We start from the raw sequence: 57035 nt of genomic DNA, 5'->3' as shown, positions 1-57035 counted from the left end.
CGTCGGCGTCCTTGCCGTCCCCGAAGAACACGCCGACCGGCGCCATGTGGAAGGTGTCGCCGACGCCCATGCGCTCCGCCGCCGCCTTCAGGTGCACGTCGGAGGGCGTCATCGTCGGGTTGAGCCGGACGCCGAGCATGCGCCGGGCCTGGTCGTAGTACGGCTTCAGCTCCTCCTCCCAGTCGGTGATGTCCCGCCACTGCGGATCCTCGAAGAAGGCCTTCGGCGGCACGTAGAGGGTGTTGGCGTAGTTGAGCGAGCCGCCGCCGACTCCGGCGCCGGCCAGCACCATCACGTTGCCCAGCAGGTGGATGCGCTGGATGCCGTACATGCCGAGCTTCGGTGCCCAGAGGTAGTTCTTCAGGTCCCAGGAGTTCTTCGGCAGGCTCTCGCGGGTGAAGCGGCGGCCGGCCTCCAGCACCCCGACCCGGTAGCCCTTCTCGGTCAGGCGGAGCGCGGACACGGACCCGCCGAACCCCGATCCCACGACGACGACGTCGTAGTCGTACCCGTCCTCGTCCCGGGTCTGGACGGACTTCTCCTGTGACACGTGCTCTCCTCGTCGAGAACGGGTGCTGTCGGGGGTGATGTGCTCTAGCGGAAGCGGAACGCCTTCATCAGCCTCAGGCTGCGGCTCATGAACTCCGCGTACCTCTCGTCGTCCATGCCGAGCGACGGCGCCATCGGCAGCAGCCGCTGGTGGGCGACGGTCTGGGCCTCGGTGTACTTGAGGATGCCCTCGGAGCCGTGCCGGCGGCCCAGGCCGGAGTCCTTCATGCCCCCCATCGGTGACTGCACGCTGCCGTAGGCGGGGGCGTACCCGTCGTTGATGTTCACCGTGCCGGTGCGCAGCCGGGCGGCCACCTCGCGGCCGCGCCGGGCGTTCCTGGTCCACACGGAGGCGTTCAGGCCGTACGGCGTGGAGTTGGCCCGCTCGACGGCCTCCTCCTCGCCGGTGAAGCGGTAGACGGAGACGACCGGGCCGAAGGTCTCCTCCGTGCACACGGCCATGGGGGCCTCGACGCCGTCGAGGATGGTGGGCTCGAAGAAGTAAGGGCCGATGTCCGGGCGGGCGACGCCCCCGGCCACGACCCTGGCGCCCTTGGCGACGGCCTCCTCCACGTGCCGCTTGACGGTCTCCAGCTGCCGCTCGCCGACCAGGGATCCCATGTCGGCGCCGTACGCCAGGGACGCCCCGAGCCGCATGGCCCTGGTGCGGGCGGCGAACCGCTCCAGGAAGGCGTCCGCGATCGACTCGTGGACGTACAGCCGCTCGATGGAGATGCACAGCTGGCCCGCGGAGGAGAAGCAGGCGCGGACCGCTCCCGCGGCCGCCTTCTCGACGTCGGCGTCCTCCAGGACGAGCATGGCGTTCTTGCCGCCGAGTTCGAGGGAGACGCCGACCAGGCGGGCGGCGGCGCCCTGCGCGACCTCGCGGCCGGTGCGGGTGGAGCCGGTGAAGGACACGTAGTCGGCGTGCCGGACGACCTCCGGCCCGACGACCGGTCCGTCGCCGAGCACGACCTGGAACACCTCGGCGGGCAGCCCGGCCTCGATCAGCAGGTCGCGCGCCCACAGAGCGGTCAGGCAGGTCTCCGTGTCGGGTTTCATGACGACCGCGTTGCCCGCGGCGAAGGCGGGGAGCGCGTCGCCCACCGACAGCTCCAGGGGGTAGTTCCAGGGGGCGATCTGGCCCACGACCCCGCGCGGGTGCCGCAGTTCGGTGACGCGCGTGAGGGCCGGCATGGCGCCGGCGTGCCGCCTGGGCCTCAGGTACGCGGCCGCCCGGCGGCCGTAGTGCCGGGCCGCCACCGCGACGGCCTGCACCTCCTCGTGGGCGTGCAGCCGTGCCTTGCCGGTCTCCAGCTGGATCAGGTCGAGGACTTCCGCCTGGCGTTCGAGCACCAGGTCGTGGAAGCGGAGCAGGACGGCCGCGCGCTGCCGTACCGGCGTGCGCGCCCAGACGGCCTGGGCGGCGCGGGCCCGCCCGAAGGCGGCGGCGACGTCCTCGGGGGTGGACTCGGGCAGGTCGGCCAGTTTCTCACCGGTGTACGGCGTGTGGTTGGCGGTCCGCCCGGACCCGGCGACGCCCTTGGTGAGCCGGGCGATGAGATCGGGGGTGACCACGTCGGCGGCCGTGCGGACCCCCGCGGGGGCGGGGGCCAGGGGGTTGGTGCCGGTCTGTGCCGGGGCCTGCGAGTCCGTCATGACGCGCAGGGTATGCCGCGGCGACGGCTTTGTGTACCCGTCGGTAACGGGGATTCACGGAGTGCTCACACGCCGCCAGTGATCACTGGCAACGAATACGCTGATCAGGGCGTTGCGCGGGGGCACGACCCGCACCGGGAACGGTTCGGGCGTCCCGGATCGTTTCTGGCCCCGGGGATCGGCGGCGTTGTCGGGCCCGGGCTGCGGAGATCCCCGGCGCTCCGGACCCACCCCGTACGTCGAAGCCCCGCTCCACGGCACGGGAGCCGTACGCCGGGGACTTCCCCGGCGTCCCGGGCGCGTGCTTCCGGCTCGCGTCTCAGAGCTCGTCGAGGTCCAGGTTCCTGATCGCCGTCCGGGCCACCTCGCGGCCGCGGTCGGTGAAGTCGCCCTTGCCGGGGTAGCTCACGGTGAGCTTGTACAGGTCTCCCGCCGTGCTCTTGTAGTAGAAGAGCCGCAGCTCGCGCGGGCGCGGGTCGACGCTGTCGTCGGTGGTGTAGACGACCGTGTTCTCGGCCGCCGGCCTGCCCTGGTGGGTGGTCTGCGGCTTCGGGTCGGTCCTCGGGCCGGAGGGCATGTCCAGGCCGTAGTCCCCGGACTGCTTGTAGGTGCCGTTGTCGTCGTACATCTGGGCGGCCGCGGAGTCCTTGATCGCGCGGCCGGTGTCCTCGGCCCTCCTCGTCAGCGCGAGGGTGATCCAGACGCTGCCGCTCCAGTCGTCGTACCGGACCCAGTGGCCCTTGTCCGACGCCGGGTCCGGCACCACGCGCCGGTAGTCGGCGGGCACGGCGAGCGTCGCCGCGACGTCCTTCTCGTGGCGGGTCCGCCAGCCGTCCGGCAGCGGCCCCGCGAACGGGTCCGCGATCAGCAGGTACGCCGCCACCGCCGCGGCGACGGCCGCCGCGCCGAGCCCGAGCCACGTCCCGCGGCCCGGCCGGAACCGGCGCCGCGCGGCCCCCGGGCCGTCGGCGGGCGGCACGATCCGCGCGGGCGGCGTCGGGGCGGGCGGCTGGGCGGCGGCTTCCAGCAGGGCGCGCACCCGCGCGGCGTCGGGGCGGTGCGCCGGGTCCTTCTGGAGCAGCCCGGTGATCGCCTCGGCCAGCGGGCCCCGGGCGGCGGCCGGCGGGGCGGGCGCCGCGTTGAGCACCGACTGCAACGTGGCCGGGGTGTTGCTGCGGCGGAACGGGGAGAGGCCCTCCGTGGCCGCGTACAGCACCACGCCGAGCGACCACAGGTCCGAGGCGGGACCGGGCCGCCGGCCCAGCACCCGCTCGGGCGCGATGTACTCGGGCGAGCCGACGAAGCCGCCCGTGTCGGTCAGGCTGGTCTCGCCCTCGATCTGGGCGATGCCGAAGTCGGTGAGCACCACCCGGTCGTGCCGGCCGAGCAGTACGTTGTCCGGCTTGACGTCGCGGTGCAGGATGCCCGCCGCGTGCGCGGCCTCCAGCGCGCCGAGGACCTGCAGGCCGATCCGGGCCGCCTCGCGGGCGTCGAGGGTGCCCTCCTGGAGCGCGTCGCCGAGCGAGCGGCCGCGCACCAGCTCCATCACGATCCACGGCTGCCCGTCGACGACGGCGACGTCGTGGACGTCGACGACGGCCGGATGGTCGAGCCGGGCCGCGGCGCGGGCCTCACGGCGCATCCGCTCGAAGACGGTGGCGCGTTCGCGCTCGGGGAGGTGGTCCGGGACGCGGGGCTCCTTGACGGCGACCTCGCGGTCCACCGTCTCGTCCTTGGCCCGCCACACGGTGCCCATGCCGCCGTGCCCCAGCTTGGCCAGCAGCCGGTAGCGCCCGGCGATCAGCCGGCCGGCGCCGGGATCCGCCACGGGTGCCGCCACGGGTACCGCGTAGGGGTTGTGGGGGTGGGGGGCCGGGGCCGGTGCGTGCGGTGGCCGCGGGGACTCCGCCGGGGCGGCCGGGACCTGCGGGACCGCAGCGCCCGGCGGGTTCGGCGGTGCCTGCGGGGCCTGTGCCTGGGCGTTCGGCGGTGCCTGCGGGGCCTGCGCGTGAGACAGGTCGGGCGAAGCACGCTGGGCCCCCGGTGCCCCCGTGGCCTGCGCGTTCGGCGGTCGCAGGACGAAGCTCGTCGGCTCGTCGGCCCCGTGACGGACTCCCCCGTTGCTGCTCATGGATCCATGCATATCGCGACAGCCGCCGCCCCCTCCACCGTGGGGGACCGCCGGTCACAGACCCGTGACCCACGGCGCGGCTTATCTCCGCTTCACACCGTTATGGGAACCCGGGTCGTCCGGGTGCCCCAGTTCATCCGGAGGCGGGGACGAAGGTGCCGACCGCGACGTCGAAGTGCTCCTGGGCCTCCCGCACCTTCCCGACCGGCGCCGACACCCACACGTCGTACAGCCGCCCGTCCTGCTCCCAGCACAGGTCGTACGTGTGCCGCGGGCCCTCGGCCGTGCTGAACCCGCTCCAGGTGAACTCCCACAGGGCGGCCGGGTGCCCGCGGTGCGTGGTGGCGGTGACCCGGCCGTCGTGGTAGCCGGGGTTGGTCTCCGCTCCCCCGGCGTCCGCGCGGCGCATCGCGGCGAGCGGGCCGCCGGTCGCGGGGCCGGCCACCTTGACGCCGAGACGGAAGGCCGCGCCCGGGGATTTGTAGAAGATCCGTTCGCCCTGCGGTGCGCGGGTGAAGCCGTCCGGCACGGCGACGGAGAAGCCCGCCGGGTCCCGCACCAGGTGGTAACCGGAGGGCGCCGTCGGGGCGTTGGCGGCCGGGGAGACGGACCGGGTCACGGTGACCGTGGGGGCCGGGGCGCGGGACGACGGGGACGCCGGCGGGGAGGAGAGGGTCGGGGAAGGCGGGACGGCACCGGTGCTCGCGGACGTCCGTGGGGCCGGAGATCTCGGCGGGTCGCCGCCGGTTCCGTCGCCCTTCATCAGCAGCGCGGCCGCCGACACGCCCGCCCCGGCCATCGCGGCCACCAGCAGCGCCGTCACGAGCACGCCCCGTGTGGAGAGCCGGCCGGATTCCTCGGGCGTGTGCCGCGGTGACGTGACCGGCACCGGCCGGGGCACGTCCCGCTGCGTCGGCGTGTGGACGGGGGGCCGCTGGGGGGTGCGGCCCGAGTCCAGGAAGGCCCGCAGCATCCGCTCCGCCTCGGCCGCCTCCAGCCGCCGGTCCGGGTCACGCTCCAGCAGCCCCCGGATCACCGGCAGGATCGGGGCGGCCTGCGCGGGCGGCCGGATCTCGTCGACGACGACGGCGTGGAGGATGCCGCCCAGCGAGTCGCGCCGGAACGGCGACGCGCCGCTCAGCACCGTGCACAGCAGCGCGCCCAGCGACCACAGGTCGGACGCCGGGCCGGTTCCGGCCCCGGACATCCGCTCGGGCGCGGTGTACTCGGGCGAACCCACGAAGGACCCGGTCTCGGTGAGCGTCGTCGCGCCCGCGACCTGCGCGATCCCGAAGTCGGTGAGGACGACGCGGTCGGTACCGGCCTCCAGCAGCACGTTCGCCGGCTTGATGTCGCGGTGCAGGACACCGGCGGCGTGCGCCGTCGCCAGCGCGCTGAGCAGGGCGACGCCGATCCGGGCGGCCTCACGGGCGTCGACCGGGCCGCGCGTGGCGATCCGGTCGGCGAGCGAGCCGCCGTCGATCAGCTCCATCACCATGTAGGGGCGTTCGTCCTGCTCGACGACGTCGTGGACGACGACGATGTGCGGGTGGTGCAGCTGGGCGACCGCGCGGGCCTCGCGCAGCGTGCGGTCGCGCTGGCGCCGGGCCTCCGCCGGGGAGAGCGTCTCGTCGAGCGGGAGTTCCTTGACCGCCACGTGCCGGCCGAGCAGCTGGTCGGTCGCCCGCCACACGACGCCCATGCCGCCGCGGCCGAGCCTGGTCTCCATCCGGTACCGGCCCGCGATCACACGGCAGCCGTCCCCCTCGGTCCCCATGCGCCCCATGATGCCCCATCGGACGCCTCCCTTCCGGGGCGCCGACCAGCCAATTCACCACGACGTGTACGGCCGTTGCGACACGCCCCGGTGCGGCCCCGTCCGGCCCCGCGGCGCAGCGCCCCACCGGCGGTCCGGCCGACGCCCCGGGGCGTCCTGCCGTGGGCGCCGGACCGTTCCGTTCCGGCCGTCACGCCGGTCAGGGCGCGCCCGGCCGCCAGCTCTGCAGGACCGCCGTGAACTGCCGGCGCGTCGTCGGCCAGTCCTGCGCGGGCGAGGACATGTAGATGACGTACTCGACGCCGTCCCGCGTGATGTACGTCTGCTCGGTGGCGCGGCGCGGCCCGGGGAAGGGCGTGTCCTTCGCCAGCGCGGTCCAGGTGTACTCCCACCGCGAACCGGGCTGGTCGCGGTAGGTGTTGGCCTCGAGGGTCACCCGCCGGTAGTCGGCCAGCCGCTGCAACTGCTGCTCCAGGTCGGCCTGGTGGTCGCGAGGGTCGGCGTAGTCCGGTGAGTCGTCGACGGCTATCCGGACGAAGTGCTCGCCGCCGTCGGCGGTGTAGTCGACCTGGTGCGTGGCCTCGTCGTACACCGTGCGCTTCCAGTCCGCGCCGGGCAGGGCGATGCTGAACCCGTAGGGGTCGCTGCGGCGGACCCAGCCGTCCGGGAGGCGGCTCGCCCCGCCGGTGGCCGAAGCGGTGGGCGTGGGGCCGGGCGAGGGGGACGTGGCCGTGTGGTCGCCGCCGCGCCGGCCCTCGTCCCACTTCAGGACGACCACGGCCGTGCCGCCGCCGAACAGCGCGGCGAGGACGACCACCAGGGCCAGCGTGCGCCGGCGGCGCCGTCCGTGCGGCGGCGCGCCGTACTGCGGGCCGGCCGCGGTGGGACCGGTTCCGGCCGGACCGGTGACCTGGTGGGTGGCACCGCTCGTCCCGGGGACGGTCGCCGCCGGGAACGCGGGGCCGCCCACCGCGGTCGGACCGGTCGGCGGATGCCCGGTGCCGGCCGGGGCCGGGCCGGCCGGCGGGTGGTGGGGACGGGGCGCCGTGACCGCCGTCCGCGTGTGCGCCGCGGTGTCCCCGCGCGGGCCCGTGGCCTGCGGGGGCAGGTGGGGCCGGCCGACGCCGGGCCGCCGTCCCTCCGCGGCCTCCGCGAGCATCAGCTCGGCCTCCGCCGCCCCGGGCCGTGCGGCCGGATCCTTGCGCAGCAGGGCGGCGATGACGGGCGTGAGCGGGCCGGCGCTCCGCGGCTCGGCCGGTTCCTCGTCGACGACCGCCTGCATGGTGGTGAGCGGCGAGGTGCGGCGGAACGGCGACAGGCCCTCCACCGCCGTGTACAGCGTGGCCCCGAGCGCCCACAGGTCGGAGGCCGGGCCCGGGTCGTGGCCGCGGACGCGCTCCGGGGCCAGGTAGTCGACCGAGCCGACGACCTCGCCGGTGCGCGTGATGGTCGTGTCGCCCTCGATCTGGGCGATGCCGAAGTCGGTGAGCAGGACGCGCCCGTCGTCGGAGAGCAGCACGTTGCCGGGTTTCACGTCGCGGTGCAGCACGCCGGCGGTGTGCGCGGCGCGCAGGGCGCGCAGCACCCACAGGCCGACGCGCGCCGCCTCCCGCGGCTCCAGGCGGCCCCGTTCCTTGACGGCGTCGGCCAGGGACCGGCCCTCGACCAGTTCCATCACGATCCACGGGCGGCCGTCGTGCTCCAGTACGTCGTGCACGGTGACGACGGCGGAGTGGTTGATCCGAGCGGCCGCGCGGGCCTCCGCCCGGGTGCGCGCGAGGAGGACGGCCTGGTCGCTGTCGGAGACGTAGAGCGCGGCGGTCAGCTCCTTGATGGCGACGGCCCGGTGCAGCACCTCGTCGTGTGCGCGCCACACCCGCCCCATGCCGCCGCTGCCGATGGAGTCGGCGAGGCGGTAGCGCCCCGCGAGGAGCAGGCCCTGCATCTGATTCACGTTCCCCCGCAATGCTCTTGACAGGGTCAGACTAAGGACCGGCCCTCGCCCAGGGAACCGGCGGGGTACCACGGAGACAGCACTGTGACGGTTGTCGCTCCGGCGGCCCGGCGGGAGCGGCTCAGCCCGTGAACCGGTAGGTGGCCGCGGCCTGTTCGAACAGCCGGGTCACCTCGTCGCGCTGCGACTCGGGGCCGCGGACCTGCACCACGTGGTAGCGCCCGCCGAGCAGGATGGCGACGTTGCGCACGAACAGGTCCCGCCCGCTCGCGTCGGTCCAGGTGAACTGCCCCTCGGCCATGGTCCGTCCGCCCACCTCGATGGTCCGCAGCCCCGACGAGGTGGCCCAGCTGGAGTCGCGGTAGCCCTGCAACTCCCCTTCCTTGTCCCGCTGGTAGGCCATCGGGTCGCTGCCGAACTCGGCCGCGCTGTCCCGGCCGGGCACGACGAGGAGTTCGAAGCCGCCGTGGGAGTACACCACCTGGGCGCGGCCGTTCCTGGGCGTGCGGCTCCACCCGTCGGCCACGGCGACCTGGAAGCCCTCGGGGTCACGGCGCAGGGTGAACCCGTCGGCGACGCGCGGGTCGGTGGTCTGCGTCTCGGCCGAACCGGCCGACTGCGAGGCCCCGTCGCCGCCGGGTGCCGACCGGTCGGGCCGCGGGGCGCTGCCGGCGTCGCGGCCCGGGTCCGGTGGCGCCTCACTCGCCTCGCCGACGGCCCCGGTGCGGCCGCCGCCCTCCGTGCCGCCGTCACCGGCCTTGGGCATGAACAGCGCCGCGTACGCGATCGCCGCCGCCAGCGCGAGCAGGATGAGCAGGAGCAGGGTGCGGCCGAGGCGCCGCGGCGAGCCGGCCGGCCGTCGGTCGCGCTTGTGCCGTCCGTGGTGCGCGGGCAGCCCGGCGCGCCGCCTGCGCACCAGCTCGCCCCGGCGGCGGACGATCGGCAGCCGACTGGGGTCGGCGGGCGGGGCGGCGACGACGTGCGCGCCGGCCTCCGGCTCGGGCGCGGACCGCACCAGCGACCGCAGCCAGCCGTTGAGCTCCTCGAAGTCGATGCGCTCGGTGGGGTCCTGACGCAGCAGTGACTCCACGACCGGCCGCAGCGGGCCGCACTCCTCGGCGAAGGCGGGCGGCTCGGCGCACACCAGCTGCACCAGCTCGGCGGTCGACTCCTCCGGGTAGGGGGCGTGGCCCTGGACGGCGCGGAAGAGCAGGGCGCCGAGCGCCCACAGGTCGGTGGCGGGCCCGATGGGTGCGGCCAGCTGCCAGTTCTCGTGCACGGGCCCGGCCTGTTCCGGCGCCCAGCGTTCGGTCACCGCACCGACGACCGCCATCCGCGCCTGCCGCGCCCGCTCGGCGGCCAGCGCGGTACCCGGCCCGCGCCGGACGGGCGTCCGGGCGGCCTGCTCGTCCCACCGGCCCTGCTGGGGCACTCCGGCGCCGGGCGCGCCGTCACGTTCCGCCGCGGCCGCGAAGGCCGCGCCCCCGGTCTCCCGCCCGCCGCCGGCGAATCCGCCGGGTGCGGGCAGGGCGCCCGCGGCGGACCCGGGGCCCCCCGCGCCGCTGCCCGGGCCGGGAAGTGCCGTGCGCGCGCCGGGCCCGCCCGGGGCCGGGATCCCTCCGGCGCCGGGTGCGGAGCCGCGCCATGCCGGGCCGTGGACGCCGTGGGGGTCGACCGGCCGGCCCGGGAGCGTCGTGCCGGCGCCGGACCCGGGTGCGTACGGGGTTTCCTCGGGGCCGCCTGCTCCGCGCGGGTCGTCGCCGGGCGGCCGGCTCCCGGGCAGCGCGGCGCGCGCGCCCTGCTGGGCCTCCTGCACCCGGGCCGCCGCCCGCGCCCCGGCGCGGTAGGCGGCTATCGCGCCGGCGCGCGCCGCGCGGACGTCCGCGCCGGTCTCGGGGGAACGCCGTTCCAGGGCTCCCGCTCCGCCGCCGTACCCCGGGTCCGTCCCGGCCGCCGGTCCGCGGGCCGCGCGTGCCTCGATGGCGGCCCGCCGCGCCGCCTCGGGATCCGCGGCGGGCCCGGCCGCGCCGCCCGGCCCCGGCCCGGGCGCACCGCCGTGGCCGCCGCGCGCCTCTCCCGTGGGCTCGGGTGCGGCCGCCCACCGGGGACCGCCGCCGGAGGCCCAGCCGTCCGGGCCGCCTCCCCGGCCGCCGCCCGCCGCACCGCCGTCCCCGGACCCGCGGCCCGGCCCGGCGGCGCCCCCGGCACCGCCGAACCCGCCGTGCACGCCGTGGACCGCCGCGTCGCCGGACTGCGCCGGGTCCGCCTCGTCGTCCTGCGCCGGGACGGGGTCGTACCCGCACAGCGCCTCCTCCGCCGCGCCGACCGCGAGGCCGGTGAGCATCACCCGGCCGTCGTCGCACACGAGGACCGTGCGGGCGGTGATGTTGCGGTGCACCCAGCCGTGGGCGTGCAGCACGCGCAGCGCCGTGGCGATGTCCGAGGCGACCTCGGCGGCCCGGTACGGCGTCAGTGGCTTCTCGGCGAGCAGCGCCGCGAGCGGCCGTGCGGCGACCAGCTCGCTGACGACCCACAGCGAACCGCCCTCGGCGAACACGTCGAAGACCTGGTCGAGCCGGGGGTGGTCGGGGATGCGGGCCGCGGCCTGCGCCGCCTCGACCGCCCGCCGGACGGCCGGGTCGGCCGGGCGCCGCGTGGCCGTCCGGGCCGGGGGCCGCCGGGAGAGGCCGTCACGCGCCGTGAAGCCGGCGGGCAGCCCGTCCGCGTCGAGCACCTCGGCCTCGACCACCTCCGGCAACGGCACCTGCCGGATGAGGACTTCCTGCCCGCTATAGGTGTCGAAGGCCCGGGTCTCGGTGAGCTCGTACTCGTCGGAGGGCGGCAGCGGCAGGCGGTAGCGGTCGGCGAGTACCCGACCCGCATAGTCGTCCACGTTGCCTCCCCCGGCCGCCAGGTCGGTCAGTTCCGTTCGCCATGCGTCCCGTTCCGGCTGCGTACGGTCCGCGACCCCTCACGATACGTGCCGGAGGCAACCCGGAATGAGCGGATGACACATCTCCTTTCCCGAACTCGCGGGCGAATTCGGAGCCGGGCGCGGCGAGCGGTCGCCGGCCCGGCCGGCTCAGGACTTCGGCCTGAAGGTGTTCGCCAGCGTCTGCCAGGTCTTCTGGCGCAGGTCGCTGTCCCAGGTCGCGGCCTTGGCCGTGTACATCAGGGCGTGCCCGAGGTGGTCGTTCACCACGAACCCGCGGTCGATGGTCCGGTAGCTGGTCCCGCCGTCGGCGTAGGTGAACTCCCAGTCGGCCGTCTTCCAGCTCCGGTACTCGACCTCCTCTATGCGGATGCGCCGGTACTCGGAGCGCACCATGTACCGCTCCTGGTTCTTCCAGTCGGCGACCGGGTCGCCCTTCGGCGCGGACGTCCAGGCGACCAGCAGCTTCTGCCCGTCGGGGCCGGTGAAGCGGGCTCCCGCACTGTCCGTGGCCGCGTACTTCCACCCCGCGGGCAGGCCGATCGAGAAGCCCTGGCCGGCCTTGTACGTCGACGCCACCGGGGCGCCCGCGCCGGAGCCGGAGCCGCCCGGACCGGAGCCGGAGGTGCCCGAGCCGGCGTCGTCGTCGCCGGAGACGCTCGGGCCGGTGCCCGTGCCGCCGGTGGAGCCGCTCGCCGTCGCGGAGCCGGACGGGGTGCCGTCCGTCCGTGTCGCGCCGTTCCCGTCCTCCTTGGTGGAGGCGCCCGGGGAGGGGCCCGCCGTGCCGGAGGTGCCCGCCGCGCTGCCCGGGCCGCCCTTCGAGCCGCCGTCGTCACCGCCGCCCAGCACGAGGGCGAGCACGGTGCCGAGGACGGCGAGCGCCACGACCACCGCGATGATCACCAGCGTCCGCCGCGGGACCACGTCGGTGAGCGGCGCCTTCGGAGCCGGACGCGGGGGCAGGTCCGGCGGCGTCACCACGGGCCAGCCCGAACTGGTGCGCCCGGAGCCGGTCCCGGTCCCGTCCGTGCCCGGCTCGCCGGCGCCGGACGACGTGGCGGAGCCGTTCCGCCCGCCGGACGCGGACGGTGCCGGGGATCCGGTGGACTCGGCACCGGAGGTGCCCTCGGCGGCCGCTGAACCGGCGCTCCGGGACCCGGGCTCCGCGGACCCGGCGCGGTCCGTGGCCGCCGCGCCCGCCGCGCCGCCCGCCACGGCGGCCTTGCGCACGGACCGCAGCGCGCCGCGCAGCCGCTCGGCGGCCTCCTCGCCCCGCTTGCCGCCGGTGCCCGAAGTCCCCTTGTCCGCACGCCCGTCGGGCTGTGCGGGCAGCGGTACCACCCTGGTGGCGTCCGCGGGCGGCTCGGCGTCCGTCCCGGGCGCGTCGAGGACGGCCTTCAGCAGGGCGCGGGCTCCCGCGTCGTCGAGGCGCTGGGCCGGGTCCTTGGTGAGCAGCCCGTGGATGACGTCCCGCAGCGGGCCGGCGTTCTTCGGCTCCTCCAGGGGCTCGGTCATCACCGCGGTCAGGGTGGCGATCGCCGAGCCCTTGTCGTACGGGGGCGAACCCTCGACCGCGGCGTACAGCAGGCCGCCGAGGGACCACAGGTCGGCCGCCGGGCCGGGCTTGTGGCCGCGGGCCCGCTCCGGGGAGATGTAGGAGGGCGCTCCGACGAGCATGCCGGTGGACGTGATGGACGGGTCACCCTCGACCTGCGCGATGCCGAAATCGGTCAGCACGACCCGGCCGTCCTCGGCGATCAGCACGTTCGACGGCTTCACGTCACGGTGCAGGATGCCCTGGCGGTGCGCGGAGCGCAGGACGTCGAGGATGGCGAGCCCGACCTCCGCCGCGCGCCGCGGCTCCAGCACGCCGTCCTCGCGGATGACCTCGGCGAGGGACTTGCCCTCGACGAGCTCCATCACGATCCACGGCCGGTCGTCCTCGTCGACCACGTCGAAGACCGTCACCGCACTCGTGTTGCGGATCCGGGCGATGGCCTTGGCCTCGCGCAGCGTGCGCGTGATCAGGCGGCGCTTCTCCTCCTCGTCGATGTTCGACGGGAACCGCAGCTCCTTGACCGCGACCGTGCGGCCCAGGGTCTCGTCCTCGGCCCGCCACACCGTGCCCATGCCGCCCCGGCCGAGCACGTCTCCCAGCCGGTACCGCCCGGCGAGAAGACGCTGCTCGCTCTTGTCCTGACGAGTCTCCTGACGGGATGTCCCCGCCCGCTCCGCCTCCGACATGCGTCCCCTCATGCAACCCGCCCTGACAGAGCCTCCATTGTCCCTCACCCGACAAGTGCCCGACGCCCAGGGGGCCCCTGGTGCGGCGCCTTCGCGAGGGCGAACGGCCGCACGGGCGTGCGGAGATGACGGGCCGTGACAAGTGGAGAGCCATGGGTGCCGACGCATCGGACACTTCTGGCATTACCGTACCGCCGGCGAGACGCCGGGGCGGACGGACCGCCGGGCCCGAACGTGTCCGCCCGGGCCGCGCAACGGCGAACGAAGGACCGGAAGAAGGTGCCTACAGCGGCACGATGTCCGGTGCCCCCAGCCGGGCCGCGTCGGCGGTCAGGTCGTCCGGCTGGCGCTGCGACTCCCGCTCGGCCTCCACCCGCTTCTCGTAGTGCGCGACCTCGCGCTCGACCTGGCCCTTGTCCCAGCCCAGCACCGGCGCCATCAACTGCGCGGCCTCACGCGCGCTGCGCGTGCCCCGGTCGAAGGTCTCGATGGAGATGCGGGTCCGCCGGGTCAGCACGTCGTCGAGGTGGCGTGCGCCCTCGTGCGAGGCGGCGTAGACGACCTCGGCGCGCAGGTAGTCGTCGGCCCCCGGCAGGGGCGCGCCCAGCGACGGGTCGCCGGCTATGAGGTCGAGGACCTCCTGGGCCGCCGTCCCGTACCGGTTCAGCAGGTGCTCCACGCGCACGACGTGGAGGCCGGCCTCGGCGGCGATGCGGGCCCGCGCGTTCCACATCGCCCGGTAGCCCTCCGCGCCCAGCAGCGGGACGTCCTCGGTGACGCAGTCGGCGACCCGCATGTCGAGTCCGTGCACGGCCTCGTCCACCGCGTCCTTGGCCATCACCCGGTAGGTGGTGTACTTGCCGCCCGCGACCACCACGAGCCCGGGGGCCGGGTGGGCGACGGTGTGCTCGCGCGACAGCTTGCTGGTGGCGTCGGACTCGCCCGCGAGCAGGGGCCGCAGCCCGGCGTACACACCCTCGACGTCGTCGCGGCCGAGCGGCACCGCGAGCACCGAGTTGACGTGCTGGAGCAGGTAGTCGATGTCCGCGCTGGACGCGGCCGGGTGCGCCTTGTCGAGGTCCCAGTCGGTGTCGGTGGTGCCGATGATCCAATGCCGGCCCCAGGGGATGACGAACAGCACGGACTTCTCGGTGCGCAGGATCAGCCCGGTGGTGGAGTTGATCCGGTCGCGGGGCACGACCAGGTGGACGCCCTTGGAGGCCCGCACGTGGAACTGGCCGCGCTCCCCCACCATCGCCTGGGTGTCGTCGGTCCACACGCCGGTGGCGTTGACGATCTGCTTGGCGCGGACCTGGTACTCGGCGCCGCTCTCCACGTCCCGGACGGTGGCGCCGACGACGCGCTCGCCCTCGCGCAGGAAACCGGTCACCCGGGCCCGGTTCGCGACCTTGGCGCCGTAGGAGGCCGCGGTGCGCACCAGCACGGCGACAAAGCGGGCGTCGTCGACCTGGGCGTCGTAGTACTGCAGCGCGCCCACCAGGGCGTCCTTCTTCAAGCACGGGGCGACGCGCAGGGCGTGACGGCGGGTCAGGTGCCGGTGCAGGGGCAGGCCGCGGCCGTGACCGCGGGCCATCGACATCACGTCGTACAGCGCGACGCCGGAACCCGCGTACAGCCGCTCCCAGACGGCGTGCTGGAGCGGGTAGAGGAACGGGACCGGCTTGACCAGATGCGGTGCGAGGCGCTCCAGCAGCAGGCCGCGCTCCTTCAGTGCCTCCCGGACGAGCGCGAAGTCCAGCATCTCCAGATAGCGCAGTCCGCCGTGGATGAGCTTGCTGGACCTGCTCGACGTGCCCGACGCCCAGTCGCGCGCCTCGACCAGGCCCGTGGACAGACCACGCGTCACGGCGTCGAGCGCCGTGCCCGCGCCGACCACGCCCGCGCCCACGACCAGCACGTCCAGCTCCCGCTCGGCCATTCCCGCCAGGGACTCGGCGCGCTGCGCCGGCCCCAGTGTCGCTGTCCTCACCGCTGCCTCCCGCTGTCGGTCGCGCCGGCCGCGCCCCTCGGGCGTGACCCCGTCCCCTTCCCTGCCCAAATTCTGACCTTGTTGCCCCGCTTCGGCCACCAGTCACCCCCAGCCTGTGGACAACCCGGTCCCGGCTCCGCGAGAAACACGCTGGTCAATCCCGCAAAACGGTCATATTTACTCCTAGTCTGACATTGCGCTCGCTCACCCTGTCCACCGGGCTGGCGCATCTGCCCCGCCTCGGTTATTGGGAAGGACGGCCCACGCCATGCCCGCAGACCTCGCCGTCATCGGACTCGGTCCTCTCGGCCTGCCCCTGGCCCAGGCCGCCGTGACCGCCGGCATCACCACCCTCGGCTACCGGACCGGGCCCGAGTACGGCGCCCTCAGCCCCGCCGAGCTGCGCCGGATGCTGTCCGGGGGCTTCCGGCACGCCACCAACCCCGCCGACCTCGGCCGCGTGCGCACCGCGGTGATCTGCGCGCCGACCCCGCGCGGCGCGGACGGCGGGTTCGACCTCGGCCAGGTCGAGGCGGCCGCCCGCGCCCTGGCGGCGCGCCTGCGCCCGCACACCACCGTGATCCTGGAGTCCCCCGTCCTCCCCGGGACGACGGAGGACTTCCTGCGGCCGCTGCTGGAGGAGGGCTCGGGCCTGCGCGCGGGCCGCGACTTCCACCTCGCCTACTCGCCGAGCCGCGTCGACCCGGGCAGCCGCGACGCCACCCCGGCCGGCACCCCCAAGGTGATCGGCGGCCTGACCCCGGCCTGCACCGAGTCCGCCGCCGCCTTCTACGGGCGGCTCACCGACAAGGTGGTGCGCGCGCGGGGGCTCCGGGAGGCGGAGACGGTGCAGCTGCTGGAGACGAACTTCCGGCACGTGAACATCGCCCTGGTCAACGAGATGGCGGTGCTGTGCCACGAACTGGGCGTCGACCTGTGGGACGTCATCCGCTGCGCGGAGACCAAGCCGTTCGGCTTCCACGCCTTCCGTCCCGGGCCCGGCGTCGGCGGCCACGGCGTCCCGCAGGACCTGGCCGGGCGCGCCGGCCGCTCCCTGCGCATGGTGGAGCTGGCGCAGGAGGTCAACGGCAGGATGCCGCGGTACGTCGTCGGGCGCGCCGCCGCACTGCTCAACGAGCACGGCAAGTCCGCCCGCGGGGCGCGCGTCCTGCTGCTGGGCGTCACCTACAAGCCCGACCTCGCCGACCTGGAGGGCACGCCCGCCCACGAGATCGCGGTCCGGCTCATGGAGCTCGGCGCCTGCGTCAGCTACCACGACCCCCACGTCCCCGCCTGGAGCGTCCTGGAGCGCCCCGTCCCGCGTGCCGACTCCCTGTACGAGGCGGTGGCCGACGCCGACCTGACGATCCTGGTCCAGCACCACCGCACCTACGACCTGCAGGGCCTGTCGGTGAAGGCGCAGCTGCTCCTCGACACGCGGGGGGCCACACCCACGGGGGCGGCGCACCGGTTGTGAGGAAGGACGCGCGGGGCGCCCGGATCCGTGCGGCCGCCGGCGCGCGGGGGTGCCCGGACCGCTGAGGGCCGCCGGCGCGCGGCCGAGCCCCGGGACGGACGCCCGGGCTCACCATCGGGGTTCGGGCCGCGCGGGCCGCCGCTCGGCCGCCGGGCGCACTACGCCGGGCGGATCGCCGGCTCGGACGCCGGACACGCCGAGGGGCCCGGCCGCTCACCACCGTGAGCGGCCGGGCCCCTCGGCCGGCTCAGTGCGGCGTCACCGCCGGTGCTGCGAGTCCGCCACCGTGACCTCGACGCGCTGGAACTCCTTGAGCTCGCTGTAGCCGGTCGTGGCCATGGCGCGGCGCAGGGCGCCGAAGAAGTTCATCGAGCCGTCGGGGATGCGGGACGGGCCGGTGAGGACCTCCTCGATCGTGCCGACCGTGCCGAGGTCGACCTTCTTGCCCCGCGGCAGCTCCTCGTTGACGGCCTCCATGCCCCAGTGGTGGCCCCTGCCGGGCGCGTCCGTGGCGCGGGCCAGCGGGGAGCCCATCATGACGGCGTCGGCTCCGCAGGCGATCGCCTTGGGCAGGTCGCCGGACCAGCCGACGCCGCCGTCCGCGATGACGTGCACGTAGCGGCCGCCGGACTCGTCCATGTAGTCGCGGCGCGCGGCGGCCACGTCGGCCACGGCCGTGGCCATCGGCACCTGGATGCCGAGCACGTTGCGCGTGGTGTGCGCGGCGCCGCCGCCGAAGCCGACCAGGACGCCGGCCGCACCGGTGCGCATCAGGTGCAGGGCGGCGGTGTACGTGGCGCAGCCGCCGACGATCACCGGCACGTCGAGCTCGTAGATGAACTGCTTCAGGTTGAGCGGTTCGTGCGAGGACGACACGTGCTCGGCGGAGACGGTCGTGCCGCGGATGACGAAGAGGTCCACGCCCGCGTCCACCACGGCCTTGGAGAACTGCGCCGTGCGCTGCGGGGACAGCGCGGCCGCGGTGACCACGCCCGCCTCCCGCACCTCCTTGATGCGCGCGCCGATCAGCTCCTCCTTGACGGGAGCCTCGTAGATCTCCTGCAGCCGCCGGGTCGCGGACTCGGCGGGCAGTTCGGCGATCTCGTCGAGCAGCGGCTGCGGGTCCTCGTACCGGGTCCACAGGCCCTCGAGGTTCAGCACGCCCAGGCCGCCGAGCCTGCCGATGCGGATGGCGGTGGCCGGGGAGACGACGGAATCCATGGGGGCGGCCAGGAACGGCAGCTCGAAGCGGTAGGCGTCGATCTGCCAGGCGATCGAGACCTCCTTCGGGTCCCGCGTACGGCGGCTGGGGACGACGGCGATGTCGTCGAAGGCGTACGCCCGGCGGCCGCGCTTGCCGCGCCCGATCTCGATCTCAGTCACGTCTGTGGCCTTTCCCTGATGCGTTTCAGCGTCTTCCAGTATCGCCGACCGGTGCGGCGGCGGGCCTGCGCAGGGGGCACGGCGCCCCTCGCGCGGCAACGGCGAGGGCGGCCCCGGAGACTTCCGGAGCCGCCCTCGGAGCACTGGGTTCCGCGCGCGGGGCACCCCCCGCGCGCGGGTCCGTCACTGCCTGCCGCTGTAGTTCGGCGCCTCGACCGTCATCTGGATGTCGTGCGGGTGGCTCTCCTTCAGACCCGCCGAGGTGATCCGCACGAACCGGCCGTTGGCCTGCAGCTCCGGGACCGTCCTGCCGCCGACGTAGAACATCGACTGGCGCAGGCCGCCGACCAGCTGGTGGACGACGGAGGACAGCGGGCCGCGGTAGGGCACCTGGCCCTCGATGCCCTCGGGGATCAGCTGCTCGTCGGAGGCGACGCCCTCCTGGAAGTAGCGGTCCTTGGAGAACGACTTGCGGTCGCCGCGGGTCTGCATGGCGCCCAGGGAGCCCATGCCGCGGTACGACTTGAACTGCTTGCCGTTGATGAACAGCAGCTCGCCCGGCGACTCCTCGCAGCCCGCGAGCAGCGAGCCCAGCATCACCGTGTCGGCGCCGGCGACCAGGGCCTTGGCGATGTCACCGGAGTACTGCAGGCCGCCGTCGCCGATGACCGGGACACCGGCCTCCTTCGCGGCGAGCGAGGCCTCGTAGATGGCGGTCACCTGCGGGACGCCGATGCCGGCGACCACGCGGGTGGTGCAGATGGAACCGGGGCCCACACCGACCTTGATGCCGTCGGCGCCCGCGTCGACGAGTGCCTGGGCGCCGTCGCGCGTGGCGACGTTGCCGCCGATGACGTCGACGCCGGAGGAGTTCGACTTGATCTTGGCGATCATTTCGCCGACCAGGCGGGAGTGGCCGTGCGCGGTGTCGACGACGATGAAGTCGACGCCCGCCTCGATCAGCGCCTGGGCGCGCTCGAAGGCGTCACCGGCCACGCCGACCGCCGCGCCGACGAGGAGGCGGCCCTCGGCGTCCTTGGCGGCGCGCGGGTACTTCTCCGCCTTGACGAAGTCCTTGACCGTGATCAGGCCCTTGAGGACGCCCTCGTCGTCGACCAGCGGCAGCTTCTCGATCTTGTGCCGGCGCAGCAGCTCCATGGCGTCCTGCCCGGAGATGCCGACCTTGCCGGTGACCAGCGGCATCGGCGTCATGACCTCGCGCACCTGACGGCTGCGGTCCGTCTCGAAGGCCATGTCGCGGTTGGTGACGATGCCGAGGAGCTTCTTGCCGCCGTCGGTGACCGGCACGCCGCTGATGCGGAACTTGGCGCACAGCGCGTCGGCCTCGGCGAGGGTGGCGTCCGGGTGGATCGTGATGGGGTCGGTGACCATGCCGGACTCGGACCGCTTCACCAGGTCGACCTGGTTGGCCTGGTCCTCGATGGACAGGTTGCGGTGCAGCACGCCGACACCGCCCTGGCGGGCCATCGCGATCGCCATGCGGGATTCGGTCACCTTGTCCATGGCGGCGGACAGCAGCGGGATGTTGACCCGCACGTTCTTGGAGACGTACGAGGCGGTGTCGATCTCGTCGGGTGCCATGTCCGACGGGCCCGGCAGCAGCAGCACGTCGTCGTAGGTCAGCCCGAGTGTCGCGAATTTCTCGGGCACTCCGTCGACGTTGGCAGTCATGACACCTTCCCCAAATGGCCTTGATCGGTGCGGATGTCCATGCTAACGGGAAGCGCGGCTGGCTCATTCCACGGTTCCGGAGGACGCCCGGCTTCGTATGTTCGTACGGAACGGGGCGGGCGCCCGTTCACTGGTGCCCCACCCGCCGGTGCCGCGCGGGCTGTTGCCGCGGCCTCTACTGTTCCGCGAGCGCCCGCAGTCGGCTGAGCGCCCTGTGCTGGGCAACCCGCACGGCCCCCGGTGACATTCCCAACATCTGGCCCGTTTCCTCCGCGGTCAGTCCCACGGCGATGCGCAGCAGGAGCAGCTCACGCTGGTTCTCGGGCAGGTTGGCCAGCAGTTTCTTGGCCCACTCGGCGTCGCTGCTGAGCAGGGCGCGCTCCTCCGGGCCCAGGGAGTCGTCGGGGCGCTCGGGCATCTCGTCGGACGGCACGGCCGTCGAACCGGGGTGCCGCATGGCCGCGCGCTGCAGGTCGGCGACCTTGTGGGCGGCGATCGCGAAGACGAACGCCTCGAACGGGCGGCCGGTGTCCCGGTAGCGCGGCAGGGCGAGCAGGACGGCCACGCAGACCTCCTGGGCGAGGTCCTCGACGAAGTGCCGGGCGTCGCCCGGCAGCCGCGTCAGACGGCTGCGGCAGTAGCGCAGCGCCAGCGGGTGGACGCGGGCGAGCAGATCGTGCGTGGCCTGCTCGTCCCCGTCGACGGCGCGGTGGACGAGTGCTCCGATCGCCCCCTGGGCACGTGCCGCCTCGTCCTCGCGCATCGGTCCATGGTGCCTTGGCGTCGTTCCCTCCGTGGCACCGCCTCCGTGGTTGTGCACCGAAGCGTTATGAGCAGGTGCGCCGGAAGTCATCCTGTGCGCCCTCCCCTTCCGCTCGACCGACTCGTTCCCGAGGAACTCCACACCTCAAGGATGCGGCATCCGCGACGAAACGAGCAGCGGGCGCCCGTCGGGCCGCTGCGCCCGGGCGCGGACTGCGAGAGGACGCGGCGGCGGTTCGCGGGGGTGCCGCCGAGCCGACGACAGCGGTGCGCGGGGCTTCCACCGAGCCGACGGCGGCGGCGCCCACCGGCGGACCGACGTCGACGCGCGCCGGCCGGCCGACGTCGTCGCGGGCGCCGCGACCTGCGGCGACGCACTCGGCAGCGGCACGGCCGCCCACGGGACCGCGGGGTCCGGCACGCCGGCTCCCGGAGGCCCGGCCCGTCGCGGCGCCGCGGACGGCGCACGCCTTCCGGATGGTCGCCGGCTCACGGACTCGGGGTGACCGGGACGCTCCCCCACACTCGCCCCGCGGCGCGTGGGGGGTGCCGTCACGTCGCGGCCCGCCCGGGCCGAAGACGTCCCGCCGCCGGGCTGCCGCCCGGTCCGTCGCCCGTCGCACCGGGTCCGGTCCTCGGAACGTCCCGGTCCCTAGCGGACCAGCCCCCACCGGAAGCCGAGCGCCACCGCGTGGGCGCGGTCGGAGGCGCCGAGCTTCTTGAACAGGCGCCGGGCGTGCGTCTTGACCGTGTCCTCGGAGAGGAAGAGCTCGCGGCCGATCTCCGCGTTGGAGCGGCCGTGGCTCATGCCCTCCAGTACCTGGATCTCACGCGCGGTGAGCGTCGGCGCGGCGCCCATCTCGGCGGAGCGCAGCCGGCGCGGGGCCAGCCGCCAGGTCGGGTCGGCCAGCGCCTGCGTCACCGTGGCCCGCAGCTCCGCGCGGGAGGCGTCCTTGTGCAGGTAGCCGCGGGCGCCGGCGGCCACGGCGAGTGCCACTCCGTCGAGGTCCTCGGCGACGGTCAGCATGATGATGCGCGCGCCGGGGTCGGCCGACAGCAGGCGCCGGACCGTCTCGACGCCGCCCAGACCGGGCATGCGCACGTCCATGAGGATGAGGTCCGACCGGTCGGCGCCCCAGCGGCGGAGGACTTCCTCGCCGTTGGCCGCCGTCGTCACACGCTCGACGCCGGGCACGGTCGCGACCGCGCGGCGGAGCGCCTCTCGGGCAAGCGGGGAGTCGTCGCAGACGAGGACGGATGTCATGGCCGTCCTCCGCAGCTGATGCGCGTCACCTTGAGCCTCCAGGCTGGTACGAATCGTCACCTGTGCGGTCGACCGTCTCGGACGTCCGCCCGAGCGCTTGTGTTCTCAAGCGCCTCCGCACTCTCAACGACGGTCACCCGAAAGAGTTACGGGGCTGTGTGCCATCTTCGGCACTCTACGTGAGGACGCGGACACAGCAGAGATATGCCGCCGCACTCTCAACTTTTCATCACAACCGTGCCCCGTTCAGCCCCTTTTCTTCCCGTTAGTCGGTGTCTGGGGCTAGATTCGCAATGAGTCATATTTTCATCTCCTTAGATCGGAGATGTACGGTCGCTGGCACCGTATCCGCCACGAACGGCTACAAGGGGTCACGAAATGGCAGATTTCTCCCGCCTTCCCGGACCGAACGCGGATCTGTGGGACTGGCAGCTGCTGGCTGCCTGCCGCGGCGTGGACAGCTCGCTCTTCTTCCATCCGGAAGGCGAGCGCGGGGCGGCTCGGAGCGCTCGAGAGAACTCGGCCAAGGAGGTCTGCATGAGGTGCCCGGTCCGTGCGGAGTGCGCGGCACACGCCCTGGCGGTGCGTGAACCGTACGGAGTGTGGGGCGGACTGACCGAGGACGAGCGCGAAGAGCTCATGGGGCGGGCTCGCAACCGGCTGGTGACGACGTCACCGACCGGCGCGGACACCGCATCGAACAGCAGTTGAAGTAACGTTTCTTCTGGCCAGGGCACGTGGGGGCGTGCCCTAGTGTTCCGGCCCTTTCCGGCGCTTGGCGGCGACCGTGGCCCGACCGTCCTCACGGCGGGTGACCTCCGCAGCGACCGGTGACCTCGTGGACCTGGGCGCCGCCCTCCGTGACCTCGGCGCGCCCGGGCCCCGTGTGCCGTACGACGATGTGGGCCGTTGGTGACGCTGCCCGCCGCGCGTGACGACGCCCGCCGCTGGGACGGCGTGCGCGCCGTGACGATGTGCCCCCATGGACCCCTGCGCCGCGCGGACCCCTGCGCCGCTGTGACTCTGCGGTGCCATGACCCGACCTGCCCTGCGATGCCCTGTGCTGCCGTGACCCGACGTGCCGGGTTGATGCCCGGTACCGGCTTGGCGCGGCTTGGCCTGGCGTGCCGGGTGACGCCCGGTGCCGCTCCGCCCCTCGTGCCGCGGTGGCTTTCGTGCCGCGGTGGCTTTCGTGCCGCCGCGACTTCCGTGCAGCCGCGGCCTCCCGTGTCCGCCGGAACGGCAGCGCCCCCCGCCAGGTCTGCGGCCGGTGCCGCCGGGCGGGCCGCGGGCGCGGTCACCGGCGGGCGGCGCGCCCCAGTTCGTCCAGGGTCGCCGCCACCGCCGGCACCTGGGCCAGGTCGGGCAGGGTCAGCGCGACGATCTCCCGCCGCACCGCCGGTTCCAGGGTGACCGTGCGGGCGTGCCGGGGCCGTACGGACTCGATCGCGAGCTGGGGCAGCACGGCCACGCCGAGACCGGCGCCGACCAGGCCGACCACCGCGGGGTAGTCGTCGGTCGCGAAGTCGATGCGGGGAGTGAAGCCGGCGCTCCCGGCGGCCTCGACGAGCTGTCCGCGGCAGCGCGGGCAGCCCGCGATCCACGCCTCGTCGGCGAGTTCGCCGAGGGCGACGGACGCGGCGCCGGCCAGCCGGTGCCGTTCGGGCACCAGCGCCACCAGCCGGTCGCTCAGCAGCGGCCGCACGACCAGGTCCTCCCACTCCTCGGGACCCCCGGACCCCTCGTAGCGGAAGGCGAGCGCGATGTCGCAGTCGCCCTCGCGCAGCATCTCCACGGACCTGGGCGGCTCGGCCTCCTCCAGGAAAACGCGGGTGCCGGGGTGCGCGGCGCGCAGCGCGGCCAGCGCGGCGGGCACGAGCGTGGAGCTGCCGCTGGGGAAGGAGACCAGCCGCACCCGCCCCGCGCGCAGGCCCGCGATGGCGGCGACCTCCTCCTCGGCGGCGGTGAGCCCGGCGAGGATGCCGCCCGCGTGCCGGACGAGCGCCTCGCCGGCCTGGGTCAGGCGCATCTCCCGGCCGTTGCGGACGAGCAGCGGGGTGCCGACGGACGCCTCCAGGGCCTTCATCTGCTGGCTGACGGCGGGCTGCGTGCAGCCCAGTTGCCGCCCGGCCGCGGAGAAGGAGCCGGTGGTGGCCACGGCGCGCAGCACGCGGAGATGACGAACCTCTATCACTCTCCGAGCATAAGTGACCCTTGGGCCGTCGACCCGATAACGCGTTCGACACTTTGGTCACCGCTCGCCTACCGTTCCGCCATGAAGCTTCTGTCTGTGAACCTCGGCCGCCCGCGGGCCGTGCCGTACACGGATCAGGCCGAGGGCCTGACCGGTATCGACAAGCAGCCGGCGGACGGGCCGGTACGGGTGGCGGCGCCCGGCCCGAAGGGCGTCGGCGCGAGCGGGCTGGCCGGGGACGCGGTCTGCGACACGCGCCACCACGGCGGTGACGACCAGGCCGTGTACGCGATGGCGCGCGAGGACATGGACGACTGGGAGCGGGAGCTCCTGCGGACCCTGCCGAACGGGTCGTTCGGCGAGAACCTCACCACCACGGGCCTCGACGTGTCGGGCGCACGCATCGGCGAGCGGTGGCGCGTCGGCCCCACCGTGGTCCTGGAGGTCACCAGCGGGCGCATCCCCTGCCGGACGTTCCAGGGGCACCTGGGCGAGAAGGGCTGGGTGAAGCGGTTCACGCTGAAGGGGGCGCCGGGGGCGTACCTGCGGGTGATCGAGCCCGGGGAGATCCAGGCGGGCGATCCGATCGAGGTCGTGCACCGGCCCGACCACGACGTCACCGTCGCCCTGCAGTTCCGGGCCGCCACGACGGACCGGGCGCTGCTGCCGCGGCTGCTGGCGGCGGGCCCGGCACTGCACCCGGGCGCCCTGGCTGCGGCGCGCAAGTACGCGGCGGCGCACGGCAACTGACGAGCCGTCAGGCAGGGGCCGGCGCCGGGCGGCCACCCGGGCCCCGGCCCCGCCGCGGGCGCAGGGCGGCCGGCCGCACGTCACGGGCCCTCCCGCACGCCGTCCTCACCGAACGGCAGGGCATGTGCAGGCCTCGGGAGCACCGGCCGCGGACCACTAATCTCTCACCATGACAACGGCTCTGATCACAGGATCCACCGCGGGCATCGGCGCCGCGTTCGCGCGTCGGCTGGCAGCCGACGGGCACAACCTCGTCCTGGTGGCGCGCGACACCAAGCGCCTCACGGAGCAGGCGACCGAGCTGCACGACCGGCACGGCATCGAGGCCGAGGTGCTGACCGCCGACCTGGCGGCCGACGACGGCATCGAGGCGGTGGCCGCCCGGCTCGGCAACCGCACGAACCCGGTCGACCTGTTGATCAACAACGCGGGCTTCGGGAACACGGGCCGGTTCCTGGACGTCTCCATGGCCGACGAGCTGCGGATGCTCAAGGTGCACTGCGAGGCGGTGCTGCGCCTGACGGCGGCGGCGACGCACGGCATGCGGGACCGGGGCCGGGGCGCGGTCGTCAACGTCGCGTCGGTCGCGGCCTTCGTGCCGCGCGGCACCTACGGGGCCTCGAAGGCGTGGGTCGTGCAGTTCACCCAGGGCGCGGCACGCGACCTGGCGGGCAGCGGCGTACGGCTGATGGTGCTGTGCCCGGGCTTCGTCCGCACGGAGTTCCACCAGCGGGCCGGCATGGGCACGGACAACATCCCGAACTGGATGTGGCTGGACGCCGACAAACTCGTCGCGGCCGCCCTGGCGGACCTGGCCCGCGGCAAGACCCTGTCCATCCCGGACCCCCGGTACAAGGCGCTGATGGGCCTGGTGAAGCTGACGCCCCGGTCCCTGCTGGGCGGGATCACGTCGAAGACGGGCCGCAAGTACGGCCCGCAGTGACGGCGGCAGGTGCCGCGGTGACGGCGGTCGGCCGCAGTGACGGCCCGTCGCAGTGCATCCGCCGCGGCGCGCAAGGCTTCGCAGGCGGTCCGCCGGCCGGAGGGGCCGACTAGAATTCCGGAGCCTGCCGCGGAGGGAGCGGTGCCGGTCGTCTCCCCTTCTTCTTCACACCGGCCTCGAAGATGCCCGGTGCCCGCTGCTCCCAAGCCAGCAGCTCCCGTTCCGCGTGAGCGATGGTTCCAGCCGCGGCGATCGGGGTTCCGGTGGCAGCAGGAGCGGCTGGACCATCTTCAAGGAGCTGAAGGGCCGGCTGGAGCGTGCGCGCGCACGCTCTTGGAGGGTCCCCGGCAGGTCCCCTTCATCAAGCCCCGGGTTTTCCTGCATCACCCGGGCTGGTGAGCCGGCTCGACGAGTTTCAGCGCAGCTCGGTCTGCGGGCGCAACGACGAGGCGAGCGGTCTGCCGAGGATCTGGGACGACCTGCTGGGCCGGCCGCCGGAGCGGGAGGCTGGCGTGTCACCCCGGTGATCAGCCAGCGTCTCGAACAGCTGATGCAGCGCATCGGCATCAGCCGCTCCACCGCCCATCTGCGGTTCGGCGACGACTGGAAGCTCCAGCCGCGCGCGTCTTCGGCCTGGGATCCCTCGCCTATCTGCTGCTCACGGGCCGGCCGCCGGCGGACCGCCGCAGCGCCCTCCTGGAGCGGCTGGGGAGCGACGGCGGCCTGCACCCGTACGCCGTCTCGGCGGCGCTGGATACTCTGGCGTTCCAGGCTCGAACAGGAGAAGGACGCCCGCCTGTACGCGGAGGCGGAGGCCCTGCGGGAGGTGGGGGGACACCGGATCGTGAAGTTGTTCGCCGACCCGCGGGAGCTGGCCGGGCATACGGTCCTGGAGATGGCAACGGGTCCGGGCACGGCATCTTCGGTCCATCACGACCTCCCCCGCCCGGACTCCGCACGCTATCCGGGTGCGGAGTCCGGGCGGATTCGGGTCGTGAAGTCCATGGCTTCAGACCAGTCGGCGTCCCATCTTGTCCGACTGCCGGTTGTGGGCCTTGGTGTCCCACCACTCCTCCAGCAGTGCACGGACGGTGTGCACGAGCTGCTGAAGCCTCTCGGGATCGGGGGCGGGCGAGACGGAAGACGTCTGCGAAGGACCTGTCCTCCCAAGCCAGGGTGACGGCCCACCGTTCGTCCTATCTCGACCGGTGGGAATCGCTTCATGTGGGCGCGGAGGGCACCAGCAACTGGACCGGGGAGCGGTACGTCCCGGAGCTTGCCACCCTTCGGCGGGGCGAAGACCGGCTTGCTGCGGCTCAGCTTGAGCTGCTGGACCACGCGGAGGGTGTCCGACTCGAAGTCGAGCGCGTCGACGGCCACGCCGAGGCGGCTACTATACACACTGAGTATAATCGGTGTGTATAGTCGCGCTTCATGACGGACGTATATCTGCTGCCGATCCGCACGGCCGCCCTGATCTTCCCGGGACTCGCCCTGCTCATGTTCGTGCCGACAGCGGTCGTCATTTACCGGCGGCACGGCGTCATGACCCGCTGGCGTGTGCTTTCGCTCTACGGGGGCGTGTACTACGCACTCACCGCCTTATGCCTGACGATCGTGCCGCTTCCGTCCCCGTCGGTGGACGTCTGCGCCAAGTACCCGTCCTTTGCCCATCCCCAGTTCACGCCCGGCAGGGCCTTCGCAGACATCTGGAAGGAGGCGCACCACCGAGTCACCCTCGACGCTCTGGTGCTCGGCAACTCGGCCGTCTGGCAGACCGTGTTCAACCTGCTCCTGCTGCTCCCGCTCGGAGTCTTCGTACGGATTCACTTCCGCAAGGGGCTGATTGCGGCCGCCGCGGCAGGACTCGCCGGGTCACTGCTCTTCGAGCTAACCCAGTACACGGGGTTGTGGGGTCTGTACGCGTGTCCGTACCGCCTTTTCGCCGTGGACGATCTCATCGCCAACACAGCGGGGGCGGCGCTCGGCTGGGCGGCGGCCGGGCCCCTGGCCCGCGTTCTGCCGGCCCTGACCACCTTGGACGACCGCGCGCTCGATTTCCACAAGGTCCCCTTCGGGCGCCGCTTGGTGGCCCTGCTGCTGGACATGACGGGTGCCGCTCTACTGGCCGGAGCCGTCGCCGGTCTCGTCTTCCTCGGCCTGGGGGCCGACGCCGTGCTGTGGGTCCCGCCCGTGGTCTGGGTGCTGTGGTTCGTGATGGTGCCGCGGTGGAGCGGCGCCACTCCGGGCAAGCACCTCCTGCTGCTGAAGCTCGTCACGAGGAGCGGCGCCAGGCCGGGCCACGGTGCGCTCGTGCTGCGCGCAGCGGCGCTCGGCCTGCCCTTCGCTGTCGTGTGGCTCATCGCGGGAGCGACTCTGCCGAACGCCGCCGCCGATCCCTCCGCCCTGATCGAGATCGCGAGCGGGGTCGGTTATCGGGACGCGGCCCACTCGATGGCGGCAGACCCGGTCGGCGGGCTCGCCATGCTCCTGGCCCCAGTCCCCTGCGTGGTCCTCATCGTCTGGTGCGTACAGGCAGTCCGCACGCACCCCGAGGGTCTCGGTCTTCACGAGACCCTCTCCGGAGTGCGGAACGAGGCCCTGCCGCACACCAGGGCCCGGCGCGGAGGGAGGGCCGGACCAACCCGTCGACAGCCGCACTCTGCATGGATGAGCCTCACTGAGGCAGGTGCAACTACCCGGGATCGCACCGAGGTGGAGCGCCCGCAGTCGCAGCCGAGGACGAAAAGTCTTGAGTGAGCGTTTGGTTCTCGCTTGTCCGTTTCATTTGGTTTACCTGTCGCGCCGGTTCGGGGTGGCCTCGTGAGCGAGGCGGCGGGTCATGAGGTTGATGGCGGCGAGCTGAATCATTTCACGGTGGCAAGGGTTCGGGCACGGAATCCTCGGTCCATGGCGACCTCCGCCGACCGGCAGCGCCCGCCGCTGCCCCCGGCCGCCGAGCAGCGGGTGTTCACCCCCGCTTCACCTCTCCCCGCGCGGCGCCCGCCTCGCCCGCAGGCTCGCCTCCTGCCAGATGGACGCCTGGGGCTGGCGCAACGGCACGCCCGCGCACAACGCGGTGGAACTGATCGCCGCCGAGCCGGCGGCCAACGCCCTCACCCATGGGCTGGCCCCCGGCCGGGACGCCGATCTGCGACGTGCCGACGGGACGGTGAGGGCCGGGTCCGGATCGAGGGAACGACACCTGCGGTGAGCGGCTGCCGTGGCGCCTTCCATGGCAAGGATGACCGCAGCCGACACGGCTCAGCCGATGGATTCACCGCCCTCAGTCAGGACATGGATCCGATCTGACGGACAGCGGCAGGACGCCGGAATGCGGCTCAGCCGAGGCTTACCGGGAACGTGGGCGTCAGTAGTGGTACCGGGCCTTGATGATCACGACTTCCTTCTCGGTGGCCCGGTAGACGAGTCGATGCTCGTCGTCGATCCGGCGCGACCAGTAACCGGACAGGCCACCCTTCAGCGGTTCCGGTTTGCCGATGCCGGTGAAGGGGTCGCGCTGGATCTCCCCGATGAGGCGGACAAGCCTGCGGAACAGCTTCTTGTCGGCGTCCTGCCAGTACAGGAGGTCCTCCCACCCGGTGGGACGGAACCGTACGTCCCTCACTCCCCGTCCTCGGCCAGGGCCTGGAGTTCCTCCATGCTCTTGGTGATCACCGGAGTGTCAGCGGCCTTGTCGGCGGCCACGGCCGCCATGAGCCGGGCGGCGTTGGCCGGCGAACGCAGCAGGTAGACGGTCTCCTGCCAGGAGCGGAAGTCATCGGCGGACATCAGTATGGCGTTGCCGCCCCTGGAGGTGATCTCGACGGGCTCATGGTCGTCGTTGACCTGCTGGATCAACGGGAAGAGCCTGGCTCGGGCCTCGCTGGCAGTGATGGACATGGCCCGCTCCCTCCGGATCGGCAGACTGGTACGGAAAAGCCGTACCAATCGCAGGGTACATGCATGCGGTACCAGTCGCAGCCGATCACTTTTCCCGGGCCGTTGCCGTCGGATAGGTTCCGGCGGATGACGAAGCGTGGGGTGTTGCTCTTCCTCTTCCTGGTGCCGCTGGCGGTGGGCCTGGTCGTCCTGGGCAAGGCGATCGCCGTGCCCGAGAAGCCGGTGTGCCCCGGGATCGTGGTCGGTCAGGACGGCGAGGAGCACGGCGGGCCCCGGATGCGGGGCGACACGACCTGCCACGTCTACAACACGGTCACCATGGAGTCGTCGGGCACGCGCACCGTGCGCCAGCAGCTCGTCGCGCAGGGCGAGCAGCGCACGCAGTACTACCTGCTGGGCGGCGTGTGCACCGGGTACGGCCTGCTGGGGGTCGGTGTGGTGGTGTCCGGGTTCGGGCCGTGGCGGCGCGGCGCCGGCGGCGAGGACACCGAGGCCGTCCGGGAGACCGCGACGCGCTGAACGCGGCAACGCGTTCCGGGAGACCGCAACGCGCTGAACGCGGCAACGCGTTCCGGGACACCGCGACGCGCTGAACGCGGGAACGCGTCGGGGCCCGGCGGCCCGCAGAGAAACGCGCCGAGGCCCGGCCCCCGCAGAGACGGGGACCGGGCCTCGGTGCGCTCGTGCCGGGTGCGTCAGTGGGCGTGGCCGTGGCCGTGACCCGCGGCGGCCGGCTCCTCCTCTTCCTTCTTCTCGACGACCAGGGTCTCGGTCGTCAGGAGGAGGGAGGCGATGGAGGCGGCGTTCTCCAGGGCGGAGCGGGTGACCTTCACCGGGTCGATGACGCCGGCCTTGACCAGGTCGCCGTACTCGCCGGTGGCGGCGTTGTAGCCCTGGCCCTTCTCCAGCTCCTTGACCTTGGAGACGATGACGTAGCCCTCGAGGCCCGCGTTCTCCGCGATCCAGCGCAGCGGCTCGACGACGGCGTTTCGGACGACCGCGACACCGGTGGCCTCGTCGCCGCTCTTGTCGAGGTTGCCCTCGAGGACCTTGGAGGCGTGGACGAGCGCGGAGCCACCACCGGAGACGATGCCCTCCTCGACCGCGGCGCGGGTCGCGGAGATGGCGTCCTCCAGACGGTGCTTCTTCTCCTTCAGCTCCACCTCGGTGGCGGCGCCGACCTTGATCACGCACACGCCGCCGGCCAGCTTGGCGAGGCGCTCCTGGAGCTTCTCGCGGTCCCAGTCGGAGTCGGTGCTCTCGATCTCGGCCTTGATCTGCGCGACGCGGGCCTGCACGTCCTCGCTGTTGCCGGCGCCGTCGACGATCGTGGTGTCGTCCTTGGTGACGGTGACGCGGCGGGCGGAGCCCAGCACGTCCAGGCCGACCTGGTCGAGCTTGAGGCCGACCTCCTCGGCGACGACCGTGGCGCCGGTCAGGATCGCCATGTCCTGCAGCATCGCCTTGCGGCGGTCGCCGAAGCCCGGGGCCTTGACGGCGGTGGCGTTGAAGGTGCCGCGGATCTTGTTGACGACCAGGGTCGACAGGGCCTCGCCCTCGACGTCCTCGGCGATGATCAGCAGCGGCTTGGAGGCGTTCGTCTGGATGATCTTCTCGAGCAGCGGGAGCAGGTCCGCGATCGAGGAGATCTTGCCCTGGTTGATCAGGATGTACGGGTCGTCGAGGACGGCCTCCATACGCTCCTGGTCGGTGACGAAATACGGCGACAGGTAGCCCTTGTCGAAGGCCATGCCCTCGGTGAAGTCCAGCTCCAGACCGAAGGTGTTGGACTCCTCGACGGTGATGACGCCGTCCTTGCCGACCTTGTCCATCGCCTCGGCGATGAGCTCGCCGACCTGCTGGTCCTGGGCGGACAGCGCGGCGACGGCGGCGATGTCGGACTTCTCGTCGATCGGCCGGGCGGTGGCGAGCAGGTCGTCGGAGACCGCCTTGACCGCGGCGTCGATGCCCTTCTTCAGGGCGGCCGGGGAGGCACCGGCGGCGACGTTCTTCAGGCCCTCGCGCACCAGCGCCTGGGCGAGCACGGTGGCGGTGGTGGTGCCGTCACCCGCGATGTCGTTGGTCTTGGTCGCCACCTCCTTCACCAGCTGGGCGCCGAGGTTCTCGTACGGGTCCTCGACCTCGACCTCGCGGGCGATGGTGACGCCGTCGTTGGTGATGGTCGGGGCGCCGAACTTCTTGTCGATGACGACGTTGCGGCCCTTGGGGCCGATCGTCACCTTGACCGTGTCGGCAAGCTTGTTGACGCCGCGCTCGAGGGCGCGACGGGCGTCCTCGTCGAACTTCAGGATCTTCGCCATGGCAGCGGGAGCCCTCTCGGAAAACGTGGGTGAAAAGACACTGCGCCCCGGGCGCCCGGCTTCTTATCGGTCGCGGGGGCCAGGGGCGCAGCTGAAAGCAGGAGTTGCTTCCGGACAGGGACTTCCGGGGTGAACCCGGGTCCCCCTTACTTCTCGATGATGGCGAGCACGTCGCGGGCCGAGAGAACGAGGTACTCCTCGTTGTTGTACTTCACCTCGGTGCCGCCGTACTTGCTGTAGAGCACGACATCGCCGACGTTGACGTCGAGCGGAAGGCGGTTGCCGTCCTCGAAGCGGCCCGGGCCCACGGCCAGGACGACGCCCTCCTGGGGCTTCTCCTTGGCGGTGTCCGGGATGACCAGGCCAGAGGCCGTGGTCTGCTCGGCGTCCAGCGGCTGGACCACGATGCGGTCCTCGAGCGGCTTGATGGCAACCTTGGAGCTGGCGGTCGTCACGATCCGACCTCCCCCTTCGGAGATCTCACGGGGTTAACTGTCTGAGGTGGCGACCAGGTCGATCCGTCGTCGCGGGTGCCGGACCTGCCCGTCGCGTTGTTGGCACTCTCCGAGGGGGAGTGCCAGAGCTGAGACTATGACCGTCGTTAGCACTCGGTCAAGCGGAGTGCCAATTGCGTGCGGCGCGTCGGCCTCGGGCCGCTCGTGGGCGTACGGATGTGCGACCCGCCGGGCGCCGGCGGGGCGCGCCGTCGAAGGCGGAGCCGGCGGACGGGGCCCGGTCCGTCGGCGGTGCGGCCGCGAGCCGGGCGGTGGCCGCGTGCCGCGGTCTCACAGGTAGTCCTCCAGCCGGGCCACCGCGTACCCCTCCGCCGTGACCTTGTCCAGGAACCGGCGGATCATGTCGGGCATCGTCCCCTGCCAGTCGTCCCGGCCCCGGAAGTGGGTGAGGACGATGTCGCCCGGATGCAGGCGCTGGTCCCCCTCCCGGTACTCCCAGTGGTCGACGAAGACCTCCTCGTTCCAGATCGGCGCGTGGGTGATGCCGCAGGATCTGGCGGCGCGCAGGGTGTCCCGGTTGTAGTTGCCGTAGGGCGGGCGGAAGAGCCTCGGGCGCTTGCCGAACTGCTCGCGCATGACGTCCTGCATGTCGCAGATCTCGCGCCGCTGCTGCTCGTAGGACAGCCCGGGCAGGTAGGGGTGGTGGAGGGTGTGGTTGTTGAGGGTCACCCCGTCCTCCTGCACGGCGCGGAAGTAACCGTAGTCGTCCTTGATCAGGTAGTCGCTCAGGAAGACGGTGTACGGGATCTCCAGCTCCCGCATCATCCGCAGGAACGCCGGGTCCTTCTCCTGGCCGTCGTCGATGGTCAGGAAGACGACGCGCTCCCTGGTCGGCACGGTGGTGAAGACCGGGGGCAGGTCCAGCTCCTCCTGCCCGTCCACCTCGAAGCCCGCGCGGGCGGTGATCCTCGGCTTCTCCTCCGGCGGGGCCGGGGGCGTCAGCGGGACCCGCCGCAGACCCCAGCGCTGCGCCGCCGCCACGCGGGCCCGGTGGGCGGCCCGCAGCCGGGAGGCGTAGGAGTCCAGGGCGCGGGCCGCGGGCGCCTGGAGGCGCTGGGCGCCGTGCGCCGGACCCGCGGGGGCGCCCGGCGCACGGGGCGGATCCGCAGGCGCGTCCGGCTGCGCGCAGCCGGCGGCGAGGGCGGCGACCGCCAGGGCCGCCAGGTCGACGCGTGCGCGGGCCGTCCGGCGCACGCGCCCGGTACGGGGCTTTTTATCATTTTGTACTACTAGCCTCATGGGCCCGGATCCTCGCAGCGCACCGCCGGGTCCCCGGGCCGACACCGCGGCCGGAGGCGCACCATCCACCGGCTGGCCGACAATGAGCCGGTGAACGACCACCTCGCCGCCCTCCGGGCCTTCGCCTCGCTCCTCACCCCCGAGGGCCGCGCCCTCCTCGACGCGGTGCGCGGCACCGACCCCGCCGACGAACTGGCCGTCGCCACCCGGCTGCGCCGCGAGCACCCCGCCGAGCTGGTGTCGGCGGCGCTCGGCCAGGCCCGGCTGCGGCAGCGGGCCGAGGCGAAGTTCGGGGCCGCGGACGCGCAGCGGATGTTCTTCACCCCGAACGGTGTCGAGCAGTCGACCCGGGCGACCGTGGCGGCGTACCGGGCGCGGCGGCTGCGCGACCTCGGCGTCACCTCGGTCGCCGACCTGTGCTGCGGGATCGGCGGCGACGCGATCGCCCTCGCCCGCGCCGGGATCCGCGTCCTCGCCGTGGACCGGGACCCGCTGACGGCGGCCGCGGCGCGGGCGAACGCCGATGCGCTCGGGCTCGGCGACCTGATCGAGGTGCGGGAGGCGGACGTCGTGGACGTCGACGTCGCGCCGTTCGACGCCGTCTTCGTGGATCCGGCCCGGCGGGGCGGCCGGCCGGGCGGGGCCGGCCGCGGCGCACCGCCGAGGCGCGGCGGGGCGGCGGGCGGGCGGATCTTCGACCCGGAGGCGTACTCCCCGCCGCTGTCCTGGGCGGTGGACACGGCGCTGAAGGCGCCCCACGCGGCCCTGAAGGTCGCGCCCGGCATCCCCCACGAGGCCGTGCCCGCCGAGGCCGAGGCGGAGTGGATCTCCCACGGCGGGGACGTGAAGGAGGCCGTGCTGTGGTTCGGCACCGAGCCGGGGCTGGTGCGGGCCACCCTGCTCCCCGGGCCGCGGACCCTGCTCGGGCGCGGGCTGCCCGATCCGGGGGTGCGCGCCGTGGGACGGTACCTGTACGAGCCCGACGGCGCCGTCATCCGCGCCCATCTGGTCGCCGAGGTCGCCGAGGAGCTCGACGGGGGCCTGATCGACGAGACCATCGCCTACATCACCGCCGACGCGCTGCGTCCCACCCCGTACGCCTCCGCCTACGAGATCACCGACCGGCTCCCCTTCAACGTCAAGCGCCTGAAGGCGCTGCTGCGGGAGCGCGAGGTCGGCACGCTGACGGTGAAGAAGCGGGGCTCGGCGGTCGAGCCGGAGGAACTGCGCAGGAAGGCGCTGCCGAAGCCGCAGGGCCCGAACGCGGTGACCGTCTTCCTCACACGCGTCGCCGGGGCGCCGACCATGCTCCTCGGACAGCCCGTCCCGTCGGCCTAGCGGCCGGCTCCCGCGGCGCGGAGCAGGGCGATCGTCTCCGGGTGGGGGCCCCTGCTCGCCCAGTCGAGCGGGGACAGGCCCACGCCGTGGTCCTCGCGCAGACCGGGGTCCGCGCCGTGGGTGAGCAGGGCGCGGACCGTGTCGGTGTGCCCCCAGCAGGCGGCCGCGCACAGGGGCGTGCCCTCGGAGCCGGGGCCGGCGCTCTCGGCGTCGGGCGAGGCCCCGGCCGCCAGCAGACGGCGCACGGTGCCGACGGCCCCGTGGACGGCCGCCGCGTACAGCGGCGTCATGCCGTCGCCGTCGGGTGCGTCGGGGTCGGCTCCGGCGCGCAGCAGCGCGTCGACGCGGGCGTCGGCCCCGAACGCCGCCGCGGCGACGAGACGCCCGGCCAGCCGCTTTCGCCGTCTTCTGTTCACGGGCGCGACGGTAGCGGGACGGCGGCGAGAACCGCCGGTCGTTTTCCACCGCCGAAGTGCACCCGTACGACCACACGGACGAGGCCGCGTCGGGGATTCGCCCTGCCTCGCCGTGACCCGGCGGGTCGGTGGCTGCCCGCGGCCTCAGGACGCGACGATCGCCTTGCCGACGGCGGAGCCCTTCGCCGGGCCCTCGGGGATCACCGCGTCGGTGCCGCAGGGAACGCGGTGCTCGCCGGTGTACTTCACCCTCCCGGCGCCGGGAGAGGTCAGCACGGTGACGGCCCCCTCGTCGTCGCAATCGTCGACGACGACGCACACGAGGATCCCGGCCCTGGCGTACTCGCGGCGCTTGCGGACCCGGTCGCGCTGGTGGTTGCGGTCTCCCGGCGAGGTGACTTCGACGACCATCCTGACCGCGGCGGCATCGACACCGAGGCCCTCCTCGTCCGGGATCTCGTCGAGGTCGAGGGGGGCGACGAACAGGCCCGGGATCCAGGACCTGTGACGGTGGATGACGTTGCCGTCCTGGTGAGCGGCGTATCCACTGTCCGCCAGGTGGGCATCGAGCGCGCGACGGAGGCGCCCGATGACAACGGTGTGGCGACGACGGCCCGTGGGCGGCACCTCACGTCCGCATCGGGACGGGTGAGCACCCCGGGCCGGCATTCTTCGGGAGATCTCAGACTTCGCGGCGGCGGACCGGCCGGGTGTCAGGGCCCCACGTCCCCGTGCTCATGGAGGCCGCCGGCACGGTCCCGGTTCGCCGCGGCGCAGGTCGAGGGTCCGCTGTGCGGCGAACGGATCGTGCTCAAGGCGCAGGGCGGCAGCCGGCCTCGAATGTTTCGGCCGTTCGGCCGATTGGTCGTGAAGAGGGTGCGCCGGACCGGCTTTCCACCGGGCGGAACGGCGGCTTCAGGCCACGTGCGTCCCACCGGTTCGCCGCCCGGGCGCCACGGCAGCGGCACGCAGCGACGCCCACTCGGCGCACGCCGCGCACGCCCGGGTCCCCACGCTCAGGCCGGCGGCCGCGCCGTGCTGCTGCGGACGACCAGGCTCGTCGCCAGTTCCACGCGGGTCGCCACCGGGGGCGGGTCCTCGCGCCCGAGGTCGAGCACCAGCTTCGCCGCCGCCTCCGCCATCTCCGTCAGCGGCTGCCGCACCGTCGTCAGCGGCGGCCCCACCCAGCGGGCCACGGGCAGGTCGTCGAAGCCGACGACGCTCAGGTCCTCCGGGACGCGCAGCCCCAGCTCGCGCGCCGCCTCGTACAGGCCGAGCGCCTGCAGGTCGTTGCCGGCGAAGACGGCGGTCGGCCGGTCCGGGCGGCCCAGCAGCCGCAGGCCCAGCCGGTAGCCGGCCTCGTGGTGGAAGTCCCCGGCGACGACCAGCGAGGGGTCCACCGGCAGCCCGGCGGTCTCCAGCGCCGCCCGGTAACCGTCCACCCGGGCGCGGCTGCACATCATCCGCGACGGCCCGGTGATCGCGCCGATGCGCACGTGCCCCAGCTCCACCAGGTGCCGGGTGGCGGCGAGCCCGCCCTGCCAGTTGGTGGCGCCGATCGAGGGCACGTCCGCGCCGGGGTCGCCCGCCGGGTCCATCACCACGAACGGGATGGCCCGGCCGGCCAACAGCGCCCGCTGGGACTCGTCCAGCCCGGACAGCACGAGGACCACGCCGTGCGGCCGGCGGGCGGCGACCTGGTCGGCCCAGGTCCGCCCCGGTGTGAGCCGGCCCGCGCTCTCGGACAGCACGACGCTCAGGCCCGCGTCCCGCGCCACGTTCTCCACGCCCCGGATGACCTCCATCGCCCAGGCGCTCTCCAGCTCGTGGAAGACCAGGTCGATCAGCGGGGAACGGGTCGCCTCGGCGCGCCGGCGCCGGTAGCCGTGGGCGCGCAGCAGCTCCTCGACGCGGGAGCGGGTCGACGGTGCGACGTCCGCCCGCCCGTTGAGCACCTTCGAAACAGTCGGAGCCGACACACCGGCCTCGCGGGCGATCTCGGCGAGCGTGGCGGTCTGTGTTTCGGCGGGCTTGGCTGGATTCATGGTCGGGATCGTATCTCTGCGCGACCTCTTGACGAAGCCCCCCGCCGGCCATACGTTCCCGGAACATTCGAAGTGTCAGACGAAACATTCGCAGGCGAGTGAGCCGACGGGGGCGGCCCGCACCCGGACCCGGGCGTGCCGCGGCCCGAGGGGCCCGGCCGCGGTCCGGGCCGGGGCCGGCCCGTCCCGGAGGCGAGCGAGCCGGAACAGAGGGGTGCCCGTCCCATGGAGTCCTACAGCAGGCGCTGGTTCCTCGGAGCCGGCGCCGCCACCCTCGCCTCGGCCGCCGGGCTCACCGCCTGCGGGTCCGGCGGCGGCTCGGGCGGCTCCGGCGGCACGCTCACCGCGCTGGTGTACGGCGACGACGCGGTGAAGGTGCAGGTGAAGTCGGTCGAGCGGTTCAACGCCTCGGCCGCGGCCAAGAAGGCGAACGGCACGATCAAGCTGCAGAAGGTGCCCGGCTCGGAGTACCCGGCCAAGCTGCGCACGGCGATGGGCTCGCCCAACGCCCCGGACGTGTTCTTCAACTGGGGCGGCGGCTCCATCAAGGCGTACCGGGAGGCCGACCAGCTGATCGACCTCACCGGCACGATCGCGTCGGACCCGGTTCTCAGGGACGGCTTCCTGCCCTCCGTGCTCGCCGCGGGCGCGCTGGGGGGCCGCAACTACGGCATCCCGATGCGCGGCATGCAGCCGGTCGTCCTCTTCTACAACAAGACCCTGTTCGCCGAGCACAGGCTCTCGCCTCCCACCACCTGGGACCAGCTGCTCGACGTCGGCGCCCGGCTGAAGAAGGCGGGCATCACCCCCTTCGCGCTGGGCGGCTCGGACATCTGGCCCGAGCTGATGTGGCTGGAGTACCTCGTGGACCGCATCGGCGGCCCGAAGGTCTTCGACCGCGTCAAGAACGGCGACCCGGCCGGCTGGGGCGACCCGGCCGTTCTCAGGGCCGCCGAGACGGTCCGGCAGCTCGTCGACGACGGCGCCTTCGGCAAGGGCTTCAGCTCGGTGGCGTACACCAACGGCGGCGCGCCGGCCGTCTTCGCCAAGGGCCGGGCCGCGATGCACCTCATGGGCTCGTGGGAGTACTCCACGCAGCTCGGCAAGTTCCCGGACTTCGCCAGGAAGGACCTGGGCTGGTGCGCCTTCCCGGCGTTCGAGGGCGGCGCCGGCGACGTCCGCAACGTCGTCGGCAACCCCACCAACTACTGGTCCGTGAACGCCCGCACCCGCAACAAGGACGCGGCGATCGCCTTCCTGCGGGACTGCGCCTCCGAGGCGTACGCCCGGGACCTCGTCGCCAACGGCGACATCCCGGCCACCTCCCGCGCGGAGAAGCTGCTGGACGCCTCCCCCAACCCGGAGTTCGCCCGGTTCCAGTACGAGATGGTCCGGCAGGCGCCGGCGTTCACGCTGAGCTGGGACCAGGCCGTGGACCCGGGGATCCAGACCCCGATGCTCACCGAGATCAACAAGCTGTTCGTGGGCAAGTCGACCCCCGGCCAGTTCGTGGCGGCGCTCAAGGGGCTGAAGTGAGCGGCGCAACCGCGGTGAAGGGCGCGGGGCCCGCAAGGCCCCGCGGCGGCGCGCGGGCCGGCCGCCCGCACACCGCCTGGGTGGTGCCCGGCGTGCTGTTCTTCACCTTCTTCGCCGTCGTCCCGATGGCCCTGGCGTTCTACCTGTCCTTCACCCGGTGGAACGGCCTCGGCGACCCCGAGCCGGCCGGCCTGGCCAACTGGCGCAAGCTGCTGGCCGACGACCGCCTGACGCAGTCCCTCACGGTGACCGTCGCGCTGACCGTCGTCAGCTGGGCCTTCCAGACCGTGGTGTCCCTGCTGCTGGGCGTCTGGGCCGCGGGACGGCAGCGCAACCGGGCGATCCTCTCGGCGGTCTTCTTCGTGCCGTTCCTGCTGTCCTCGACGGCGATCTCGCTGCTCTTCTACGCCCTGCTCGACCCGAACTTCGGCATCGTCCACAAGGACACCCTCGGCTCCTCCAGCGGCGCGTTCCTCGCGATCGTGTTCGTGGGCGGCTGGCAGTTCATCCCCTTCCACACCCTGATCTACCAGGGCGGGGCACGGCAGATCCCCGAGGTGCTCCACCAGGCGGCCGCGATCGACGGCGCCGGCCGCTACCGCCGGTTCTTCTCGATCACGCTCCCCCAGCTGCGCAACACGGCCACCACGTCCGGCGTGCTGATGACCGTCGGCTCGCTGACGTACTTCGAGACCGTCCTGATCCTCACCCAGGGCGGCCCGGGCACCGACACCGCGATCCTGCCGTACCTGATGTACGAGGCGGGCTTCAAGAGCTACGACTTCGGCTACGCGAGCGCCGTCGCGTCCTTCCTGGTCGTGACCGCCACCGGGCTGTCCCTGCTGCTGGTGCGGCTGTCCGGCTTCGGCGCCATGCGCAGCACGCGCGAAGGGATGTGACGGCCGGTGTCGCACGACACGTTGCCCCGACCGGTGACGGCGGCCGGGCCGCCCGCGTCCCCGCCGCGTCCGCGCCGCGGCCGGCACTGGTCCAGGCGCCCGAACCGGCTCGCCGGCCTGGGCGCCGCCGTGTGGCTGGTGGTCGTCGTCGTCCCGGTCTACGCGATGATCTCGGCGTCGCTGACCCGCCAGGACCGGGTGCTGGGCCACAACGCGCTGCGGCCGCCGGCCGACCCGACCCTGGAGAACTACGACACCGTCCTGCACAGCGGCTTCGGCCACTTCCTGGCGAACACGGCGATCGTGGCCGCGGCGGTCGTGGCGATCGTCCTGGCGCTGTGCGTCCCGCTCGCCTACGTGGCCGTGCGGTCGCGCACCTTCTTCTCCACGGCCGCCTTCCGCCTGTTCCTGCTCGGCGTCGCGATCCCGGCGCAGGCGGTCGTCGTCCCCCTGTACCTGATGATCGCCAAGCTGAACCTCTACGACAGCCTGCTCGCGATCATCCTGCCGACCGCGGCGTTCGCGATGCCGGTGTCCGTGCTGATCCTCACCGGCACCCTGCGCGACATCTCCGAGGAGCTGTACGAGGCGATGGCGCTGGACGGCGCCTCCACCACGCGGATGCTGTTCCAGATGGTCGTCCCGCTGGCCCGGGGCGGCATCGGCACCGTCGTCGTCTACTCCGCCCTGCAGGCGTGGAACGGCTTCCTCTTCCCGCTGATCTTCACCCAGTCGGACGGCCCGCGCGTGCTGACCCTCGGCCTGTTCAACTACGTCAGCCAGTTCGGCGTGAACATCCCCGCCCTGCTCGCCTCGGTCGTCCTCTCCGGCATCCCGATCTTCACCGTCTACCTGGTGGCCCGCCGCACCCTGGTGGGCGGGCTGATGGGGGTGGGCGGCAAGTGACCCCCTGCGTCCCGACAGGAGTTTCATGACCACCGCCCCCTGGCGCGACCCCGCCCTGCCCGCCGCCGCCCGCGTCGACGACCTGCTGACCCGGATGACCCTGGAGGAGAAGACCGCCCAGCTGTACGGCGTGTGGGTCGGTGCCGCGACGGACGGCGCCGGGGTCGCCCCGCACCAGCAGGCCATGGACACCGATCACGACTGGGACGAGCTGATCGCCCGGGGCCTCGGCCAGCTCACCCGCTCCTTCGGCACGGCTCCCGTGGACCCGGCCGTGGGCGCCCGCTCCCTGGCCGCCGCCCAGCGCCGGATCATGGCGGCGGGCCGCTTCGGCATCCCGGCCGTCGCGCACGAGGAGTGCCTGGCCGGCTTCACCGCCTGGCGCGCCACGGCCTACCCGGTGCCGCTGGCCTGGGGGGCGTCCTTCGACCCGGACCTGGTCGAGGAGATGGCCCGCCGGATCGGGGCCGACCTGCGCGCGGTCGGCGTCCACCAGGGCCTCGCGCCCGTCCTGGACGTCGTCCGCGATCCGCGCTGGGGCCGGGTGGAGGAGACGATCGGCGAGGACCCCTACCTGGTCGGCACGATCGGCACCGCCTACGTGCGGGGCCTGGAGGCGGCCGGGATCGTCGCCACGCTGAAGCACTTCGCCGGGTACGCCTCCTCGGCGGGCGCCCGCAACCTCGCCCCGGTGCGGGCGGGCACGCGGGAGTTCGCCGACGTGACCCTGCCGCCCTTCGAGATGGCGCTGCGGGAGGGCGGCGCCCGCTCGGTGATGGCGGCGTACACCGAGACCGACGGCGTCCCGGCGTCGGCGGACCCGCACCTGCTGACCGGGCTGCTGCGGGAGGAGTGGGGCTTCACCGGCACGGTCGTCGCCGACTACTTCGGCATCGACTTCCTGCGGACCCTGCACCGGGTCGCCGGCAGCCCGGCCGAGGCGGCGCACCTGGCACTGCGCGCCGGGATCGACGTGGAGCTGCCGACGCTGAAGTGCTACGGCGAGGACCTGGTCGAGGCGGTGCGGCGGGGCACGGTCCCGGAGGCGCTGGTGGACCGGGCCGCCCGCCGCATCCTGCTCCAGAAGTGCGAACTGGGCCTGCTGGACGAGGACTGGCAGCCGGCGGTGCCCGAGTCCGTCGACCTGGACTCCCCGGCGAACCGGGCGGTGGCCCGCAGGCTGGCGGAGGAGTCGGTGGTCCTGCTGTCCAACCCGGACGGCCTGCTGCCGCTCTCCCCCGGCCTGCGCATCGCGGTGGCCGGCCCCCGGGCGGCGGACGCGCTCGCCATGCTGGGCTGCTACTCCTTCCCCTCCCACGTGGGCACCCAGCACCCCGAGGTGCCCACCGGCATCGAGATCCCGACGCTGCTCGACGCGCTGCGCACCGAACTCCCCGACGCCAAGGTGACGTTCGCCGAGGGCTGCGGGGTCTTGGAGCCGGACGTCTCCGGCTTCACGGAGGCGGTCGCGCGCGCGGCGGAGGCGGACGTGTGCGTCGCGGTGCTCGGCGACCGCTCGGGCCTGTTCGGCCGGGGCACGTCGGGCGAGGGCTGCGACGTGGCGGACCTGTCCCTGCCCGGCGTCCAGGGCGAACTGCTGGAGGCGCTGCTGGCGACGGGCGTGCCGGTGGTCCTCGTCCTGCTCACCGGCCGGCCGTACGCGCTCGGCCGCTTCCACGGCCGGCTGGGCGCGACGGTGCAGGCGTTCTTCCCCGGCGAGGAGGGCGGCGCCGCCGTGGCGGGCGTCCTGTCGGGCCGGGTGAACCCGTCGGGCCGGCTCCCCGTCAGCGTGCCGCGGGCCCCGGGGGGCCAGCCGTGGACGTACCTCCAGCCCCCGCTGGGCCTGGCCGGCGAGGTCAGCAGCCTGGACCCGACCCCGCTGTACCCCTTCGGGCACGGCCGCTCCTACACGGCGTTCGCCTGGAGCGACTTCGCGGGTGAGGACGTCGCGGTGATCGGCACGGACGGCTCGTACGACCTCTCGCTCACGGTCCGCAACACCGGTGACCGGGAGGGCGCGGAGGTGGTCCAGCTCTATCTGCACGACCCGGTGGCGTCGGTGACGCGTCCGGACGTCCGCCTGATCGGCTACCGGCGCGTGGACCTGGCCCCGGGCGAGGCGAAGCGCGTGACCTTCCGCTTCCACGCGGACCTGTCGGCGTTCACCGACCGCACCGGCGCCCGGGTGGTCGAGCCCGGGGCCGTGGAACTGAGGCTGGCGGCCTCGACGACGGACGTCCGGCACACGGTCCGCCTGACGCTGACGGGACCGCTGCGGGTGCTGGGCGCCGACCGGCGGCTGCGGTGCGGGACGCAGGTGTCGCCCGCGGACGTCTCGCCGGCGGACGTCTCCCAGGCGGAGTGATCCGCGGCCGCCAAGGCCGACGCCACGCGATCCGTGCCCCTGGGGCGCCGGGCAGACCGTCTCCGTGCCGGAACGGAGTCCCCCGGGGGAGAGCGCCGACAACGGCCGGCTGCACCCTCGTCGTTCCCGCAGCCGCCCGGGCTGCCCTACGGGGTTCTCGGCGCGGCGGGCCGTCCGTGCCCGGCCCCCGACCGGCGAAGGGGCGCGGCACACGCGCCCCTCCCCCGGTGCCGCTCGTGCCTCAGGGCGCCGGCGCCGCGGCCGGCGGGCCTCCGTCCGGCGTGTCCTCGCCCATGGACTCGAACCGCCACCGGTGCACCGCCCGGGTCACCATGTCCCCGCCCGGTTCGGGCAGTTCCGGCAGGTCGGCGTCGTAGGGCGCGTCCCACCAGGTGATGACCAGGACGCGCTCCTGCGGCGCCCGGAAGGTCTCCCTGCGCAGGGGCCTCACCGGGAGTTCCCGGGTCCGGGCCCAGGTCAGCAGTTCCTCACCGCGGCCCGCGACCGCCCGGGCCTCCCACATCACCGCCACCGTCACGCGTACAGGTTCCCCTCGCCGCTCTCGTGCACGTGGTCGTGACCGTGGGCGTGGTTCCCGCCGGGCACGTGCGGGTCCGTCACCGGCAGGGACGAGTCCGCCGACAGGTCCCAGTCCGACGCCGTACGGCCCCGGGCCACCATCTCCGCGCCGAGCGCGGCGACCATCGCGCCGTTGTCCGTGCACAGCTTGGGGCGCGGCACCCGCAGCCGGATGCCGGCCGCCTCGCAGCGCTCCTGCGCCAGCGCGCGCAGCCGGGAGTTGGCCGCGACACCGCCGCCGATCATCAGGTGGTCGACGCCCTCGTCCTTGCAGGCCCGTACGGCCTTGCGCGTCAGCACGTCCACGACCGCCTCCTGGAAGGAGGCCGCCACGTCCCGCACCGGGACCTCCTCCCCCGCTGCCCGCCTGGCCTCGATCCAGCGGGCCACCGCCGTCTTCAGGCCGGAGAAGGAGAAGTCGTACGCCGGGTCGCGCGGGCCGGTCAGGCCCCGCGGGAACGCGATCGCCTGCGGGTCGCCCTCGCGGGCGTACCGGTCGATGACCGGGCCGCCGGGGAAGCCGAGGTTCAGCACCCGGGCGATCTTGTCGAAGGCCTCGCCCGCGGCGTCGTCGATCGTCGCGCCCATGGGCCGCACGTCGGAGGTGATGTCCGAGGACAGCAGCAGGGACGAGTGGCCGCCGCTGACCAGCAGCGCCATCGTCGGCTCCGGGAGCGGGCCGTGCTCCAGCTGGTCGACGCAGATGTGGGAGGCGAGGTGGTTGACGCCGTACAGCGGCTTGCCCAGCGCGTAGGCGTACGCCTTCGCCGCCGAGACCCCGACCAGCAGGGCGCCGGCCAGGCCGGGGCCGGCGGTGACCGCGATGCCGTCCAGGTCCTTCGCGGTGACGCCCGCCTCCTTCAGCGCGCGCTCGATGGTCGGCACCATCGCCTCCAGGTGGGCTCTGGAGGCGACCTCGGGCACGACGCCGCCGAAGCGGGCGTGCTCGTCGACGCTGGAGGCGACCGCGTCCGCCAGCAGGGTGGTGCCGCGGACGATGCCGACGCCGGTCTCGTCGCAGGAGGTCTCGATGCCGAGGACGAGCGGTTCGTCCCGCAGGTCAGCCATGGATCTGGGTTCCTTGTACGCCGTTGACGGTGGGGGCGTCCGCGGCGGGGCCGCCGTCGGACGCTGGGGACAGGCGCATCACCAGGGCGTCCACGTTCCCCGGCTGGTAGTAGCCGCGCCTGAAGCCGATGGGTTCAAAGCCGAAGCGCTCGTAGAGCTTCTGCGCGCGGACGTTGTCCACCCGGCACTCGAGCATGATCTCGGCGCACTCGAAGGCGGTCGCCGCCCGCAGCAGTTCGGCCAGCAGCCGGGAGCCGAGCCCGGTGCCCCAGTGGTCGCGGGCGACGGCGATCGTCTGGACGTCCGCCTGGTCGCCGGAGGCGACGAGGCCCGCGTACCCGACGATCCGGCCGCCGTCCTCGGCGACCAGGTAGCGCCGGGTCGCCTCCGGGCCGCGGGCGTGCGCCAGCTCGGACCAGAACATGCCCCGGGACCAGGCGTCCTCGGGGAACAGCTGACGCTCCAGCTCCAGCACGGGATCGATGTCCCACCAGCGCATCTCGCGCAGAACGGGAGCCGAGGGGCCGCCGGTCGCGGGCCCGGCCGTCGTCTGTCCTGTCACTTGGGGGTGACCACCTTGTAGTTCTTGGGCACCTGGGCGTCCGGCCGGCGCAGGTACAGCGGCCGGGGCGCGGGCAGCTCCTCCCCGGCGGCCAGGCGTTCGGCCGCCAGGCAGGCCAGGGCGGCCGCCGAGACGTGCTCGGGCTCGTAGGCCCTGGGGAAGGTGTCGGGGTAGAGCAGCGCGCCCGCGCCGACGGCGGGCAGCTCCGCGACCTCGGCGGCGATGTCGGCGGGCCGGTCCACGGCCGGGTCGGTGACGCGGGTGCGGGAATCGGCGTACCGGGCCCAGTAGACCTCCTTGCGGCGGGCGTCGGTCGCCACGACGAAGGGGCCGGGGACGTCGGCCGCGTAGGCGAGGCCGTCGAGCGTGCACACGCCGTGCACCGGGACGCCGAGGGCGAGCCCGAGGGTGTCGGCGGTCATCAGCCCGACGCGCAGCCCGGTGTACGGGCCGGGGCCGACGCCGACCACGACGCCCGTGACGGCGTCCAGCTTCAGCCCGGCCTCGCAGAGCACCCGGTCGACGGCCGGCAGCAGCAGTTCCCCGTGCCGACGGGCGTCCACCTGGCTCGACGAGGCGATGACGGCCGACCCGTCGTGCAGGGCGACGGTGACGGCGGGGGTGGCGGTATCCAGAGCGAGCAAGAGCACGCAAACAGCCTACGGCTCCCGCGGGCCGCGCACGGCCGCCCGGGCCCGGCGCCCCCCGGCTGCTACGGTCCCGGGAGGGCAGCCCGTACGACGCGAGGCAGAGGTGGACGAGGTGGCAGGGAGCAGCTCGGGAATCGTTGCCGGGCTCACCGCGGTGGCCGTCGCCGCGGTCGGCTTCCTCGCCCACCAGGCGCAGGGGACCGTTCCGCCGGGCCTGGGCGGCCGCCCCGATCCGAGTGCGAGTCCCACGGCGAGCGCCACCAAGGCACCCCGCGACAAACGCCGTCCGACCGCCCTGCCCGGCGGCTCGGGCACGGGCGAACGGGTCGTGTACTCGGTGGACGACGACCGGGTGTGGCTGGTCGGCCCGGGCAACAGGGTCGAGAACACCTTCAAGGTCATGCCCGGCAGCGTCGACCCCCTGCCGGGCACCTACGCGGTGACCTCCCGTGCGGGCGCGGTCACCGGCACCGACGGGGTGCCCGTCGAGCACGTCGTGCGGTTCGCCACCGTGGACGACACCGTCATCGGCTTCAGCGCCGCCGTGGACGGCACGACGCCGACGCCCGACCCGGCCGTCAGGACCGGCGGCATCCGCGAGTCCCGTGCGGACGGCGAGGCGATGTGGATGTTCGCCACCATCGGCCAGAAGGTCGTCGTCATCAGGTGACGGCCGACAGCCGTGTGACCGCCACCGCTCCGGGGCCGGCCCCACGCGGCCACCGCCGTCCCTGCGCACCGACCGCCCCCGCACTGCCCGCGCCGCACGCGAGCCGACCGCCACGGCGCCACCACGTCTGCGGGCCGCCGGCCGTGCCGCCACCGCCGACCCCCGCCCTGCCACCGCCGACCGCCGCCGCTGCCACCGCGGTCTGCGGGCCGCTCGCCACCGTCGCAAGCCGCCCACCGCGCAGCCACCGCCGTCCGCCGAGCCGACCGCCCCCGCGCTGCCCGCGCCGCGTGCGCGCCTGTCGCCACGGTGCCGCCACGTCTGCGGGGCGCCGGCCGTGCTGCCACCGCCGACCGCCGCCGCTGCCACCGCGGTCTGCGGGCCGCTCGCCGCCATCGCAAGCCGCCCACCGCGCAGCCACCGCCGTCCGCCGAGCCGACCGCCCCGCACTGCCCGCGCCGCGTGCGCGCCTGTCGCCACGGTGCCACCACGTCTGCGGGCCGCCGGCCGCCGCTCTGTCACCGCGGTCTGCGGGCCGCTCGCCACCGTCGCAAGCCGGCCACCGCGCTCCCACCGCCGTCCGCCGAGCCGACCGCCCCCGCACTGCCCGCGCCGCACGCGAGCCGACCGCCACGGTGCCACCACGTCTGCGGGCCGCCGGCCGCCCCTCTGTCACCGCGGTCTGCGGGCCGCTCGCCGGGCAGCCGCCGCCGTCCGCCGAGCCGGCCCGTCTTGCGGCCGCCGGCGCCAGCGGCGGGCCGCCGGCTCGGCGTCATCGGTGCAGGCGACCGGCCGACCGGAGCGGCTGGCGGGGCGTCCGTCGGTGCCCCGGCAGGCTGCCCGCGCGCGGGTCCGCCCCACGGGGCGGTGGCGTTCCCGGCGTCGCCCGACCGGGGTACCCGGGCGCCGGCCTCCTGCGCCGTCCGGGCGGCGGTCCGGCCCGGTCCGGTCCGGTGTTCACCCGTTCAGGCCGCGAGCGCCCCGAGGTCCGTCTGCGCCCACCGCGTGCCGATCCCGGTCAGCGTCACGTGCCGGACCTCGTCGGTGGTGTCGCCGACGGCCCGGTGGATGAGGACGTGCAGCCGGTCGTCGGTCAGCTCCTCCATCCGGCCCTCGCCCCACTCCACGACGACGACCGATTCCGGCAGTGAGACGTCGAGGTCCAGGTCCTCCATCTCGTCCAGTCCACCGGACAGCCGGTAGGCGTCGACGTGGACCAGCGGCGGGCCGTCGCCGAGGGACGGGTGCACCCGGGCGATCACGAACGTCGGGGAGGTGACGGCGCCGCGCACGCCGAGTCCTTCGCCCAGCCCGCGGGTCAGCGTCGTCTTGCCCGCGCCGAGCTCCCCGGTGAGCATCACGAGGTCGCCCGCGCGCAGCAGCTTGGCGAGCTTCCGGCCCAGCTCCCGCATCTGGTCGGGCGAATGGACGATCAACTCGGCCGAGGGGGGCGGCGCCGCGCTTTCTTCCACCATCACTCACTCACTCGCAGTAGATACCGATCACACCCCGCAGGGGCCGGCCGGGGCCGGACCGCAGCCCGGGGCCGGCGGCCACCTCCGTCATGTCAGGAGGAGGCGGAGTCGCAGCCACCCACGGTAGCCGTGGTGGACACCGCCCCGGTGCGGACGAGGAGGTCGGCGAGGCGGTCGGTGACGACCTGCGGGTGTTCCAGCATGACCAGGTGCCCGGCGTCCGGGACCAGCACCAGTTCCGCGTCCGGCAGCAGGTCCGCGATCGCCTCGCTGTGCTCGCTGGGCGTGACGAGGTCGTCCACCCCGGCGAGCACGAGCACGGGTATGTCCCGGAAGCAGGCCAGCGCCTCGGTCTTGTCGTGCTCGGTGAAGGCCGGGTAGAACTCGGCGACCACGTCGATCGGCGTGCTCTCGATCATCCGTTCGGCGAACCGGGCGACCGCCGGGTCGACGTCCCGGGATCCGAACGAGTACCGCTTGATGATCCCGGCGAACAGGTCGGCCGTGGCACGCCGTCCCCGCTCGACCAGTTCCGCCCGCTGCCCGAGCGCCTTCAGCACGCCGGGCAGGACCCGCCGGACCGCGTTGACGCCGGCGACGGGCAGTCCGAAGTTGACCTCGCCGAGCCGCCCCGAGGAGGTGCCCACGAAGGCGGTGGCGACGACCCGGTCGCGGATGAGCTCGGGATAGTGGGCCGCCAGGGCCATGACCGTCATGCCGCCCATCGAGTGCCCGACGAGGACGAGCGGGCCCTCGGGGGCGGCGGCGTCTATGACGGCCTTGAGGTCGCGGCCCAGCCGGTCGATGTCGACCGGTATGCCGTCCCGCACCTGGGACACGCCCCGGCCGGAGCGGCCGTGGCTGCGCTGGTCCCAGTGCACCGTGCGGACGACGCCGCGCAGCGCCGCGCGCTGGAAGTGCCAGGAGTCCTGGCTGAGGCAGTAGCCGTGGCTGAATATCACGGTGAGGGGGGCGGGGGCCTTGCGCCCGAAGAGCCGGCGGCGCCGCGGGGCGAGGGCGGCGCCGTCCGGGTCGAGGTCGTCGACCTCGTAGTACAGCTCGGTGCCGTCGTCGGCGTGCGCGGTGCCGGGGGTGCCGCGCAGCGTCCCGAAGGGCGCGGCCGTGTCCAGGGCGAGCCGGGCCTTCCTGCGTATACCGCGTCCGACGGTCATCCGTTCTATGGCGACCCCCGCGGCGGCGCCCGCGGCGAGCACGCCCAGCGCGACGCCGGCGACGCCGGTCGCCCTGCGCCAGCCGGGCCCGGCCGCGGCGGAGGCGGCGGCCGCTGCGGCCTCCGCGCTGCTCTCGCTCACGTCCCGCTCCTCCTCGCCGTACTGCAGTTCGGTGCGTTCACTGTGGCGTGGCCCGCCCCGGGGGCCGTCGCCGGTGCCGACGGGGCCGGGGGTGCCGTGGCGGCGGTCCTCGTGTCGCCGGGGGCACGACGGCGCCGGGACGCGCCGCCGGTTATCCGTGCCGCCGGCTCGCCGGTCCGTTCGTGTCGTCGTCGCCATGGACGTCCTCGTTCCCGCAGACGTCCACGTTCACGTCCTCGACTTCGTTCACGTGGACGCGGGGAACGCGCGTCCCGATCCGGGTGACGATCTCGTAGGCGATGGTCCCCACGGCCTGTGCCCAGTCCTCGGCGGTGGGCTCGCCCCGGTCGCCGGGCCCGAACAGCACCGCCTCGGAGCCGACTTCGGGCTCGTCGCCGCCCAGGTCCACCACGAACTGGTCCATGGCCACCCGCCCCGCGACCGTCCGCCACTTGCCGCCGACCAGGACCGGCCCGGTGCCGGAGGCGTGGCGCGGGACGCCGTCCGCGTAGCCGACGGGCACGAGGCCGAGGGTCGTGCGGCCCGGAGTGACGTAGTGGTGCCCGTAACTGACGCCGTGGCCGCCCGGCACGTGCTTCACCAGCGCCAGCGAGGCGGACAGGGTCATCACGGGCCGCAGCCCGAAATCGGCCGGGGTGCCCAGCTCGGGGCTGGGCGAGATGCCGTAGAGGGCGATCCCGGTGCGTACGAGGTCGAAATGGGCCTCGGGGATGCTGAGCGCGGCGGGCGAGTTGGCGATGTGCCGCACCTCGGGCCGCAGGCCCTGGGCCTCGGCGTACGCCACCATCTCGCGGAACCGGGTGAGCTGGGCGGCGATGGAGGGGTGGCCCGGCTCGTCGGCGCAGGCGAAGTGGGACCACAGTCCGGTGACGCGGACGAGGCCGTCGGCCTCGGCGCGCAGGGCCGCGGCGACGAGTTCGGCCCAGTCGGCGGGCTGGCAGCCGGCGCGCCCCAGCCCGGTGTCGGCCTTGAGCTGCACGCGCGCGGGCCGTCCCGCCTGCCGGGCGGCCTCGCGGACCTCCTCCAGCGCCCACGTGCCGCTCACCGACACGTCCAGGTCGGCCTCGACGGCCTCCCGCCATGGACCGCCGGGCGTCCACAGCCAGCACATGATCCTGACCTGCTCCGGCGCCAGCCCGGCCGCGCGCAGGGCGAGGGCCTCCTCGGGCGTGGCGGTGCCGAGCCAGGTGGCTCCCGCGGCGAGCGCCGCGCGGGCGCACGGGACGGCGCCGTGGCCGTAGGCGTCGGACTTGACCACGGCCATGAGGGCCGCGCCGGACGTCCGGGCGCGCAGGGCACGGACGTTGGACCGGAGGGCGGCCAGATCGATCTCGGCGCGGGCACGCAGCGGTGCCGTCCGCGGGTGTGCTGTCTCAGTCATCGCGCCCCCAGTGTCTCAGAGGGGCCGCGCGGCCCGGCGGCACCGGGGCCGCGTCCCACGGGCACGGGTCCCGGCACGGGGCGCCCTCCCGCCCCGGAACGGCACCCTCGGGGCGGCCCCGCGCACGGCGGTTGAGGGCCCGGAGCGCCCGCGCGGTACCGGGTGGCACCGCTCGGCCCGACCGGACGCGCGCGGACCGGCGGGGAAATGTGTGCCATCAGACAGGGGCGGGCGTCCGGGCAGGGCGGGCGTGCGCGGGCCCGAGGGAGCCGTCCGTCCCGACAGGGCCGAGCGTTTCGGACGGATCCGGACGTTACGGACAGCCAAAGCTCCGAGCAGGTCCAGCCGTTCGGTCGGTTCCGCGCGGCCCGGCGGAGAACGTGTCGCCCGGCCGGCGAAGCGGCCCGGCGCGGTGCGCGCCGCCCGTCCGGCCCGGAGGGCGCACGGCCGGCGTCACCTGCCCGACGGCCCTACGCGTCCCGCACGTCCCGCCACGCTTCTGGGATCATCTCCGCCACGTCGTGGGCGCCCGCCGGTGCCCCGTCCGCGGCGAAGCGGCCGGCGAGGCCGTGCAGGTAGGCCGCCACGCTGCCCGCGTCCCGCGCGGACAGGCCCGCCGCCAGCAGTGATCCGGCCAGGCCCGACAGCACGTCACCGCTGCCGGCCGTGGCGAGCCAGGGCGTCCCGGTCGGGTTGGCCCGGACGGGACCGCCGTCCGGCGCGGCGACCAGGGTGGTCGACCCCTTGAGCAGCACGGTGGCCCCGTAACGGGCGGCGAGTTCGCGGACGGACGACAGCCGGGCGCCCTCCACCTCCTCGCGGGTCACGCCGAGCAGCGCGGCGGCCTCGCCGGCGTGCGGGGTCATCAGGGTCGGCGCCGTGCGGGCCCGTACGGCGTCCCGGTCGGCCAGCCGCAGCCCGTCGGCGTCGATCAGCACGGGCACGTCCGTCGCCATCACCTCGGCGACGGTGGCGGCGTCGTCCCCGGCTCCGGGTCCGACCACCCACGCCTGCACGCGGCCCGCCTTGTGCGGCCCCCGGTCGGACACGAGCGTCTCGGGGAAGCGGGCGATCACGGTCTGCCCGGCGGGACCGACGTAGCGCACCGCACCCGCCCCGCCGCGCAGCGCGCCCGACACGGCGAGCACGGCGGCGCCCGGATAGCGGGCGGAACCGGCGGCGATGCCGACCACGCCCCGCCGGTACTTGTCGCTCTCGCCGGCGGGCAGCGGCAGCAGCCGGGCCACGTCCGCGTGCTGCAGCGCCTGGAGTTCGGGGGTGGCGGGCAGATCGAGGCCGATGTCGACGAGCCGGACCGTGCCGGCGTACTCCCGCGCCGGGTCGATCAGCAGCCCCGGCTTGTGGGCGCCGAAGGTGACGGTGAGGTCGGCGCGGACGGCGGCTCCGCGCACCTCACCCGTGTCGGCCTCCACCCCGCTCGGCAGGTCCACGGCGACGACCGCGGCCCGGGACGCGGCCGCCCGCTCGGCCAGCGGCGCGGCGTCGGGGCGCAGGCCGCCCGTGCCGCCGATGCCGACGATGCCGTCGACGACCAGGTCGGCCCGGTCGATCAGGTCGCCGGCGTCCGCGGGCCGCACGACCGCGCCGCCCGCGCGGCGCAGGGCGGCCAGACCGCCGGGGTGGGTGCGGTCCGGGGCGAGCGGCACCGCGGTGACACCGGCGCCGCGGCGGGCGAGGCGGGCGCCGGCGTACAGGGCGTCCCCGCCGTTGTCCCCGCTGCCCACGAGGAGCACGATCCGGCGCCCGTAGACGCGGCCGAGCAGGTCCGCGCAGGCGGCGGCCAGTCCGGCGGCGGCCCGCTGCATGAGGGCGCCGTCGGGGAGCCTCGCCATCAGCTCGCGTTCGGCCGTCCTTACCGTCTCTACGCTGTACGCGGTACGCATGCGGTCGAGTCTGCCCCGGATGCGCCCGGTACCGCACGTCCGGTCGGCCCCGGCGCGTCATCCGCGCCCGGCGACGGGCGGCGACACGCGTGCCGGACGGCGAGCCACCCGGTGTTGACAGGTTGTCAGGCAGCGGCGGCCGACGGGCCCCTGCCCGTCCCGGGTCCTGCACCGAACCATCACGCACGAGGTTCCCGCCTGTCACGGGCCCCGTACCGACCGCCGGGCGCACGGGCCCCGTACCGAGGCGCCGGGCGCACGGGCCCCGCCGGTCACGGATTCCGCGCCCACCCGCCGGACGCCATGGGTGCCGCCGCTCAGCCCTCCGCGATCACCACCGCCGAGGCCACCCCCGCGTCGTGGCTCAGGGAGATGTGCCAGGAGCGGACCCCCAGTTCGGCCGCGCGGGCCGCCACCGTGCCCCGCACCCGCAGGCGGGGCTGCCCGGAGTCCTCGACGTAGACCTCCGCGTCCGTCCAGTGCAGACCGGCCGGGGCGCCGAGTGCCTTGGCGACGGCCTCCTTGGCGGCGAAGCGCGCGGCGAGCGAGGCGACACCCCGGCGCTCTCCGGAGGGCAGCAGCAGCTCGCTCTCCCGGAACAGGCGCTGCACGAGATGGGGCGTACGCTCCAGCGACGCGGCGAACCGGTCGATCTCGGCCACGTCGATGCCTACCCCGATGATGCTCATGCCGGGCAGCCTACGCGCGACCGGCTCGGCACGGGGGCGAGGCGGATGCCGGGCGCCGGGGTGGAGGCGCGGGTTCCCGTTGCGCACCGGCGCCCGACGAGACGCGGGTGCCCACCGGCCCCCCGGTCACGCCCGATTTCACACTTTCCGCACCCTACGTGCACCGGTGCGCGGCCGCCGCCCCGGATCGGCGCACCCCCGCACACACGTGTGGGGCCCCGGCCGAAGCCGGGGCCCCACAGGCGCGTGGACGTGCGCCGTTACCAGCGGTACCAGCGGCCGCGCCGGCCACCCGCGTCCGCCGAACGGAGGACGAACCCGAGCAGCCAGGCCACGAGCACGATGACGGCAATCCACCACAGCGCCTTCACCGCGAATCCCGCGCCGAAGAGGACCAGGGCGAGCAGAAGAACGAGAAGCAAGGGAACCATGTCTATCAACCTCCGCTGCTCCGGATGCCCGCTCATCGGCCGGGCAAGCATTCGATCTCCATGGTTTTTTCCCCGACTCGCAGGGAAAGTTGGGGAGTTCGCGAAGAGTCACCCGATCGGCCGATACGCGAAATGGCGGCGTTTGACGGGACCGTCGGCGGAAACCCGAACATCACGAGACGCCAACGACCTGAGGATGTGAACCCCATGGCTGACAACCAGAAGGCGCAGGCCAAGACCGAGCAGGCCAAGGGCAAGCTCAAGGAGACCGCGGGCCGGGCGGTCGGCAACGAGCGCATGGAGGCCGAGGGCCGCATGGAGCAGTCGCGCGGCGACGCCCGCGAGGCCAAGGAGAAGACGAAGGACGTCTTCCGGCACTGAGCCGGTCGTCTGCCGCAGTCAGGTGTGGAGCGCCCCCAGCGACTGGGGGCGCTCCACACTGCTTTCGCGCGCGCCGGCCGTCGCGCGCCACCGGGTACGCGCACTGCGGGCCGTTCCCGTTCGCCGGATACGCACCACGGCGTGCGGCTCACCGCCGGCGTTCCCCCACGGGGGATTCACCGCATGCGGTCCACTGCGAGGCCTTCACCGGCATATTCGAATCACGCGCACCCGCAAGCACCGCGGTAATCCGCTCGGCGAAGCGCGGCAATGACGCGGGAAAACACCCGCAGAGCGTCCCCATAGGCCTTTCGGTGCCCCCGAGGCACACCGCGCCGACGCGGCATTCATGATCGATCGGAATTCCGGCAGCCCCGGAATACCGAACGTTTCACCCGGCCGGCTGACCTTCACCCGGGTGACTCCGGCCCCGCCTCCCGCCGGAACGGACCGTTCCGTCAGGCGGCCGGGAGCACGATCCCGCGGGCGCTTCGGACCTCAGGACCTGGCGCCGAAGTTCTGCGTCCACCACGGCCCGCCGGAACCCCGGTGGATGCCGACGCCGATGTTCTTGAAGGCGCAGTTGAGGATGTTGGCGCGGTGCCCCGGGCTGTTCATCCAGGAGTCCATCACCGACTCCGGGGTCTGCTGGCCCATGGCGATGTTCTCCCCGTACGTCGACCACCGGTAGCCCGCGGCGGTGATGCGTCGGCCGGGGTCGGCGCCGTCGGGGTTGGTGTGGTCGAAGAAGTCGCGCGCGGCCATGTCGTCGGAGTGGCCCTGCGCGGCGGCGTCCAGCTGCGCGTCCTCCGTGAGCGGACCGCAACCGGCGGCCGCCCGTTCCTGGTTCACCAGCGCGACGACCTGCGCCACCGTGCCCGAGGGGGCCGGCCGCGCGGACGGCGTGCCGGGCGCGGGCCGCTTCGGCGGAGCCGGTTTCGGCGTCGGCGCCGGCGTCGGCGGCGTGCTCCTGCCCGGCCGGGGGCTCCTGGACGGGCTCGCGCTCTTGGACGCGGACGGCGACGGCGACGCCGACGCGGAGGGAGAGGCGGACGCGGAGGCCGGGGCCGGCGGGCTCCCGGGGAGGGTGCCGGAGGCGGAGAGGTCCACGACGGGCTCGCCGACGGGCCGCGCCGTCGTGTCGGCATCGCCCCCACCGCCGGGACCGGTCCCGAAGTACCACAGGCCACCGCCCGCCACACCGGCCGCCACGACCGCCGCGACGGCCGCCCGCCTGCGTATGCGCCGACGCCGGCGGACGGCTCCCCGAGAGGCGGCCCGCCCGTCCCCGGAGCTGCGCCCCGCCGCCCGGCCGCCCCCGCCGCGACGTCCCGCGCCCCCGGCGGCGAGCCGGGACGCCGCCCCGGCCGGGGCCGTCCGGTCGACGGCGGAGCGCACGCCCGCCACGAGCGCGGGGGTCACCGGGACCAGCGCCAGACCGGCCAGCAGCCCCTCGGCGGGCATCAGTCCGCCCCACCACCCCGAGCAGCGCACGCACTCACGGGCGTGCCGGGCTATTCGCTTGCGCCACAGCGCCGAGGGCCGGCCGTCCCAGGCCGCCAGCACCCCGCGCAGCTCCTCGCACGGCGGCCGCGCGTCGACGGCCCGTACGACCACCCGGGCCGCGTCGAGCTGTGCCTTCATCCGCTGCACACGGACCGCCGTGTGCTGGGCGGACAGCCCCAGCGCCTGGGCCACCTCGACCCGGGTCAGCTCGCCGGCGCACTCCAGCCACCACAGCGACAGCAGCGCCCGGTCGTCCGGCTCCAGCCAGCGCGTCGCCCGCGCGGTCTCCCGACGCTGGCCGGCCAACTGCAGCCGCACCATGGTCAGGTCCACGAAGTCAGCGCCCGGATCGGCCACGTCCCCGGCCTCCTCCACGGCGCCCGGAGCGGTCTGCCGGTCCTGCCAGTGGGCGCGCACGCGGTTCATGGCGATGGCCACCAGCCAGGAGCGGAAGCTGCCGGGATCGCGCAGGCCGCCCAGGCCGTCGAGAGCCCGCAGCATGGTGTCCTGCACCACGTCGTCCACGTCGACCGAACCGTTCAGGGCCCGGCCCACAACGTTGTAGACCAGCGCGAGGTGTGCGCTGACCAGGGTGTCCTGAGCCTCCGGATCGCCCTCGCGGGCGGCGGCCACCAGTGCCGCGAGGTCCTCCGTGTGCTGTGTCCCCATGAACGACTTCCCTGTCCTCGACGCCGGTCGATGATGTCCGATGTCTGGGAGACCGGTGAGGGCGGTGCGCATAACAGTTCTTCGAAGGCGTGTTCCTTTACCCCGGCCGGTCCGGCCGCGCCTGACTCGTTCCGCCCGCCGACGGCCTCCGAGGTGCTCAGCCGGTCGGGACCCGAGCCGCGGCCAGCTCGCACCACACGACCTTGCCCCGGTTTCCGTTCCTGGACAGCGGTTGCCAGCCCCACAGATCCGCGCAGGCCCGCACCAGCGCCAGGCCGCGTCCCTCCTCCTGCTCCACCACCCGCTCCAGCGGCACCGGCGGCTCCGGCGGCCCCGGGTCCGCGTCCCACGCCCCGATCCGCAGCACCCCGGCCCGCCAGTGCACGCGCAGGGCCGCCGGTCCCTTGGTGTGGCGTACGGCGTTGGACACGAGCTCCGCAGCCAGCAGCTCGGCGACATCGACCAGCCCGATCAGACCGTGCAGGGTCAGGATCAGACGGAGGGTGCGGCGGCTGACGGTGACCGCGCGCGGGTCGTTCGGGATGTACAGGC

47 protein-coding genes and 1 pseudogene are annotated in these 57035 nt (G+C 74.2%); 14 read left to right on the top strand and 34 right to left on the bottom strand.

What is annotated here, in order from left to right:
* The 8 genes from ABZ920_RS26725 to ABZ920_RS26690 all read right to left on the bottom strand — a co-directional run.
* Positions 1 to 550, bottom strand: a 550-nt coding sequence (locus tag ABZ920_RS26725) for an NAD(P)-binding protein (RefSeq protein WP_361509996.1), incomplete at its 3' end; no start/stop codon positions are given.
* A 44-nt stretch (positions 551 to 594) separates the two neighbouring features.
* Positions 595 to 2208 (bottom strand): succinic semialdehyde dehydrogenase, encoded by a 1614-nt coding sequence (locus ABZ920_RS26720; protein WP_361509994.1) that lies wholly within the window; start codon positions 2206 to 2208, stop codon positions 595 to 597.
* Between the two features lie 319 nt (positions 2209 to 2527).
* On the bottom strand, positions 2528 to 4339 hold the full coding sequence (locus tag ABZ920_RS26715) for a serine/threonine-protein kinase (protein ID WP_361509991.1): 1812 nt from the start codon (positions 4337 to 4339) through the stop codon (positions 2528 to 2530).
* 133 nt (positions 4340 to 4472) lie between these two features.
* Complete coding sequence (locus tag ABZ920_RS26710; protein WP_361509988.1) at positions 4473 to 6116, bottom strand: serine/threonine-protein kinase; 1644 nt, start codon at positions 6114 to 6116, stop codon at positions 4473 to 4475.
* Between the two features lie 199 nt (positions 6117 to 6315).
* The gene (locus tag ABZ920_RS26705; protein WP_361510009.1) at positions 6316 to 8061 is read right to left on the bottom strand and encodes a protein kinase; all 1746 of its coding nucleotides are present in this window, start codon (positions 8059 to 8061) and stop codon (positions 6316 to 6318) included.
* Positions 8062 to 8191: 130 nt separating this feature from the next.
* The gene (locus ABZ920_RS26700) at positions 8192 to 10963 is read right to left on the bottom strand and encodes a protein kinase (RefSeq protein ID WP_361509985.1); all 2772 of its coding nucleotides are present in this window, start codon (positions 10961 to 10963) and stop codon (positions 8192 to 8194) included.
* Between the two features lie 189 nt (positions 10964 to 11152).
* A complete protein-coding gene (locus ABZ920_RS26695; RefSeq protein ID WP_361510006.1) occupies positions 11153 to 13246 on the bottom strand; it encodes a serine/threonine-protein kinase in 2094 nt (697 codons plus the stop codon).
* A 283-nt stretch (positions 13247 to 13529) separates the two neighbouring features.
* Positions 13530 to 15236 (bottom strand): glycerol-3-phosphate dehydrogenase/oxidase, encoded by a 1707-nt coding sequence (locus ABZ920_RS26690; RefSeq protein WP_361509984.1) that lies wholly within the window; start codon positions 15234 to 15236, stop codon positions 13530 to 13532.
* A gap of 268 nt (positions 15237 to 15504) precedes the next feature.
* Here ABZ920_RS26690 and ABZ920_RS26685 point away from each other — a divergent pair, with 268 nt between their 5' ends.
* Positions 15505 to 16713 (top strand): nucleotide sugar dehydrogenase, encoded by a 1209-nt coding sequence (locus ABZ920_RS26685; protein ID WP_361509982.1) that lies wholly within the window; start codon positions 15505 to 15507, stop codon positions 16711 to 16713.
* A gap of 258 nt (positions 16714 to 16971) precedes the next feature.
* Here ABZ920_RS26685 and ABZ920_RS26680 read toward each other — a convergent pair whose 3' ends face one another.
* From ABZ920_RS26680 to ABZ920_RS26665, 4 genes are all read right to left on the bottom strand, one after another.
* Positions 16972 to 18096 (bottom strand): GuaB3 family IMP dehydrogenase-related protein, encoded by a 1125-nt coding sequence (locus ABZ920_RS26680; protein ID WP_361509980.1) that lies wholly within the window; start codon positions 18094 to 18096, stop codon positions 16972 to 16974.
* 183 nt (positions 18097 to 18279) lie between these two features.
* Positions 18280 to 19788: an IMP dehydrogenase gene (guaB, locus tag ABZ920_RS26675; RefSeq protein ID WP_361509977.1), complete on the bottom strand. Its 1509-nt coding sequence runs from the start codon at positions 19786 to 19788 to the stop codon at positions 18280 to 18282.
* Positions 19789 to 19963: 175 nt separating this feature from the next.
* Positions 19964 to 20551 carry a sigma-70 family RNA polymerase sigma factor gene (locus ABZ920_RS26670; RefSeq protein WP_361509974.1) on the bottom strand — a complete coding sequence of 196 codons (588 nt, stop codon included), beginning with the start codon at positions 20549 to 20551 and terminating at the stop codon, positions 19964 to 19966.
* Positions 20552 to 21202: 651 nt separating this feature from the next.
* On the bottom strand, positions 21203 to 21814 hold the full coding sequence (locus tag ABZ920_RS26665; RefSeq protein WP_003948568.1) for a response regulator transcription factor: 612 nt from the start codon (positions 21812 to 21814) through the stop codon (positions 21203 to 21205).
* Positions 21815 to 22192: 378 nt separating this feature from the next.
* Between ABZ920_RS26665 and ABZ920_RS26660 the strand changes: the two genes are divergently transcribed.
* Positions 22193 to 22525: a WhiB family transcriptional regulator gene (locus ABZ920_RS26660; RefSeq protein ID WP_361509971.1), complete on the top strand. Its 333-nt coding sequence runs from the start codon at positions 22193 to 22195 to the stop codon at positions 22523 to 22525.
* Between the two features lie 586 nt (positions 22526 to 23111).
* On the opposite strand, the gene ABZ920_RS26655 is transcribed toward ABZ920_RS26660, so the two are convergent.
* The gene (locus ABZ920_RS26655) at positions 23112 to 24008 is read right to left on the bottom strand and encodes a LysR family transcriptional regulator (RefSeq protein ID WP_361509968.1); all 897 of its coding nucleotides are present in this window, start codon (positions 24006 to 24008) and stop codon (positions 23112 to 23114) included.
* Positions 24009 to 24089: 81 nt separating this feature from the next.
* Here ABZ920_RS26655 and ABZ920_RS26650 point away from each other — a divergent pair, with 81 nt between their 5' ends.
* Together ABZ920_RS26650 and ABZ920_RS26645 are read left to right on the top strand one after the other, a co-directional pair.
* Positions 24090 to 24758, top strand: coding sequence for an MOSC domain-containing protein (locus tag ABZ920_RS26650; protein WP_361509965.1), 669 nt, complete (start codon positions 24090 to 24092; stop codon positions 24756 to 24758).
* A gap of 169 nt (positions 24759 to 24927) precedes the next feature.
* Positions 24928 to 25701 (top strand): SDR family NAD(P)-dependent oxidoreductase, encoded by a 774-nt coding sequence (locus ABZ920_RS26645; protein WP_361509962.1) that lies wholly within the window; start codon positions 24928 to 24930, stop codon positions 25699 to 25701.
* Between the two features lie 1197 nt (positions 25702 to 26898).
* Here the strand turns inward: ABZ920_RS26645 and ABZ920_RS26640 are convergent.
* A pseudogene (locus ABZ920_RS26640) lies at positions 26899 to 27087 on the bottom strand (site-specific integrase); the annotation flags it as partial.
* Between the two features lie 48 nt (positions 27088 to 27135).
* Here ABZ920_RS26640 and ABZ920_RS26635 point away from each other — a divergent pair.
* Positions 27136 to 28461, top strand: coding sequence for a VanZ family protein (locus ABZ920_RS26635; RefSeq protein ID WP_361509959.1), 1326 nt, complete (start codon positions 27136 to 27138; stop codon positions 28459 to 28461).
* Positions 28462 to 28735: 274 nt separating this feature from the next.
* On the top strand, positions 28736 to 28915 hold the full coding sequence (locus ABZ920_RS26630) for a hypothetical protein (RefSeq protein WP_361509956.1): 180 nt from the start codon (positions 28736 to 28738) through the stop codon (positions 28913 to 28915).
* Between the two features lie 156 nt (positions 28916 to 29071).
* Here ABZ920_RS26630 and ABZ920_RS26625 read toward each other — a convergent pair whose 3' ends face one another.
* A complete protein-coding gene (locus ABZ920_RS26625; protein ID WP_361509953.1) occupies positions 29072 to 29329 on the bottom strand; it encodes a Txe/YoeB family addiction module toxin in 258 nt (85 codons plus the stop codon).
* Positions 29326 to 29604 (bottom strand): type II toxin-antitoxin system Phd/YefM family antitoxin, encoded by a 279-nt coding sequence (locus tag ABZ920_RS26620; protein WP_361509950.1) that lies wholly within the window; start codon positions 29602 to 29604, stop codon positions 29326 to 29328. The genes ABZ920_RS26625 and ABZ920_RS26620 overlap by 4 nt, the downstream gene beginning before the upstream one ends.
* Before the next feature lie 126 nt (positions 29605 to 29730).
* Between ABZ920_RS26620 and ABZ920_RS26615 the strand changes: the two genes are divergently transcribed.
* Complete coding sequence (locus tag ABZ920_RS26615) at positions 29731 to 30123, top strand: hypothetical protein (protein ID WP_361509947.1); 393 nt, start codon at positions 29731 to 29733, stop codon at positions 30121 to 30123.
* A 176-nt stretch (positions 30124 to 30299) separates the two neighbouring features.
* Here the strand turns inward: ABZ920_RS26615 and groL are convergent, their stop codons facing one another.
* From groL to ABZ920_RS26600, 3 genes are all read right to left on the bottom strand, one after another.
* Entirely contained in the window at positions 30300 to 31925 is a 1626-nt protein-coding gene (gene groL / locus ABZ920_RS26610; protein ID WP_361509944.1) for a chaperonin GroEL, read from the bottom strand.
* Between the two features lie 146 nt (positions 31926 to 32071).
* Positions 32072 to 32380, bottom strand: coding sequence for a co-chaperone GroES (groES, locus tag ABZ920_RS26605; protein ID WP_028420727.1), 309 nt, complete (start codon positions 32378 to 32380; stop codon positions 32072 to 32074).
* A gap of 330 nt (positions 32381 to 32710) precedes the next feature.
* Positions 32711 to 33679, bottom strand: coding sequence for a polysaccharide deacetylase family protein (locus ABZ920_RS26600; protein WP_361509941.1), 969 nt, complete (start codon positions 33677 to 33679; stop codon positions 32711 to 32713).
* A 90-nt stretch (positions 33680 to 33769) separates the two neighbouring features.
* Between ABZ920_RS26600 and ABZ920_RS26595 the strand changes: the two genes are divergently transcribed.
* Complete coding sequence (locus tag ABZ920_RS26595; protein WP_361509939.1) at positions 33770 to 35017, top strand: methyltransferase domain-containing protein; 1248 nt, start codon at positions 33770 to 33772, stop codon at positions 35015 to 35017.
* Here the strand turns inward: ABZ920_RS26595 and ABZ920_RS26590 are convergent.
* The 3 genes from ABZ920_RS26590 to ABZ920_RS26580 all read right to left on the bottom strand — a co-directional run bounded on the left by ABZ920_RS26590 (position 35014) and on the right by ABZ920_RS26580 (position 37478).
* Complete coding sequence (locus ABZ920_RS26590; protein ID WP_361509936.1) at positions 35014 to 35433, bottom strand: ankyrin repeat domain-containing protein; 420 nt, start codon at positions 35431 to 35433, stop codon at positions 35014 to 35016. The two genes, ABZ920_RS26595 and ABZ920_RS26590, sit on opposite strands and share 4 nt — an antisense overlap.
* 144 nt (positions 35434 to 35577) lie before the next feature.
* A complete protein-coding gene (locus ABZ920_RS26585) occupies positions 35578 to 36060 on the bottom strand; it encodes a Uma2 family endonuclease (protein ID WP_361509933.1) in 483 nt (160 codons plus the stop codon).
* A gap of 389 nt (positions 36061 to 36449) precedes the next feature.
* Positions 36450 to 37478, bottom strand: coding sequence for a LacI family DNA-binding transcriptional regulator (locus ABZ920_RS26580; protein ID WP_361509930.1), 1029 nt, complete (start codon positions 37476 to 37478; stop codon positions 36450 to 36452).
* Positions 37479 to 37703: 225 nt separating this feature from the next.
* Here ABZ920_RS26580 and ABZ920_RS26575 point away from each other — a divergent pair, with 225 nt between their 5' ends.
* From ABZ920_RS26575 to ABZ920_RS26560, 4 genes are read left to right on the top strand one after another with little or no spacing between them, the layout of a single operon-like run.
* On the top strand, positions 37704 to 39014 hold the full coding sequence (locus ABZ920_RS26575) for an extracellular solute-binding protein (RefSeq protein ID WP_361509927.1): 1311 nt from the start codon (positions 37704 to 37706) through the stop codon (positions 39012 to 39014).
* 14 nt (positions 39015 to 39028) lie between these two features.
* A complete protein-coding gene (locus tag ABZ920_RS26570) occupies positions 39029 to 39913 on the top strand; it encodes a sugar ABC transporter permease (RefSeq protein WP_361510003.1) in 885 nt (294 codons plus the stop codon).
* Between the two features lie 6 nt (positions 39914 to 39919).
* Positions 39920 to 40819 carry a carbohydrate ABC transporter permease gene (locus ABZ920_RS26565; protein WP_361509924.1) on the top strand — a complete coding sequence of 300 codons (900 nt, stop codon included), beginning with the start codon at positions 39920 to 39922 and terminating at the stop codon, positions 40817 to 40819.
* Between the two features lie 25 nt (positions 40820 to 40844).
* Positions 40845 to 43184, top strand: a complete 2340-nt coding sequence (locus ABZ920_RS26560; RefSeq protein WP_361509922.1) for a glycoside hydrolase family 3 N-terminal domain-containing protein — start codon at positions 40845 to 40847, stop codon at positions 43182 to 43184.
* A 241-nt stretch (positions 43185 to 43425) separates the two neighbouring features.
* Here ABZ920_RS26560 and ABZ920_RS26555 read toward each other — a convergent pair whose 3' ends face one another.
* The 4 genes from ABZ920_RS26555 to tsaB are packed head-to-tail and all read right to left on the bottom strand — an operon-like array spanning position 43426 to position 46043.
* Positions 43426 to 43722, bottom strand: coding sequence for a hypothetical protein (locus tag ABZ920_RS26555; protein ID WP_361509919.1), 297 nt, complete (start codon positions 43720 to 43722; stop codon positions 43426 to 43428).
* A complete protein-coding gene (gene tsaD / locus ABZ920_RS26550; RefSeq protein ID WP_361509916.1) occupies positions 43719 to 44831 on the bottom strand; it encodes a tRNA (adenosine(37)-N6)-threonylcarbamoyltransferase complex transferase subunit TsaD in 1113 nt (370 codons plus the stop codon). The genes ABZ920_RS26555 and tsaD overlap by 4 nt, the downstream gene beginning before the upstream one ends.
* On the bottom strand, positions 44824 to 45330 hold the full coding sequence (gene rimI, locus ABZ920_RS26545; RefSeq protein WP_361510000.1) for a ribosomal protein S18-alanine N-acetyltransferase: 507 nt from the start codon (positions 45328 to 45330) through the stop codon (positions 44824 to 44826). Before rimI ends, tsaD begins: the two co-directional genes overlap by 8 nt.
* Positions 45331 to 45389: 59 nt before the next feature.
* A complete protein-coding gene (gene tsaB / locus ABZ920_RS26540) occupies positions 45390 to 46043 on the bottom strand; it encodes a tRNA (adenosine(37)-N6)-threonylcarbamoyltransferase complex dimerization subunit type 1 TsaB (RefSeq protein WP_361509913.1) in 654 nt (217 codons plus the stop codon).
* A 112-nt stretch (positions 46044 to 46155) separates the two neighbouring features.
* Here tsaB and ABZ920_RS26535 point away from each other — a divergent pair, with 112 nt between their 5' ends.
* Entirely contained in the window at positions 46156 to 46713 is a 558-nt protein-coding gene (locus ABZ920_RS26535; protein WP_361509910.1) for a hypothetical protein, read from the top strand.
* Positions 46714 to 47678: 965 nt separating this feature from the next.
* Here ABZ920_RS26535 and tsaE read toward each other — a convergent pair.
* The 6 genes from tsaE to ABZ920_RS26505 form a co-directional block, all read right to left on the bottom strand.
* On the bottom strand, positions 47679 to 48188 hold the full coding sequence (tsaE, locus tag ABZ920_RS26530) for a tRNA (adenosine(37)-N6)-threonylcarbamoyltransferase complex ATPase subunit type 1 TsaE (RefSeq protein ID WP_361509907.1): 510 nt from the start codon (positions 48186 to 48188) through the stop codon (positions 47679 to 47681).
* A 92-nt stretch (positions 48189 to 48280) separates the two neighbouring features.
* Positions 48281 to 49501: an alpha/beta hydrolase gene (locus tag ABZ920_RS26525; RefSeq protein WP_361509904.1), complete on the bottom strand. Its 1221-nt coding sequence runs from the start codon at positions 49499 to 49501 to the stop codon at positions 48281 to 48283.
* A 151-nt stretch (positions 49502 to 49652) separates the two neighbouring features.
* Positions 49653 to 50903 (bottom strand): alanine racemase, encoded by a 1251-nt coding sequence (alr, locus tag ABZ920_RS26520; protein WP_361509901.1) that lies wholly within the window; start codon positions 50901 to 50903, stop codon positions 49653 to 49655.
* 470 nt (positions 50904 to 51373) lie between these two features.
* Positions 51374 to 52807 carry an NAD(P)H-hydrate dehydratase gene (locus ABZ920_RS26515; RefSeq protein ID WP_361509898.1) on the bottom strand — a complete coding sequence of 478 codons (1434 nt, stop codon included), beginning with the start codon at positions 52805 to 52807 and terminating at the stop codon, positions 51374 to 51376.
* A 317-nt stretch (positions 52808 to 53124) separates the two neighbouring features.
* The gene (locus ABZ920_RS26510; RefSeq protein WP_361509895.1) at positions 53125 to 53496 is read right to left on the bottom strand and encodes a holo-ACP synthase; all 372 of its coding nucleotides are present in this window, start codon (positions 53494 to 53496) and stop codon (positions 53125 to 53127) included.
* Positions 53497 to 53756: 260 nt separating this feature from the next.
* Positions 53757 to 53927 carry a hydrophobic protein gene (locus tag ABZ920_RS26505; RefSeq protein ID WP_361509892.1) on the bottom strand — a complete coding sequence of 57 codons (171 nt, stop codon included), beginning with the start codon at positions 53925 to 53927 and terminating at the stop codon, positions 53757 to 53759.
* Between the two features lie 207 nt (positions 53928 to 54134).
* Between ABZ920_RS26505 and ABZ920_RS26500 the strand changes: the two genes are divergently transcribed.
* Positions 54135 to 54308, top strand: coding sequence for a CsbD family protein (locus tag ABZ920_RS26500; RefSeq protein ID WP_361509889.1), 174 nt, complete (start codon positions 54135 to 54137; stop codon positions 54306 to 54308).
* A 498-nt stretch (positions 54309 to 54806) separates the two neighbouring features.
* Here the strand turns inward: ABZ920_RS26500 and ABZ920_RS26495 are convergent, their stop codons facing one another.
* Complete coding sequence (locus ABZ920_RS26495; protein ID WP_361509886.1) at positions 54807 to 56483, bottom strand: sigma-70 family RNA polymerase sigma factor; 1677 nt, start codon at positions 56481 to 56483, stop codon at positions 54807 to 54809.
* Between the two features lie 157 nt (positions 56484 to 56640).
* Positions 56641 to 57033: an ATP-binding protein gene (locus ABZ920_RS26490; protein ID WP_361509883.1), complete on the bottom strand. Its 393-nt coding sequence runs from the start codon at positions 57031 to 57033 to the stop codon at positions 56641 to 56643.
* Positions 57034 to 57035 lie beyond the last annotated feature (2 nt).

Source organism: Streptomyces sp. NPDC046831 (genome assembly GCF_040645305.1).
Lineage (GTDB): Bacteria > Actinomycetota > Actinomycetes > Streptomycetales > Streptomycetaceae > Streptomyces.
The sequence above is the reverse complement of the archived record's forward strand: the minus strand, read 5'-3'. Positions and strand labels throughout refer to the sequence as shown.

Excerpts from the sequence above, each read along its gene's own strand:
- rimI (WP_361510000.1), bottom strand. The coding sequence starts at position 45,330 with ATGCGCTGGTGGGACATCGATCCCGTGCTGGAGCTGGAGCGTCAGCTG.
- ABZ920_RS26645 (WP_361509962.1), top strand. The coding sequence starts at position 24,928 with ATGACAACGGCTCTGATCACAGGATCCACCGCGGGCATCGGCGCCGCG.
- ABZ920_RS26660 (WP_361509971.1), top strand. The coding sequence starts at position 22,193 with ATGGCAGATTTCTCCCGCCTTCCCGGACCGAACGCGGATCTGTGGGAC.
- ABZ920_RS26580 (WP_361509930.1), bottom strand. The coding sequence starts at position 37,478 with ATGAATCCAGCCAAGCCCGCCGAAACACAGACCGCCACGCTCGCCGAG.
- ABZ920_RS26650 (WP_361509965.1), top strand. The coding sequence starts at position 24,090 with ATGAAGCTTCTGTCTGTGAACCTCGGCCGCCCGCGGGCCGTGCCGTAC.
- ABZ920_RS26685 (WP_361509982.1), top strand. The coding sequence starts at position 15,505 with ATGCCCGCAGACCTCGCCGTCATCGGACTCGGTCCTCTCGGCCTGCCC.
- ABZ920_RS26630 (WP_361509956.1), top strand. The coding sequence starts at position 28,736 with ATGGACGCCTGGGGCTGGCGCAACGGCACGCCCGCGCACAACGCGGTG.
- tsaE (WP_361509907.1), bottom strand. The coding sequence starts at position 48,188 with ATGGTGGAAGAAAGCGCGGCGCCGCCCCCCTCGGCCGAGTTGATCGTC.
- ABZ920_RS26495 (WP_361509886.1), bottom strand. The coding sequence starts at position 56,483 with ATGGGGACACAGCACACGGAGGACCTCGCGGCACTGGTGGCCGCCGCC.
- ABZ920_RS26715 (WP_361509991.1), bottom strand. The coding sequence starts at position 4,339 with ATGAGCAGCAACGGGGGAGTCCGTCACGGGGCCGACGAGCCGACGAGC.
- ABZ920_RS26665 (WP_003948568.1), bottom strand. The coding sequence starts at position 21,814 with ATGACATCCGTCCTCGTCTGCGACGACTCCCCGCTTGCCCGAGAGGCG.
- tsaD (WP_361509916.1), bottom strand. The coding sequence starts at position 44,831 with ATGGCTGACCTGCGGGACGAACCGCTCGTCCTCGGCATCGAGACCTCC.
- ABZ920_RS26635 (WP_361509959.1), top strand. The coding sequence starts at position 27,136 with ATGACGGACGTATATCTGCTGCCGATCCGCACGGCCGCCCTGATCTTC.
- ABZ920_RS26705 (WP_361510009.1), bottom strand. The coding sequence starts at position 8,061 with ATGCAGGGCCTGCTCCTCGCGGGGCGCTACCGCCTCGCCGACTCCATC.
- ABZ920_RS26620 (WP_361509950.1), bottom strand. The coding sequence starts at position 29,604 with ATGTCCATCACTGCCAGCGAGGCCCGAGCCAGGCTCTTCCCGTTGATC.
- ABZ920_RS26695 (WP_361510006.1), bottom strand. The coding sequence starts at position 13,246 with ATGTCGGAGGCGGAGCGGGCGGGGACATCCCGTCAGGAGACTCGTCAG.
- ABZ920_RS26500 (WP_361509889.1), top strand. The coding sequence starts at position 54,135 with ATGGCTGACAACCAGAAGGCGCAGGCCAAGACCGAGCAGGCCAAGGGC.
- guaB (WP_361509977.1), bottom strand. The coding sequence starts at position 19,788 with ATGACTGCCAACGTCGACGGAGTGCCCGAGAAATTCGCGACACTCGGG.
- ABZ920_RS26515 (WP_361509898.1), bottom strand. The coding sequence starts at position 52,807 with ATGCGTACCGCGTACAGCGTAGAGACGGTAAGGACGGCCGAACGCGAG.
- ABZ920_RS26710 (WP_361509988.1), bottom strand. The coding sequence starts at position 6,116 with ATGGGGACCGAGGGGGACGGCTGCCGTGTGATCGCGGGCCGGTACCGG.
- ABZ920_RS26575 (WP_361509927.1), top strand. The coding sequence starts at position 37,704 with ATGGAGTCCTACAGCAGGCGCTGGTTCCTCGGAGCCGGCGCCGCCACC.
- ABZ920_RS26510 (WP_361509895.1), bottom strand. The coding sequence starts at position 53,496 with ATGAGCATCATCGGGGTAGGCATCGACGTGGCCGAGATCGACCGGTTC.
- ABZ920_RS26615 (WP_361509947.1), top strand. The coding sequence starts at position 29,731 with ATGACGAAGCGTGGGGTGTTGCTCTTCCTCTTCCTGGTGCCGCTGGCG.
- alr (WP_361509901.1), bottom strand. The coding sequence starts at position 50,903 with ATGACTGAGACAGCACACCCGCGGACGGCACCGCTGCGTGCCCGCGCC.
- ABZ920_RS26670 (WP_361509974.1), bottom strand. The coding sequence starts at position 20,551 with ATGCGCGAGGACGAGGCGGCACGTGCCCAGGGGGCGATCGGAGCACTC.
- ABZ920_RS26600 (WP_361509941.1), bottom strand. The coding sequence starts at position 33,679 with ATGAGGCTAGTAGTACAAAATGATAAAAAGCCCCGTACCGGGCGCGTG.
- groL (WP_361509944.1), bottom strand. The coding sequence starts at position 31,925 with ATGGCGAAGATCCTGAAGTTCGACGAGGACGCCCGTCGCGCCCTCGAG.
- ABZ920_RS26720 (WP_361509994.1), bottom strand. The coding sequence starts at position 2,208 with ATGACGGACTCGCAGGCCCCGGCACAGACCGGCACCAACCCCCTGGCC.
- ABZ920_RS26505 (WP_361509892.1), bottom strand. The coding sequence starts at position 53,927 with ATGGTTCCCTTGCTTCTCGTTCTTCTGCTCGCCCTGGTCCTCTTCGGC.
- ABZ920_RS26560 (WP_361509922.1), top strand. The coding sequence starts at position 40,845 with ATGACCACCGCCCCCTGGCGCGACCCCGCCCTGCCCGCCGCCGCCCGC.